Raw genomic sequence first — 56,247 nt, 5'->3', positions numbered from 1 at the left:
CCGGTGCCAGCACCCGCAGGATCACATCGCCACCCACCGGTGTATGGGCCAAGGCGTTATCCACCAGGTTGCTGAGCAACTCGTTGAGCAAGGTCGGCTCGCCCTTGAGCCATACCGGCGCCTCGGCTTCCAGCGCCAGCGACACGCCGCGGGCATGGGCCAGAGGGGCCATGGCCATGCCCAGATCACGGGCCAACTGGCTCAGATCCAGGCGCTGGGCGCCGCCTTCGGCGATGGCCCGTGCACCGTTTTCCACCCGTGCCAGCGACAGCAACTGGTTGGCCAGATGGGTCAGGCGGTCGGTGCCTTGGGCGGCGGCGTCCAGGGTCTGGCGCCACTCCTCAGGATCCTTCGAGCGCAGGCCCAGCTCGACCCGCGCCTTGAGCGCCGCCAGCGGGGTGCGCAACTCATGAGCGGCATCGGCGATGAACTGCGCCTGGCGCTCGAACTGCCCACGCAAGCGCTCGGTGAAGTGGTTGAGCGCACGCACCAGCGGCCCGAGTTCGCGCTGCACCTGCACCACCGGCAAGGCCCGCAGGTCGTCCGGCTGGCGCTCTTCCACCGCGCCACGCAGGCGTTCCAGCGGGCGCAGCGCGGCGCTGACCGCGAACCACACCAGCACCAGCGCGCCCAGCGCCAGCATGCCCAGGCGCAGCAGGGTGTCGGCCATCAGGCCACGGGCCATGCGTACCCGCGCCTCTTCGGTTTCGGCCACGCGGATCTCGGCCATGCCGTTCATGTTCGGTTCGCTGACCGCCTTGAGCAAGCTGACCACCCGTACATCCTGGCCCTGGTAAGTGGCGTCGTAGAAACGGGCAAGGGCCGGGTAGTCGTCTGTGCGCGGCGTACCCGGTGGGGGTGGCGGCAGGTTTTCGTAACCCGAGATCAGCTTCTGGTGGATGTCCAGCACCTGGTAGTAGATGCGCCCGGCGCTGTCGTAGGCGAAGGTATCAAGGGCCACGTAGGGCACATCGGCGCTGAGCGTGCCGTCGCGTTGCGAAAGCCCGGCGGCAATGGTTCGCGCCGAGGCCAGCAGGGTGCGGTCATAGGCGGTGTCGGCGGCTTCACGGCCATTCCAGTAGGCGCTCAGGCCGCTGGCCAGCATCAGCACCACCAGCAACAGTGCCAGGTTGCCCAGCAGGCGCCCGCGCAGGCTGCCGTTGTCACGCATCGCGGTGCTCGAGCAGATAACCCAGGCCACGGAAGGTGACGATGGCCACCGGGTGACCATCGAGCTTCTTGCGCAGCCGGTGGATATAAATCTCGATGGCGTCGGGGCTGGCCTCTTCGTCCAGGCCAAAGACCTGGGCCGCCAGCTGCTCCTTGCTCATTACCCGGCCCGGTCGGGCGATCAAGGCTTCGAGCACGCTCTGCTCGCGCTGGGTGAGCGTCAGTGGTTCGTTGTCGAGGGAAAATCGCCGGGTATCGAGGTCATAGACCAGCGGCCCGCAACGCTGCTGGCGCTCACCGCCAAGCACGCTGCGGCGCAGCAACGCCTTGACCCGCGCCTCGAGTTCGGTCAATTCGAAAGGCTTGGCCAGGTAATCGTCGGCGCCCAGGTTCAGGCCATGCACCCGGTCCTTCACATCGCTGCGCGCGGTGAGCATCAGCACCGGCACGGTCTTGCCGCGCCCGCGCAGGCGCGCCAGCACTTCGAAGCCGTCCATGCGCGGCAGGCCGACATCGAGCACAGCCACGGCGTAGTCCTCGCTGGCCAACGCCAGGTCGGCGGCCACGCCGTCGTGCAGCACATCCACGGTCAGCCCCTGGCTCTTGAGGGCCTGGGCCACGCTTTCGGCCAGTTGCAGGTGGTCTTCGACCAGCAGCACACGCATCGGATTCTCCCAGCCCGGGTAGGGCTTTTTGCGCGGATTTTTGCGCGGAGTGTACCGCCGTCACCGGGCCTGTGAAGCCCCGAGAGCAAACCTTTCACGCTGAAAGGTTAGCGAAAGGTTGATTGCCTAGCATCGCACCACGGTCGCCCCACGCGCCGCCAAAAGCACCAGCAAGGTGCAATTTATAAGAACAATAATTGGAGTCACCGACGATGCTGTCCATGCAGCCGCAGGCGTTCGCGCCTTCCCGTTCGTTCGCCGCCCGCCCATGCGCCCTCGCCAGCGCCGTCGCCCTTGCCGGTGTCGCCCCCCTGAGCCAGGCCGCCTTCTTCGAAGACAGCACCGCCACCTTCGAAACTCGCAACATGTACTTCAACCGCGACTTCCGCGACGGCACCAGCGCGCAGCAATCCAAGCGCGATGAATGGGCCCAGGGCTTCATGCTCAACTTCGAGTCCGGTTACACCGAAGGCACCGTGGGCTTTGGCCTGGATGCCCTGGGCATGCTCGGTGTGAAGCTCGACTCCAGCCCTGATCGCACCGACACCGGCCTGCTGCCCACCCATGACGACGGCAAGGCGGCCGACGAGTACTCCAAGCTAGGCCTGACCGGCAAGGTGAAGGTGTCCCAGACCGAACTGAAAGTCGGTACCCTGATCCCCGAACTGCCCACCCTGCAGCCCAACGACGGGCGTATCCTGCCGCAGACCTTCGAAGGTGGCCTGGTCACCTCCAACGAGATCAAGGGCCTGACCTTCACCGGCGGGCGCCTGGACAAGGCCAAGGACCGCAACGACACCAACTGGGAAGACCTGGCGCTGAACAACAAGAACGGCCGCTTTGGTGGCAGTTTCAGCGCCGACAATCTCGACCTGGCAGGCCTGGACTACAAGTTCACCGACCGCATCACCGGCAGCTACCACTTCGCCCAGCTCGACGATATCTACCGCCAGCACTTCATCGGCATGGTCGCCACCCAGCCCTGGGGCCCGGGCACCTTCGGCGCCGACCTGCGCCTGGCGGTGAGCGACGAAGCCGGCCAGGCCAAGGCCGGGCGCATCGACAACACCACCTTCAGCGGCATCCTCAGCTATGGCCTGGGCGGGCACAAGCTCAGCGCCGGCTGGCAGCAACTGAGCGGCGACAGCGCCTTCCCCTATGTCGACGGCGCTGACCCCTACCTCGTCAACTTCGTGCAGATCAACGACTTTGCCGGTGCCGACGAGCGCTCCTGGCAGGCACGCTACGACTACAACTTCGCAGCCCTGGGCGTGCCCGGGTTGACCTTCATGACCCGCTACATCAATGGCGACAACGTCAGCCGCGCCGCCGGTGGCGAGGGCAAGGAGTGGGAACGCAACACCGAACTCAAGTACGTGGTACAAAGCGGCCCGTTGAAAAACGTCGCCGTGCGCCTGCGCAACGCCACCTTCCGCTCCAACATCGCCCGCGACGCGGACGAGGTACGGCTGCTGGTGAGCTACAGCGTAGCTCTGTGGTAACTCATAACAACAACGCTCACGGAGATAGACGATGACCTTTTCACTGCGCCGCCTCGCCCTCGCAACCGGCTGCCTGCTGCTGGCAGGCAATGCCCTGGCCGCCGAACCGAAACGCCCCGAATGCATCGCCCCGGCTTCGCCCGGCGGCGGTTTCGACCTGACCTGCAAGCTGGTACAGAGCGCCCTGGTGGAGGAAAAGATCCTCAGCAAACCGATGCGCGTGACCTACATGCCCGGCGGTGTCGGCGCGGTGGCCTACAACGCCGTGGTTGCCCAGCGGCCAGGCGACGCCGGCACCCTGGTGGCCTGGTCCAGCGGCTCGCTGCTGAACCTGGCCCAAGGCAAATTCGGCCGCTTTGACGAGAACGCGGTGAAATGGCTGGCAGCCGTGGGCACCAGCTATGGCGCCATCGCGGTGAAGAGCGACTCGCCCTACAAGACCCTCGACGACCTGGTCGCGGCCCTGAAGAAAGACCCGAGCAAAGTGGTGATCGGCTCCGGCGGCACCGTCGGCAGCCAGGACTGGATGCAGACCGCCTTGATCGCCAAGGCCGCTGGCATCAACCCGCGCGACCTGCGCTACGTGGCCCTGGAAGGCGGCGGCGAAATCGCCACCGCGTTGCTCGGCGGCCATATCCAGGTCGGCTCCACCGATATCTCCGACTCCATGCCGCACATCCAGAGCGGCAACATGCGCATCCTCGCGGTGTTCTCCGAGAAGCGCCTGGACGAGCCGGAAATGAAAGACATCCCCACCGCCAAGGAGCAGGGCTACGACATCGTCTGGCCGGTAGTGCGCGGTTTCTACCTGGGGCCGAAGGTCAGCGACGAAGACTACGCCTGGTGGAAAGCCTCGTTCGACAAGATGCTCGCCTCGGAAGACTTCGCCAAGCTGCGCGACCAGCGCGAGCTGTTCCCCTTCGCCATGACCGGCGAAGAGCTGGACGGCTATGTGAAGAAGCAGGTGGCCGAATACAAGGCACTGGCCCGTGAGTTCGGGCTGATCCAGTAAGCCGCCCAAGCCGCTCGCCCTTTGTAGGAGCGGCCTTGTGTCGCGAAAGAGCTGCGCAGCGGCTCCAGGGTTTCAGCTTCGCAGCGTGAATTGCCGGGGCTGCGTTGCAGCCCTTTCGCGACACAAGGCCGCTCCTACAGGGGCCGCGTCATGCCGATGAACCATGAGGATTCTCCCATGATCCTGCAACGCCTCTTCGCCCTGCTTTTGCTGGCAGTGTGCGCCGCCCTGGCCGTGATGGCCTGGCCCTACCAGGCCGCGTTTTCCTATGAACCGGTGGGCCCTCGCGCCTACCCGCTGCTGATGCTCGGCCTGATGGGCCTGGGCCTGCTGTACCTGGCCATCCGCCCCACGCCCATCGTACGCAAGGACGACGAGCCTGAACTGGACCGCGAAACCCTGATCAAGATCGCCACCTGCGTGGGCCTGCTGATCGTCTTCGCCAGCACCTTCGAGGCCCTGGGCTTCATCCTCAGCGCCGTGCTGGTGGGCATCCCCATGGCCCGCCTGTACGGCGGCCGCTGGCTGCACAGCGCCCTCGTGGTGGTGGGCATGAGCCTACTGCTGTACTGGCTGTTCGACCGCGTGATGGACGTGCCCCTGCCCCTTGGCCTGCTAAGCGTACTGGAGAACTGACACATGGATACCTTGAGCTATCTCGGCCAGGGCTTCGGCGTCGCGCTGAGCCCGTACAACCTGGTCACCGCCCTCACCGGCACCCTGATCGGCACCGTGGTCGGCCTGCTGCCGGGCCTGGGCCCGATCAACGGCGTGGCCCTGCTGATCCCCATCGCCTTCGCCCTCGGCCTGCCGCCGGAGTCGGCCTTGATCCTGCTGGCCGCCGTTTATCTGGGCTGCGAATACGGCGGGCGCATCAGTTCGATCCTGCTGAACATCCCCGGCGAAGCCTCCACCGTGATGACCACCCTCGACGGCTACCCCATGGCCCGCCAGGGCCTGGCCGGTGTGGCACTGTCGCTGTCGGCCTGGAGTTCGTTCATCGGCGCCTTCATCGCCACCTGCGGCATGGTGTTGTTCGCCCCGCTGCTGGCGAAATGGGCGATCGCCTTCGGCCCGGCGGAGTACTTCGTGTTGATGGTGTTCGCCATCGTCGCCCTCGGCGGCATGGCCGGCGACAAGCCGTTGAAGACCTTCATTGCCGCGTTGATCGGCCTGTTCCTGTCGGCGGTGGGTATCGACGCCAACAGCGGTGTGTACCGCTTCACCGGCGACAGCGTGCACCTGGCCGACGGTATCCAGTTCGTGGTGCTGGTGCTGGGGCTGTTCTCGATCAGCGAGATCCTCCTGCTGCTGGAGAAGACCCACCATGGCCACGTGGCGGTCAAGGCCACCGGGCGCATGCTGTTCAACCTCAAGGAAGCGGCGTCGGTGTTCGCCGTGAACATCCGCTGCGGCCTGCTGGGCTTCTTCATGGGCGTACTGCCGGGTGCCGGCGCGACCCTGGCCAGTGCCGTGGCATACATGACCGAAAAACGCATGGCGGGTGAAAAGGGCAAGTTCGGCAAGGGTGACGCCCGTGGCCTGGCCGCCCCGGAAACCGCCATCGGCGCCTCCTGCTGTGGCGCCCTGGTGCCGATGCTGACCCTGGGCGTACCGGGTTCGGGCACCACTGCCGTGATGATCGGCGCGCTGACCCTGTACAACATCACCCCGGGCCCGCTGCTGTTCGAGCAGCAGCCGGACATCGTCTGGGGCCTGATCGCCTCGCTGTTCATCGCCAACATCATGCTGGTGATCCTGAACATCCCGATGATCCGCATCTTCACCCGCATCCTCGCCGTACCGAACTGGGCGCTGGTACCGGTGATCGCGATCATCACCGCGATCGGCGTGTACGCCGTGCATGCCACCACCTTCGACCTGTTCCTGATGGTCGGCATCGGCATCATGGGCTACATCCTGCGCAAGCTGGACTTCCCGCTGTCGCCGATCCTGCTGGGCTTCATCCTCGGAGGGCTGATGGAGCAGAACCTGCGCCGCGCGCTGTCGATCTCCAACGGCGAGCTGGGCATCCTCTGGTCGAGCCCGATCAGCATGTCGGTCTGGGTGCTGACGGTGCTGATGCTGACCCTGCCGCTGCTGCGCATCTGGCGCAAACGCGCGCAACAACGCCGGGCGATGGCGGATGCCTGACCGCGGTCTCCCTCTGTTCTGGGCCACCGGGCTGGTCGGTCTTGTTGGCGGTTTTGCCGCCAGCAAGGCCGGCTGGCCTTTGCCGTGGATGGTCGGCGCGTTGCTGGCGATCATCCTGGTGCGCTGCTTGACCCCCTGGCAGCTGAGCGAAATCCCCAATGGCCGCAAGTGCGGGCAGTGGATCATCGGTATCGGCATCGGCCTGCACTTCACCCCGGCGGTCATCGAGCAGGTTACCGAGCACTTCGCGCTGATCTTCTTCGGCGCGCTGTTCACCACGCTGTCCAGCGTGATCAGCGTGTGGCTGCTGCGGCGTACCGGCGAGGACCGCGCCACGGCGTTCTTTGCCAGCATGCCGGGCGGCTCTGGAGAGATGGTCAACCTCGGCGCGCGCAATGGCGCGGTGCTCAGCCAGGTGGCAGCCGCTCAAAGCTTGCGGGTGCTGGCGGTGGTGCTGTGCGTGCCGGCGCTGTTCAAGCTGTTGCTCGGTGATGGGGTGCCGCTGAACCATGCCGGTAGCGTCAGTTGGGGCTGGCTGGCCCTGATCGCACCGCTGGCCGTGGTGGTCGCGCTGATCTGGCAACGGCTGCGCCAGCCCAACCCGTGGTTGTTCGGGCCGTTGCTGGTGGCGGCGAGCGTGAGCCTGGCCGGCAACCTGCAGATCGGTTTGCCCAACGGCGCCAGCCAGATCGGCCAGTGGCTGATCGGCAGCGGCCTGGCCTGCCACTTCAATCGCGCGTTTTTCCGCCGGGCGCCGTCGTTCCTCGGCCGGACTTTGCTGGCCACGGCACTGTGCATGCTGATTGCCGCGGGCGCGGCCTGGGGTTTGAGCCTGCTCACCCACCTGGACCTGCGCTCGCTGACCTTGGGGATGATGCCCGGGGGGATTGCCGAGATGAGCCTGACGGCCGAGACCCTGCAACTGTCGGTGCCGCTGGTGACGGCGTTGCAGGTGATGCGGTTGCTGTTCGTGCTGTTTCTGGCCGAGCCGCTCTTCAGGCGCTGGGTGAAGGCCTAGGCCCCATCGCGGGGCAAGCCCGCTCCTACAACTACCGTGGGAGCGGGCTTGCCCCGCGATGAGGTCCTGCTCAGAGCGGCGGCAACGCCCAGTTGATCGGCGCCATCCCGCGCTGCTCAAGGAAGCCGTTGGCCCGGCTGAAATGCCCGCAGCCGAAGAACCCGCGATAGGCCGACAATGGCGACGGGTGTACCGACTTGAGCACCAGGTGCTTGCTGGCGTCGATCAGCTTCTGCTTGCTCTGGGCATGCGCCCCCCACAGCAGGAACACCACGTTCGGGCACTGCTCGCTGACCACCTGGATGACCCGGTCGGTAAAGAACTCCCAGCCCTTCTTGGCATGCGAGGCGGCATTGGCCCGCTCCACGGTCATGGTGGTGTTGAGCAGCAGCACCCCCTGCTCGGCCCAGCTCTGCAAGTAGCCGTGGTTGGGGATCGGCAGGTTGAGGTCGCGTTGCAGCTCTTTGTAGATGTTGACCAGCGACGGCGGCGTAGGCACGCCCGGCTGCACCGAGAAGCACAGGCCATGGGCCTGGCCGGGGCCGTGGTACGGGTCCTGGCCGAGGATCACCACTTTCACCTGCTCCAGCGGCGTTGAGTTCAACGCATTGAAGATCAGCGGCCCCGGCGGGTAGATCTCCTTGCCGGCGGCGTATTCACCCTTCAGGAACTCACGCAGCTGATGCATGTAGGGCTGGTCGAACTCGGCGCGCAACGCGGCCTTCCAGCTGGGTTCGAGTTTGATGCGGTCGTCGTCGGTCATGGGGCCATCCAGAAGCAAAGTGGCGCGACACTAGGAAAGCCGCGCCGGCTTGTCAATCGATCCGACCGACGACCGGCAGCTTCAGCAGCGCGGGCCATACTGGTGGGATGACTTGCGCGAGGTAGTCCATGTCCATTCAATGCGAGGTACTCACCGGCGCCGATGGCGCCCGCATCGGCATCGCCAGCCTGGATGCACCCAAGGCGCTCAATGCGCTGACCCTGCCGATGATCGAGGTGCTCGACGAGCGCCTGCACGCCTGGGCTCACGACCCCGGCATCGTCTGCGTACTGCTGCGCGGCAACGGGCCTAAAGCCTTCTGTGCCGGGGGCGACGTGCGTGCACTGGTACAAGCCTGCCGCGAGCATCCCGGCAGCATACCGCCGCTGGCCGCCACCTTCTTCGCCAGCGAATACCGCCTCGACCACCGCCTGCACACCTACCCCAAGCCCCTGCTGTGCTGGGGCCATGGCCATGTGCTCGGTGGTGGCATGGGGCTGTTGCAGGGCGCGGCGGTGCGTATCGTCACCCCCAGCAGCCGCCTGGCCATGCCCGAGATCAGCATCGGCCTGTATCCGGACGTGGGCGCCAGCTGGTTCCTGTCCCGCCTGCCCGGCAAGCTCGGCCTGTTCCTCGGCCTCACCGGCGCGCCGATCAATGCCCGTGACGCCCTGGACCTGGGCCTGGCCGACCGTTTCTTTGGCGAGCATCAACAAGAAGCGCTGGTGGAGGAGCTGCTGCAACTGAACTGGCAGGAACAGACCGCCCTGCAGCTCAACAGCCTGCTCAAGGCCGAACAGCACCGAGCGTGCGCCGAACTGCCCGAGGGCCAATGGCTGGCGCGCCGGGCAGTGATCGACGAAGTACTCGATGTGGCCGACCCGGTAGCGGCCTGGCGTGCGCTGGCCGGCCTGGCTCGGCATGCCGACCCTTTACTGGCCGCGGCAGGTCAGCGCCTGCACGAGGGCTGCCCGCTGACCGCGCACCTGGTGTGGGAGCAGATCCGCCGGGCCCGTCACCTGTCGCTGGCGCAGGTGTTCCAGATGGAATACACCCTGAGCCTCAACTGCTGCCGTCACCCCGAGTTCAGCGAAGGGGTGCGGGCCAGATTGCTGGACAAGGACAACACGCCGCACTGGCACTGGCCGGACGTGGCGCAGGTGCCCGCAGCAGTGGTGGCGGCGCATTTCAGCAAGGCCTGGGAAGGTCGGCACCCGCTGGCTGATCTGGCGTAGAAACAGCACAGGGCAAGTCGGTACGGCACGCCGACTTGCCCTGTGCTGGCCCACTAGCCCTCAACGCTGCCAGTTGCGATCCCCTCCCCGCCCGCCGTCCGGGCCACGGCCATCATGGCCCTGCCCATTGGAGTGCCAGCGATCCCCTCGCCCGCCACGGTTGTCGTTGCGGTAGTCCTGCCGATCGCGGTCCCGCCCATAGTCATAACGCTGCCGGTTGCCATAGTCGTTACGCGGGTTGCCGTGCCAGCTGGGCTGCATGCCGGGTGCCGGATAAGGCCGATAATGCGGTACCGGTGCCGGCCGGTAATAGCGCGGTGCAGGCTGGTAGTAACGCGGCGCGCTCTGGTAGTAGTAGCGCGGTTGCGGGGCTACATAGTAGCGGTCCTGGCGGTAATAGCCGGGGTACACGTAGCGGTCGCTGGTGTAGTAATCACTGCGGTAATAGCCGTCGCTCTCGTAGTAGGGGGCGCAGGCAGAAGTCAGCAGTCCGAGCAGGACAATGATCAGGATTCGTGGGTACATGGCGGCCTCCTGGACCGCAGGGGTGCCCGACACAGCGGCGCTGGCGAGCGTCGACGACGATGCGTTGATCGACACTGCATAAGACAGTCCGGCCAGGGTTCAGTGCCATTTCTGCAACAAATTGAAACATCCCTTATAACCCTGAAAAACATGCAGTCATTTTTCGGTCATCTCACTAGAATGTCGCCACCGGCACACATCATGGGACGATCATGCCCTCGCCTTCCGCCCTGTTCTCGCAACGCTCGCTGATCTTCACCCTGCTGCTGTTGCTGGGCTGCGGTTTCCTCGCCACCTCGCTGCTGAGCTACTACGCCTCGCGCGGGGCAATCCGCGACGGCATCGTCAACACCGAGCTGCCACTGACCTCCGACACCGTCTATTCGGAAATCCAGAAAGACCTGATCCGCCCGGTGCTGATCTCGTCGATGATGGCTCAGGACACCTTCCTGCGGGACTGGCTGCTGGGCGGCGAACAGGACCCCACGCGCATTACCCGCTACCTGGGCGAAGTGATGGGCGGCCAGGGCACCTTCACCAGTTTCCTGGTCTCCGAACGCAGCCGCACCTACTACCAGGCCAAAGGTGTACTCAAGCAGGTCAAGGCCGATGCCTGGCGCGATGCCTGGTACTTCCGCCTGCGCGAGGCCAGCGTGCCCTACGAGATCAATGTCGACGTGGACATGGCCAACCAGGACAAGCTCACGGTATTCATCAACTACCGCGTGCTCGACTACCAGCAGCGCTTCATCGGTGCCGTGGGGGTGGGCTTGAGCGTCGAGTCGGTGGTGCGCCTGATCGATGACTACCAGCGCCGCTACCATCGCTCGGTGCTGTTCACCGATGCCCAGGGCAAGGTGCTGCTGACCGGTTCTGACGGCGGCCCCCACGGACTTCGCGCAGGGCAGCAACTGAGTGACAGCAGCCAGTGGAAAGACCTGCTGGCGCGCATGCCGACCCCTGCCGCCGGCAGCCACGAGTATTACGATAACGACGGCCACAGCCACTTCCTCAACGTGCGCCCGCTGCCCGAACTGGACTGGTACCTGCTGGTGGACAAGCGCGAGACCAGTGCCCTGGACCGCATCCGCCAGTCGCTGTACCTGAACCTGGCGATCTGCACCATGATCACCCTGGTGGTGCTGTCGCTGCTCAACGCCATGATCAAGCGCCATCAGGACAACGCCGAGGCCCTGGCCACCCTCGACAGCCTCACCGGCCTGCCCAACCGGCGCAGCTTCGACCTGCTGGCCGGCCAGGCGCTGGTCGAGGCGCAGCGCATCAGTGCACCGCTGGTCGCCCTGTTGATCGACCTCGACCACTTCAAGGCACTCAACGACACCCACGGCCACCTGGCCGGCGACGAAGTGCTGCGCCAGTTTGCCAACGTGCTGCAGGGCAGCCTGCGACAGTCCGATATACTCTGCCGCTGGGGCGGCGAGGAGTTCATCGTGCTGCTGCGCGAAACCGAAGGGCGCCAGGCCGTCGAAGTGGCCGAAAAGATCCGCCGGCGCACCGAGCAACTGATCTTCAGTTACGCCGACCAACCGCTGCGCCTGACCGTCAGCATCGGCCTCGCCGGCCTGCAGCGCGACGACACCCTGCACAGCCTGCTGAGCCGCGCCGACCACGCGCTTTATCGTGCCAAACAAGGCGGACGCAACCGCGTCTGCAGCCAGATGCCCGGACCCGACCATGACCAGTAACCAGCACTGCCCTGCCTGCGGCGCCGCCAACCAGTGCGGCCTGGCCAACCCGGCCAGCGCCACCCAAGGGTGCTGGTGCTTCGCGGTGAGCATCGACCCGGCGATCATCGAAGCCCTGCCTGCCGAACTGCGCAACCAGGCCTGCCTGTGCCCGCAGTGCGCGAAAGTGGACGAGCAACTCAAGGCAGCGCAGTCCCCCGCGATCCGCTAGACTGCGCGCCGATCTGTCGCCACCTGCCGCCATGCGCCTCGACCGTTTCCTCACCAACCTGCCCTGTTTCAACCGCCAGCAAGTGCGCCTGCTGCTGGTGCAGCGGCGTGTGCGCGTGGATGGCGTGATCACCGCCGACCCGCTGCACGAGGTACGCGAGTTCAGCCGTGTCGAGGTGGACGAACAACTGCTGCAGGCCGGCCGCCCGGCGCGCTACCTGATGCTGCACAAGCCCATGGGCTGCGTCAGCGCCACCAGCGACCCGCAGCACCGCACCGTGCTCGACCTGCTGCCGCCTGCATGGCGCGACGACCTGCATATTGCCGGGCGCCTGGACTACAACACCACCGGCCTGCTGATCCTGACCAACGACGGCCAGTGGTCGCGCCGCCTGACCCAGCCACAGACCAAGCTGGCCAAGGTTTACCACGTACAGACCGAGGACGAGATCGGCGCCCACTACGTCGAGAAGTTTCGCCAAGGCTTCTATTTCGCCTTCGAAGACCTGACCACCCAGCCTGCGCAGCTGGATATTCTCGGCCCCCGCGAAGCGCGGCTGGCGATCGTCGAAGGCCGCTATCACCAGGTCAAGCGCATGTTCGGCCACTTTCAGAACAAGGTGCTGCAACTGCACCGCGAAAGCATGGGGATGATCGAGCTGGATCCGGCCTTGTTGCCGGGCCAGTACAGGGACCTTTCGGCCGCGGAAATCGCCTGTTTCTGAGCCGCTGCGAAGGCCCTGCGCAGGCGTTTTTCGCGCAAACGATTGGGTAGCCCTGGCAGTTTTCCACTACACCGACCGCCCAGCGGTTTGCTGCAAAATATCCCCAGAAACTCACTTGCGCGATCGGCCCTGCGCTGCTTGACTGCCAACTTGTCGGTCTGCCTGTGACTTACCGGTCACGGATGCAGTCCAAGACACCTTTTTGCCGGCCACCCAGGGTCTCGACACCTTGGGGCACGGTAAATCGCCCGCTACAACAATACCGTCGACACGCGCGTCAGGGATCGACACAAGGGCCCACCGGTTTTCTTCCAGGCAAATGCCTACCTGTCATAAAGCACGTGCACCCTAACGGCCTGCGCGGTTGATTCGAACGCGAGTTCACGAACCAGCCACACAGACCAACAGGTGACGCGAATACCCTTTTTTGCGCCAGGAGTCGATGACATGAGGCCAGAAATTGCTGTACTTGATATCCAAGGTCAGTACCGGGTTTACACGGAGTTCCATCGCGCGGAAGGCGCCGAAAAGACCATCATCCTGATCAATGGATCATTGGCCACCACGGCGTCCTTTGCACAGACAGTGCGCAGCCTTCACCCGCAATTCAACGTGGTGCTGTACGACCAGCCCTATGCCGGCAAGTCCAAGCCCCACAACCGCCAGGAACGGCTGATCACCAAGGAGACCGAGTCGCACATCCTCCTTGAGCTGATCGAGCACTTCCACGCCGACCACGTGATGTCGTTCTCCTGGGGCGGTGCCTGCGCCCTGCTGGCGCTGGCGCACCAGCCACGGTTGGTGAAGAAGGCCATCGTCAGTTCGTTCTCGCCGGTGATCAACGAACCGATGCGCGACTACCTGGAGCGTGGCTGCCAGTTCCTGGCCGCCTGCGATCGCTATCAGGTGGGCAATCTGGTCAACGACACAATCGGCAAATACCTGCCGTCGCTGTTCAAGCGCTTCAACTACCGGCATGTCAGCAGCCTGGACAGCCACGAGTACGCGCAAATGCATTTCCACATCAACCAGGTGCTCGACCACGACCTGGAGCGAGCGCTGAAGGCCGCGCGCAACATCGATATCCCGGTGCTGTTCATCAACGGCGACCGTGACGAATACACCACCGTCGAAGATGCGCGGCAGTTCAGCAGACATGTGGGGCAAAGCCACTTCAGCGTGATCCATGGCGCCGGCCATTTCCTCGACATGGAGCACAAGAGCGCCTGCGAGGATACCCGCTCGGTCATGCTCGGTTTCCTCAAGCCGACCGTGCGCGAGTCCCGTCAACGCTACACCCACACGCAGGGGCAGCATGCACTGGCTATCTAAGCGCACCGGCACCTGCATGCCTGGCTTATCCGCAGGCAGCAGGCTGCCGACAGCCTTTTATGACATTGGGCTATTAATTGGCAGGGGGTTATGGTAAAAAGTCGGGCGCAGACGCGGGTATAGTTTAGTGGCAAAACGAAAGCTTCCCAAGCTTTAGTTGAGGGTTCGATTCCCTCTACCCGCTCCAAATCGCATTCCCCCGCATGGCGTTCCAGTGACGTCATCGCTGTAAAAAGGAGCCTTGGCTCCTTTTTTCGTTTCTGCCGCCTGCATATGCGCACCCTTCATTGACCTGGCCCATGGTCATCCCGCGCCCGATTGGCTTAAATGCCCGGTGCTGCTCAGCACGCAAAAACACCTAAGCTTTCTGAAACATATCCAAAGGACTGCGCATGTTTCTCTCCCGCTGGCTACCGGGCCTGGCCAACCTGCTGCATTACCGTCGCGAGTGGTTCCACGCCGACCTGCAGGCGGGCCTGTCGGTGGCCGCGATCCAGATCCCCATCGCCATCGCCTATGCCCAGATCGTCGGCTTGCCGCCGCAGTACGGCTTGTACGCCTGCGTGTTGCCGATGATGGTCTACGCCTTGATCGGCAGTTCGCGGCAACTGATGGTCGGGCCCGATGCCGCCACTTGCGCGATGATCGGCGGCGCTGTGGCCCCGTTGGCCATGGGCGACCCGCAGCGCATTGCCGAGCTGTCGGTGATCGTCACCGTGCTGGTGGGTGTGATGCTGATCGGCGCCGGGGTGGCGCGCGCCGGCTTCATCGCCAGCTTTTTCTCGCGGCCGATCCTGATCGGCTACCTCAACGGCATCGGCCTCAGCCTGCTCGCCGGGCAACTCTCCAAAGTCGTGGGTTTCAAGATCGAGGGCGACGGTTTCATCCTCAGCTTGATCAACTTCCTGCAGCGGCTGGGCGAGATCCATTGGCTGACGCTGGCGATCGGCCTGGCTGGGCTGGCATTGCTGATCTGGTTGCCGCGGCGCTACCCGCGCCTGCCGGCAGCGCTGGTCACGGTGGTGGTGTTCACGGCCCTGGCCGGGCTGCTCGGCCTGGACCGTTATGGCGTGGCGATCCTTGGCCCGGTACCGGCGGGCATTCCCGAACTGGCCTGGCCACAAAGCAACCTGGCGGAAACCAAGAGCCTCCTGCGTGACGCCCTGGGTATCGCCACCATCAGTTTCTGCAGCGCCATGCTCACCGCCCGCAGTTTTGCCGCCCGGCATGGCTACGCGATCAACGCCAACCATGAATTCGTCGCCCTCGGGGTGAGCAACCTGGCTGCCGGCATTTCCCAGGGCTTCGCCATCAGCGGCGCCGACTCGCGCACTGCGGTCAACGACATGGTCGGCGGCAAGAGCCAGCTGGTGGGCATCATCGCCGCGCTGGTGATTGCCCTGATCCTGCTGTTCTTCACCGCCCCCATGGCCTGGATCCCGCAGGCGGCGCTGGGCGCGGTACTGCTTATGGCCGGCTGGGGGCTGATCGACATCAAGTCGCTCAAGACCATCCGCAAGCTCAGCCGCTTCGAATTCTGGCTGTGCCTGCTGACCACGGTCGGCGTGCTGGGGCTGGGCGTGCTGCCGGGCATCGTGTTTGCCGTGACCCTGGCCATCCTGCGCCTGCTCTACAGCATCTACCAGCCTACCGACGCGGTACTCGGCTGGCTGCCGGGTGTCGAGGGGCAGGTGGACGTGCGCCAGCACAAGGACGCCCGCACCGTGCCAGGCCTGGTGGTGTATCGCTTCGACGACGCGATCCTGTTCTTCAACGCCGACTACTTCAAGATGCGCCTGCTCGACGCCGTGCAGGGGGTGGACAAGCCCCAGGCGGTGCTGTTCGACGCCGAAGCCGTGACCAGTATCGACGTCAGCGGCATCGCCGCCCTGCGCGAGGTGCGCGACACGCTCACCGCCCAGGGCATCCACTTCGCCATCGCCCGCGCCCGCGGCACCTTTCTGCGCATGCTGGTGCGCTCGGGGATGGCGCGGGAAATGGAGGACAAATTGCTGTTTGGCTCGGTGCGAGCGGGGATCAGGGCGTATCGGGTATGGCGGAACAGGACGAGCAGGGAATCCGCCGACAAGTAGAGGAAGGCGCCTACATCGTTGTCAGAGGGGAGCGATGCAGTACCGTGTCGGCGAGAAGGTAGCCTTTCGGGCATTCCACTCTCCGCGCATCGCTGGTGAAAAGTGACTGCGCCAATGGCGTATACCCTGCTATGCTTTTTACCGAAACCGCTGTCTTTACCAAGCGCGCAAAAGAGCTGCTCGACGACGAAACCTACAGGTTGTTGCAGGTTCGTCTTTTGATTTCCCCCGATGCAGGGGATGTCATCGAAGGGACCGGCGGCCTGCGCAAAATCCGCGCCCCAGCGAATGGCCACGGCAAGCGAGGCGGCGCCAGAGTCATCTACTACCACTTCACGGCAAGGTCACATATCACCTTGCTCTGCATCTTTGCGAAGAACGAACAAACGGAGCTATCCGCCGAACAGCGCAAGGCTTTGAAGTCCGTCATCGAAAACTGGAGATACCCATGAGCCGCCTCTTCGACGAACTGATGGAAAGCGTTGTAGAAATGGATGAAATCATCCAGGGCAAACGCCAACCCTCGCGCCAGTTCGAAATCGACGCCCTTCAAGTCCGGGAAATCCGTAAGGCCACCGGTTTGTCACAGGTACGTTTCGCCGAGATGATCGATGTGCAAGTCGCTACGCTGCGTAACTGGGAACAGGGGCGCCGGGAGCCCACGGGGCCTGCCAAAGCGCTGCTACGGGCCATCCACAACGACCCTGATCACGTGCTCAAGGCCTTGTCGCATTGAAAATTGCTGCAGAGCTGCCGCACCGGTCTCTGCGCGCGACATGCCTCGCACAGGTTGCATGACATGCTAAAGTCGCCGCGTTTTGAGCCACGCCCAACGGACCGCCCATGCCCGCACTCGACGCCCACTTGCCCGCCTGGGCCGACCTCAACCAGCGCCACCCCTGCACCGCCCTGTTGCTGGGCAACGGTGCCAGCCGGGCGTTGTGGAAACCGTTCGGCTACTTCTCGCTGTACGAAGAAGCCCAGCGTGCCGGCCGCAAGAAAGGCCTGGCGATCAGTGACCAGGCGCTGTTCAAGTCGCTCGGCACAGAGCTGTTCGAACCGCTGCTGAGCACCCTCAACCACACTGTCCGCGCCAACGCCGCGCTGGCCATCAACTCCACCGCGCCGCTGAACCGCTACTACTCGATCAAGGAAGCGCTGATTCACGCAGTGCGCACCGTGCACCTGCCATGGCCATTGATGCCGGCGGCTACCCTGGCCTCGATCAACCAGGCCTTGCGTGGCTTTCGCAGCGTCTACACCAGCAACTACGACCTGATCCTGCCGTGGGCCATGCAGCATGCGCCACAGGGTTTTGCCACGCTGTTCGACGAGCAGGGCTTCTTCGACGTGCGCCGCACCCGCTGCGAAGGCACCCGGGTGATGCACCTGCATGGCGGCCTGCACCTGCTCAAACTGCCTGACGGCTCCAGCCGCCAGCGCAGCGCCGAGTGCGCCGAATTGCTGGACGGTTTTGCCGTGAACATCCCCGGCGAGGTGCCGTTGTTCGTCAACGAGTTCCGTAGCGAGGAGAAACTGCGCGCGATCCGCAACTCGGATTACCTGTCATGGTGCCTGGGGCAACTGGCCAACGAGGACGAGGGGATTTGCCTGTTCGGCCAGCATCTGGACAGCAGCGATCAGCACCTGCTCGACGCCATTCGCCAGGCGCGGCCGGCGCATCTGCTGATTGCCATCCGGCCGTTGAGCGAGGCATCGGTGCTGAACCAGAAGCAGCATTTCGTCGAGCGGTTCGGTGATCTGAACGGGACGGCGCTGCATTTCTTCGATGCCAGCACGCATCCCCTGGGGCTGGCGGAGTTGGCGATCGAGGTGCCAACAGGACGCCGTTGAAACTGCCCCCAGCGGCACAGCTTCAATCGGCCAAAGCCATTGTCCCTTTGAACACCCGTGCATGGGCGCTTGATACATTGACGGTCATCGCGACCCGAGCCAGATCCAGCATCTGCTGGCCGATGTCGTAACTCCCCCTTGCCTGCAGCCAGGCCAATACATCGGCGAGATGCCAGAGCGAGGTACTGCCTTCATGCATGGGGGCCGGGAAGCTGTGCATGTGCGCCAGCATCAGCTTGCGCATGTTCTGGCGCGACACACCCACGATCTGGGCCACATCGGTCAGCCCGACCAGGTCGGGCGTCGCCTCTATCAGTCGTGCGCCAGGCACTGCGCTGCGAACATCCCTGAGCGCGCTCTCGATCGCCTCCTCGGCACTGGACGACTCCCGTACAAACTCCAGCGACAGGCGACCGGGCTGACCAATCCCGACCAGGGCGTCGTCACAACCCGCTTCGGCCAGGCGCTCGAGGAGTGCATCCATTTCTTCGTCATCGACAAGTTGGTACTTGAGGGTGAACTCGTATTCCATCGTCACTGCTCCTTTCCCGCCTTCACTGCGGTATCCGTATTGCGGGTTCCAGTGCAATTGTCCACCACACGCCTTAGCTGACGCGCGAAATTGCCTGGGTTCTTCGGGGTGCTCCAGATGCTGGTGACGCAAAGCTCCCCGCATCGGCAGTCAGCATCGTTTAAGGGGCAATACATCTTTCCCCAGCAGTGCCCTCCACCCGCAACGATTCTCCATCCATGGAACTCAGCATGCCTCAAGGCCTGCTCGACCTCTTTCTTGGCGTGACTGGGGCGCGGCATCAAATGTTCTCCAGTGTGGTCACTCAATCCATGGTTGTCAAATGACAACCATGGACCATGAATGGCTACCACACTACAGATCTCTCGACACCAATATCGGCCGCCAGACGCGCTCGGGAGGCGTCTTACACACTTTCGGGAATGGCACCCAACAGTTTGTGCTTACCCGGCGATCAATCCATCCGCCTGCAACAACGTCTCCAGGCAATGCTCCTGCACCCCATAAAACGCCTTGAGCTGGGCAATCTTTTCCAGCAGCGCCCCCGCCGGCACTGGCTGTTTGCGCTTCACCGCAAGAATCATCTTGTTCTTGTTGGTGTGCTCCAGCGAGATGAACTCGAAGACCTTGGTCTCGTAGCCGCAAGCCTCGAGGTACAGCGCGCGCAGGCTGTCGGTGAGCATCTCGGCCTGCTGCCCGAGGTGCAGGCCGTACTGCAGCATCGGCTGCAGCAGCCCTGGGCTGTGCAGTTGCGGGCGGATCTGCTTGTGGCAGCACGGCGAGCACATGATGATCGCCGCATTGCAGCGGATGCCCGTGTGGATGGCGTAGTCGGTGGCGATGTCGCAGGCATGCAGGGCGATCATCACTTCGATGGCCTCCGGCACCACGCTGCGCACGTCACCGCACTCGAACACCAGCCCCGGGTGCTCCAGGCGCGCAGCAGCGGCATTGCACAGCTCGACCATGTCCGGGCGCAGCTCGACGCCGGTGACCTGTGCCTCGCGCCCGAGGGTGTTGCGCAGGTAGTCGTGCATGGCGAACGTCAGGTAGCCCTTGCCCGAGCCAAAGTCGGCCACCCGCAAGGCCTGATCAGCCGCCACCGGCGCGCCGGCCAGGGCGTGGTCGAAGACCTCGATGAACTTGTTGATCTGCTTCCACTTGCGCGACATCGACGGGATCAACGCGCCTTGAGCGTCGGTCACCCCAAGGTCGCGCAGGAAGGGCCGCGACAGTTCCAGGTAACGCTTCTTCTCGCGGTCATGCCCAGCTGCCGCCGCTTCCCGGGGTGCCTGCTGGGCCAGGTGACGGCGCAGCATCGGCTTGCCCTTCTTGCTGAACTCCAGTTGCACTTCACCCGCACCGGTGAACAGGTGAGCGTTGCGAAAGCTCTCCGGCAGCAGTTCGGCCACCAGTGCCTGCGCCTGGCCCAATGGCAGGTTGCGGGTGATGTCGCGGGTCTGGTGGCGGTAGACCAGTTGCAGGCAGGCCTCGCCCTTGAGCTGCACCGGTTTGGCGATGATCCGCTGGAGGGTCTGGTCGGCCCCCACGTGACGGGCCAGCACCAGTTTGACCAGGCTGCCATCGGCCAGGGCGTCGCCCAGCAGGCTCAGGAACTGGGCGCGCGCATCCGGCGCGGTGGGGGCGGAAGTAGTGGACGACATGGGGAGCGGGTGCCTCGGAATGCGGGGAGCGCGTTGCGCAATGCCGCGCATTCTACGTCGCTGGCCGCCCATCGCGAAGGTTTTCGCGATGGGCGCGGCTCAATCGAGGATCACCAGGCGGTTGGGCAGCTCGTTGCGCGCATGGGTGGGCGGTACATGCTCGCTGAGCAGTTCGCCGCACGCCTCAATGCAGTCGACGAAGCCTTGCAGGGTATGGCCCTGGCAGACCTGCTCGGTGAACCGCGCAACGATCGCTTCGCGGGCCTGGGCCGGCAGGTGCCGGGCGATCCCTTCATCGACCAGGATCTCGACATGCCGCTCGGCCTCGCTGACAAAGATCAGCACCCCGGTAGCCCCAGCGGTGCGCTGCAGGTTGAGTTCGAGAAATTGCTGCCGGGCAAGCCCGGAAGCACGTCGCCGGCGCAGGAGCGCCGGCACCAGCCAGGCAGCCAGGCGAGGATGGCGCAGCAACAGGCACAGGGCGATAAAGGTGAGCATCTGCGCCAGTAGCAGGCCGTTGAGGCCGATCCCGCCCTGCCAGCGGTGCAACAGCAGCGGGATGATCAGCGCCAGCAGCGCCGCCCAGAGCAGGGGCAGATAGGGGTAGTCGTCGGCGCGGCGCGCCAGCACGGTCACCAGTTCCGCGTCGGTGCGCCGCTCGACGCGTGCGATCGCCTCGGCGATCTGACGCTGTTCGTATTCGGTCATGCCATCGTCTCTTGAGCGTTCTTATCGTTGTTATCCCGGCATCGGGGTGGCGAGAGTGTATCTCAACAAGCGCCTCATATAAGGCATAATCCGCGGCTGCGTCGGATCATGGACGAATGATCCAAAAAATCGCCAGCGGACCTCATAACAACAGGCGTACGAAAGTTCTCGGCCAACCGCCCTACTCAACAACGGAATTGATGATGAAACTGTCTTTGCTGGGCCTGGCCATGGGCCTTGCCAGTCAGGCGGCCCTTGCCGCCCCCTCCGCCCCGCCCCTGCAAGACAAGCAGGCATTCATCGACCATCTGGTCAGCCAGATGACCGAGGCCGAAAAGATCGGCCAACTGCGCCTGATCAGCATCGGCCCCGAAATGCCCCACGAGAAGATCCGCGAAGAGATTGCCGCCGGGCGCATCGGCGGCACCTTCAACTCGCGCACCGCCCCCGAGAACCGGCCGATGCAGGACGCCGCCATGCGCAGCCGCCTGAAGATCCCGATGTTCTTCGCCTACGACACCATCCATGGCGAGCGCACCATCTTCCCGATCGGCCTGGGCCTGGCCGCGACCTGGGACATGGACGCCATCGCCAAGGTCGGCCGCACCTCGGCCATCGAGGCCGCCGCCGACTCGCTGGACATGACCTTCGCGCCGATGGTCGACATCGCCCGCGACCCGCGCTGGGGCCGCACCAGTGAAGGCTTCGGCGAAGACACCTACCTCACCTCGCGGATCGGCCAGGTGATGGTCAAGTCGTTCCAGGGCAAGAGCCCGGCCGAGCCCGACAGCATCATGGCCATCGTCAAGCACTTCGCCCTGTATGGCGCGGTGGAGGGCGGGCGCGACTACAACACGGTCGATATGAGCCTGCCGAAGATGTACAACGAATACCTGCCGCCCTACCGCGCCGCGCTGGACGCCGGTGCGGGGGGGGTGATGGTGGCGCTGAACTCGATCAACGGCGTGCCGGCCACCTCCAACACCTGGCTGATGAACGACCTGCTGCGCAAGGAGTGGGGCTTCAAGGGCGTGACCATCAGCGACCACGGCGCCATCCAGGAACTGATCCGCCATGGCGTGGCCCGCGACGGTCGCGAAGCGGCCAAGCTGGCGATCAAGGCCGGCATCGACATGAGCATGAATGACACCCTGTACGGCGAAGAGCTGCCAGGCCTGCTCAAGTCCGGCGAAGTGACCCAGGGCGAGCTGAACCAGGCGGTGCGCGAAGTGCTCGGCGCCAAGTACGACATGGGCCTGTTCAAGGACCCGTACGTGCGCATCGGCAAGCCTGAGACTGACCTTCAGGATTACTACGCCGACAGCCGCCTGCACCGCGACGCCGCCCGCGACGTGGCACGCCGCAGCCTGGTGCTGCTGGAGAACCGCGAGCAGACCCTGCCGCTTAAGAAGGCCGGCACCATCGCCCTGGTCGGCCCGCTGGCCGACGCCCCCATCGACATGATGGGCAGCTGGGCCGCCGACGGTAAGCCACAGCACTCGGTCACCGTACGCGAAGGCCTGCGCCGCGCCGTCGAGGGCAAGGCCAAGCTGGTCTACGCCAAAGGCTCGAACGTGACCGGCGACAAGGCCATGTTCGACTACCTCAACTTCCTCAACTTCGATGCCCCGGAAATCGTCAACGACCTGCGCCCGGCCGCCGTGCTGATCGACGAAGCGGTCAAGGCCACCCAGCAGGCCGACGTGGTGGTGGCCGTGGTCGGTGAGTCCCGTGGCATGTCCCACGAATCGTCGAGCCGCACCACCCTGGAAATCCCGGCGGTGCAGCGCGACCTGATCAAGGCGCTCAAGGCCACCGGCAAACCGCTGGTGCTGGTGCTGATGAACGGCCGCCCGCTGTCGATCGCCTGGGAACGTGAACAGGCCGATGCGCTGCTCGAAACCTGGTTCAGCGGCACCGAAGGCGGCAACGCCATCGCCGACGTGCTGTTCGGCGACTACAACCCGTCGGGCCGCCTGGCCATCACCTTCCCGCGCTCGGTCGGGCAGATCCCGATGTACTACAACCACCTGCGCATCGGCCGCCCGTACACCCCCGGCAAGCCGGGCAACTACACCTCGCAGTACTTCGAGGAGCCCAACGGCCCGCTGTACCCGTTCGGCTACGGCCTGAGCTACACCAGCTTCGACCTGACCGACCTGACCTTGTCGCGCACCGAACTCAAGCGCGGCGAAACCCTCAAGGCCAAGATCACGGTGAAGAACACCGGTAAACGTGACGGCGAGACCGTGGTCCAGCTGTACCTGCAGGACCAGAGCGCGTCGATGAGCCGCCCGGTGAAAGAACTGAAGAACTTCCAGAAGCTGATGCTCAAGGCCGGTGAAGCACGTACCGTGACCTTCGACATCAGTGAAGAAGACCTGAAGTTCTACAATGGCCAGCTGCAGCGCGTGGCCGAGCCGGGTCAGTTCAATGTGCAGATCGGCCTGGACTCGCAGGCGGTGCAGCAGCAGAGCTTCGAACTGCTCTGACATCTGCGTTGGCTTCTTCGCGGGTGAACCCGCTCCCACAGGCTTCTCGATACCTGTGGGAACGGGTTTACCAGCGAAGAAGCCGGACCTGAAAACCGACACCCCGGATCCGCCCCATGCCCTCTTCCTTCCGCGCCCTGCGTCTGGGGCTGATCATCCTGCTGATCCTGGTCGGCACCGGCCTCAGCGCCGGCTGGGCCATGCACCAGGCCAAGCGCGAGGCCATGCGGGCCGATGCGCAGCGGGCCAGCCAACAGCTGGGCCTGTACGCCAACAACCTGCACACCCTGATCGAGCGTTACCGCGCCCTGCCTGCGGTACTGGCGTTGGACCCGGAACTGATCGACGCCCTGCGCGGCCCGGTCACCGACCCGGTGCAAAATGCCCTGAACCACAAGCTCGAGCGCATCAACGGCGCCGCCAATTCCTCCACCCTGGAGCTGCTCGACCGCACCGGCCTGGCCATCGCGGCCAGCAACTGGCGCCTGCCGACCACCTATGTCGGCTCCAACTACGGCTTTCGCCCCTATTTCAAACAGACCCGCAGCCAGGGCAGCGGCCGCTTCTACGCGGTCGGCGTGACCAGCGGCGTGCCGGGCTATTTCCTGGCCAGCGCGGTCAACGACGAACATGGTCGTTTCCTCGGCGCCATGGTGGTCAAGCTGGAGTTCCCCGAGCTTGAACGCGAGTGGCGCCAGGGCAGCGATATCCTGCTGGTCAGCGACGCCCGTGGCATCACCTTCATCGCCAACCAGGACGGCTGGCGCTACCGCGAACTGCAACCGCTGAGCGGCGCCGACCGCGCCGAACTGGCTGAAACCCGCCAGTACGACAAGCAGCCGCTGGTGCCCCTGCAGCACCAGGCCTTGACCCGCTTCGCCGACAACAGCCACCTGACCCGCGTGCAGGGCCCCGACGGCGCCGCCGAATACCTCTGGGAAAGCCTGCCGCTGGAAGCCGAAGGCTGGACCCTGCACCTGTTGCGCAAGCCACAGGTCGCCGAGGATGGCCGCAACGCCGCCCTGGCCGCCGCCGCGATCTGGCTGACCCTGGTGTTCGCCGCGCTGTTCGTCAGCCAGCGCCTGCGCCTGGCTCGCCTGCGCCAGCGCAGCCGCGAAGAGCTCAAGCGCCAGGTCGAGGAGCGCACCCGCGAACTGCGCACCGCCCAGGAAGGCCTGGTGCAATCGGCCAAGCTGGCGGCGCTGGGGCAGATGTCCGCCGCCCTGGCCCACGAAATCAACCAGCCGCTGACCACCCAGCGCATGCAGCTGGAAACCCTGCGCCTGCTGCTCGACCATGGCCGTTACGACCAGGCGCGCCAGGCCCTGGAGCCGCTGGAGCAGATGCTCACGCGCATGGCCGCGCTCACCGGCCACCTGAAGACCTTCGCCCGCAACAGCCCCGGCGGGCTGCGCGAGCGCCTGGACCTGGCCACGGTGGTCGACCAGGCGCTGCACCTGCTCGATGCGCGCATCCACGCCGAAGCGGTGGACGTAGCGCTGTACCTCGCCCGCCCGGCCTGGGTCCGCGGCGATGCGATCCGCCTTGAGCAGGTGCTGATCAACCTGCTGCGCAACGCCCTCGACGCCATGGCCGACAAGCGCTACAAACGCCTGGAGATCCGCATCGAGCTCGACGACGGCCAGTGGCGCCTGAGCGTGCTCGACTCCGGTGGCGGCATCGAGCCGGCCGACCTGGCCAAGGTGTTCGACCCGTTCTTCACCACCAAGCCGGTGGGTGAAGGGTTGGGCCTGGGCCTGGCGATTTCCTATGGCATCGTGGTCGATGCCGGCGGCTGCCTGCAGGTCGAAAACCTGCCGGGCGGCGCGCGTTTCAGCCTGACGCTACCCCGTGACCTGGAGCCGGTATGTTGAATTCAGTGATCGTCGTCGATGACGAAGCCAGTATCCGCACCGCCGTGGAACAGTGGTTGAGCCTGTCGGGCTTCAGCGTGCAACTGTTCGCCCGTGGCGAGGATTGCCTGGCGCAGCTGCCGCGCAACTTCCCCGGGGTGATCCTCAGCGACGTGCGCATGCCCGGGCTTTCCGGCATGCAACTGCTCGAACGGCTGCAACAGGATGACCCCGACCTGCCCGTGATCCTGCTCACCGGCCATGGTGATGTGCCGATGGCGGTGGAGGCGATGCGCAACGGCGCCTACGACTTCCTGGAAAAACCCTTCACCCCGCAGCACCTGCTGGGCAGCCTCGGCCGCGCCCTGGAAAAGCGCCGGCTGGTACTGGAAAACCGTCGCCTGCATGAGCAGGCCGACCTCAAGGCGCAGCTCGAAACCAGCCTGCTCGGCATGTCCCAGGGGCTGCAACAGTTGCGCCGGCAGGTGCTGGACCTGGCCAGCCTGCCGGTGAACGTGCTGATCCGTGGCGAGACCGGCAGCGGCAAGGAGCGGGTGGCGCGCTGCCTGCACGATTTTGGCCCGCGCGCAGGCAAGCCCTTCGTCGCGCTCAATTGCGCGGCGATCCCCGAAACCCTGTTCGAAGCCGAGCTGTTCGGCCATGAGAGCGGCGCGTTCACCGGCGCCCAGGGCAAACGCATCGGCAAGCTGGAGTACGCCAACGGCGGCACCGTGTTTCTCGACGAAATCGAAAGCATGCCGTTGGCCCAGCAAGCCAAGCTGCTGCGGGTGATCCAGGAACAGAAGCTCGAACGCCTGGGGGCCAACCAGAGCATCGCCGTCGATCTGCGCATCATTGCCGCGACCAAGCCGGACCTGCTGGAAGAGGCCCGTGCCGGGCGCTTTCGCGAAGACCTGGCGTACCGCCTCAACGTTGCCGAGCTGCGCCTGGCACCGCTGCGCGAGCGGCGTGAAGACATCCCGCTGCTGTTCGAACACTTCGCCCGCACGGCCGCCGAACGCCTGGGCCGCCATGCCCCACCGGTCAGTGGAGGGCGATTGGCGCAACTGCTGGCCCACGACTGGCCGGGCAATGTGCGTGAGCTGGCCAATGCTGCCGAGCGTCATGCCCTGGGGCTGGATTCGCCGAACCTTGAGAGCCTGCCAGGCGGGCAGTCGCTGGGCGAACAGATGGAGGCCTTCGAAGCCCAATGCCTGCGCGCTGCGCTGCGCCAGCACAAGGGCGAGATCAAAGGGGTGATGGAGGCGTTGCAGCTGCCACGGCGTACGCTGAACGAGAAGATGCAGCGCCATGGACTGGTGCGTGAGGATTTTCTCGGCAGCGAATGAGCGGATTTCCGCTTATCGAATCAGGCGGATGAGCGGAAGTTCGCTTATCACCTGTCGAATTGCCGGGGCTGCTTCGCAGCCCATCGCGACACCAGGCCGCTCCTACAGGGATCGCGGGAACCCAAGCACTGCAAGGCCTGTAGGAGCGGCCTTGTGTCGCGACGGGGCGTAACGCGCCCCCGAATGGATCACCCCGCACCCATTTGGCACAGCTCCTGCAAAACCCTTCTCAAGCTGCGCCCCGAGCGCGCTCCACAAAAACAACGAGAAGGTATCCCTGATGGATAACGCCAGCACCCTGCCCAGCGGGGCGGCCGCCGCGCCCGCCGCGGAAAAAACCACCGCCAGCCGCCTCAAATCGATCTTCAGTGGTTCCATCGGCAACATGGTCGAATGGTACGACTGGTACGTCTACGCCGCGTTCTCGCTGTACTTCGCCAAAGCGTTCTTCCCCGCCGGCGACACCACCGCACAACTGCTCAATACCGCTGCGATCTTCGCCGTGGGCTTCCTGATGCGCCCGATCGGTGGCTGGCTTATGGGCCTCTACGCCGACCGCAAAGGCCGCAAGGCCGCGCTGATGGCCTCGGTGCTGCTGATGTGCGCCGGCTCCCTGGTCATTGCCCTCACCCCTGGCTACGAGACCATCGGCGTTGCCGCACCGGTTCTGCTGGTGGTCGCGCGCCTGATGCAAGGCCTGTCGGTGGGCGGTGAGTACGGCACCTCGGCCACCTACCTGAGCGAGATGGCCAGCAAGGAACGCCGTGGCTTCTTCTCCAGCTTCCAGTACGTGACCCTGATTTCCGGCCAGCTCATCGCCCTGGCGGTGCTGATCATCCTGCAGCAGACCCTCACCACCGAGCAGCTGTATGCCTGGGGCTGGCGTGTACCCTTCGTGATCGGCGCGCTGTGCGCGGTGGTTGCCCTGTACCTGCGCCGTGGCATGGAAGAAACCGCCTCCTTCACCAAGAAAGAGAAGTCCAAAGAGAGCCTGATGCGCACCCTGATGCGCCACCCCAAAGAGCTGATGACCGTGGTCGGCCTGACCATGGGCGGCACCCTGGCCTTCTACACCTACACCACCTACATGCAGAAGTACCTGGTCAACACCGTGGGCATGAGCATCAGCGACTCGACCACCATCTCGGCGGCCACGCTGTTCCTGTTCATGTGCCTGCAGCCGATCATCGGCGGGCTTTCCGACAAGATCGGCCGTCGCCCGATCCTGATCGCCTTCGGCGTGCTCGGCACCCTGTTCACCGTGCCGATCCTCAGCACCCTGCACACCGTGCAGACTTGGTGGGGCGCGTTCTTCCTGATCATGGCCGCGCTGATCATCGTCAGCGGCTATACCTCGATCAACGCCGTGGTCAAAGCCGAGCTGTTCCCCACCGAAATCCGCGCCCTGGGCGTCGGCCTGCCGTACGCGCTGACCGTATCGATCTTCGGCGGTACTGCCGAGTACGTAGCCCTGTGGTTCAAGAGCAACGGCATGGAAACCGGCTTCTACTGGTACGTCACCGGCTGCATCGCCTGCTCGCTGCTGGTATACGCAACCATGAAAGACACCAAGCAGCACTCGCGGATCACCACTGACTGATTGGCTGCACCGCAATGAACAAGGGGCGCTCCGGCTGACGGGGCGCCCCTTTTTATTGGCTGTGATTTGAGCCTGAGCCGAATAGCGGGCTTATTCGGCTCACGCAATGAGCCGAATATCTGTCACTCAGGACATCTCCATCGCCCGCTGCGGCTCACGACGCTGGTAGTAGGTGGCCGCCAGCACCAGCACCAGCAGCACCCCGCCCAGCACCATCGACGAACCCACGGTACCGAAGTCCAGCCCGCCCTTCTCGTGGGTCTTGGTCAGCACGTCGCCCAGGGTCGCACCGAATGGGCGAGTGAGCACGAAGGCGATCCAGAACAGCACCACGCCGGAGATCTTGGTCCAGTAGCGGGCAGCCGCCACCACGGCGATTGCCGAACCGATCAGCAGCGCACCGCCGGCGAAGCCCAGCCCCGAATCGTCGGCCAGGTAGTCGCCCAGCGCGGTGCCGAGGGTGTTGGAGAACAGGATCGCCACCCAGTAGAACAGCTCACCGCTGCGGTTCTTGATACGGGTGACATCCAGCGGGTTGCCGCTCAGGCGCCACACCGCAAAGGTCAGCAGCAGGATGCCGATCAGCAGCGCCGAGCCTGTTGCATAACCCAGCCCCAGGGTGCGGTCCATGAAGTCGGACATGGTGGTGCCGGCAGTGCTGGTGGAGAGGATCACCAGCCAATAGAGCATCGGGTTGTAGCGGCGCGAGTAGAGCTGGGTGACCAGGGTCAGCAGAAACACGCTGATCAGCAACAGCGAGCTCATCGCATAACCAATGTTCAGGGTCATGGACAGCAGGTCGCCCGCCGTCTCGCCGAGTGTGGTAGCGCAGATCTTCATGACCCAGAAGGCCAGGGTGATTTGCGGGAGTTTGTTCATCGTTGTGCCGCTCCAGTTTTTAAGTGCGGCGATGGTGAAGAGCGCTGTCTGAAAAAACGGTTGGAGTTGTATGAAAAAAGCGTTGGTCGCGTACGACGAACGCTCGTGAGCTGTTAATTCGGCATTAATTCCCACCCGCCATGCTTGGCCAACTGAAAAAGCCGCATCGTTCCCATGGCCTGACAAGGCCAGGTACTACTTTCGGCGAGGGGCAGCCACGCCCATAACAATCGATTTAATCGATTATTTAGCGTTATTTTTTGCGCTTTTTAATCAATTTAATCGGCGTAGCATTGAACCCATAGAAACAAACAACCCACTGATCCACCGGAGCAACGACCATGAAAAACAAACTGATCCTCGCCCTGACCCTCTCGGTTCTGACCACTGGCGCTTTCGCCGAAGACGGTTTCGACCGTACCAGTGCCCACACCTTCGCCGCCGTCCAGAGCCAGTTGAACAGCTACGCAGAAGATGGTTCTGATCGCACCGGTGGCCAACGCTTCGCTGAAGACGGCTTTGACCGCACCAACGGCCAACGCTTCGCCGAAGACGGCTTCGACCGCACCAATGGCCAACGCTTTGCCGAAGATGGCTTCGACCGCACCAATGGCCAACGCTTCGCTGAAGACGGCTTCGACCGCACCAATGGCCAACGCTTCGCCGAAGACGGCTTCGACCGCACCCATGGCCAACGCTTCGCCGAAGACGGCTTCGACCGCACCAACGGCCAACGCTTCGCCGAAAACGGCTTCGACCGCACCAACGCCCACCGCTTCAGCTGATCGCTGGCAGCGTGCAACCAGCCCGGCTTCGGCCGGGCTTGATCATTTCCAGCCAGGCAAAGCCTTGGCACACTAGGCGCCTCGTTCCCAACCAGGAAGGGCCTCCCGGCCTAGCGCAGATGTACTACTACGAACCCGCCAAAGGCCACGGCCTGCCCCACGACCCGTTCAACGCCATCGTCGGCCCCCGGCCCATCGGCTGGATCTCCAGCCACGACCGCGAAGGCCGCCTTAACCTGGCGCCCTACAGTTTCTTCAACGCCTTCAACTACATCCCGCCGATCATCGGTTTCTGCAGCGTCGGGCGCAAAGACAGCCTGAACAACATCGAGCAGACCGGCGAGTTCGTCTGGAACCTGGCCACCCGGCCATTGGCCGAACAAATGAACCAGAGCTGCGCCGCCGTGGCGGCGGAGGTCGACGAGTTCGTCCTCAGCGGCCTTACGCCAGCTGCCTCGAAGGTGGTCAAGGTGCCACGGGTGGGCGAGAGCCCGGTGAGTTTCGAATGCAAGGTGAGCCAGATCATCCAGCTCAAGCGGGCCGACCAGGAAATGGTGCCCAGTTGGCTGATTCTTGGCGAAGTGGTGGCCGTGCACATTGCCGAACACCTGCTCAAGGATGGCATCTACGACACCGCTGCCGCCGAACCGATCCTGCGTGGCGGCGGCCCGGCGGATTACTTCGCATTGGGCGAGCTGTTCAAGATGAGCCGCCCGCAGGTCTGATCAGAAGATCAGTTCGCCTTCCTCACCCACGCCCTGCAGGCGTTCGAGTTCGGCGCAGGCAGCCGCGTCGGCGGCGATGGCGGAGGTGAACACCTGGCCCTCGAGGACCTTGTGGAAGCGCGGCGCACCGCCCATGTTCAGGGCCTTCACGGCAATCGCCGCGTTGTAGCCGCCGCCTTCCACCGGGACCATCGCCGAAACCGCTTCGAAGTGAGGGAATTCTTTACGTGCCATGCTGCTCTGCGCCTGTGTGATCGAGGGGCGGCATTGTACACCGACCGGGTTGCCTGTTCCGGCCCCATCGCCGGCAAGCCGGCTCCCACAAGCGTTGGAACTGTAGGAGCGGCCTTGTGCCGCGAAAGGGCTGCAGAGCAGCCCCAGCGTTACCACATAGATTGCCGGGGCCGCTGCGCAGCCCTTTCGCGGCACAAGGCCGCTCCTACAGGGAATGTGCAAGTCCACAGGATATGGGGGGGGGCGCAATCGGGCCGCAAGATCAGGCAAAGGTATGCAGGTCCAGGCTGCTGACCACTTGCGCCTGCACCAGCTCACCGAACACGTTCAGCGTCGGCGAAGCGAAATAGCCACTCATCGCCTGCTGGTCGCACCAGCTGCCGCTGAGCAGCCACAGGTCGGCATCGACTTGCGAGCGTTGCACACTGAACGCCAGGCAACCCGGCGCGCGCCGCGTAGGCTCGAGCAAGTCGCGCAGGCGTACGCCGAGTTCCGCGGAACGACCGTTGCTGGCGCGGATGAACGCCAAATGAGTGACCGGTTGCTGAAGGGTCATGAACGATCTCCTTGAAGCCAGGGGCGAGAAACAGGCTGCCAAGGTTAGGGGCCCCCCCTCGCGCGACGTTAGGCCATTACTGCCGGCCGATTGCCTGATCCTGCAGCGCTGCAGGATCAGGCAATCGATCTGCAGCATCCGACTAGCGCCCGGCATTGCCCAAACCTATGCTGCGTCGGTCAGCAGAGGAAACCCGCCATGACCACTCCCCCGCCCCTTGAACCCTCCCTGGAACAGCAGCGCCAGGAGCTGGCCGGGCTGATCCTGCGCCATGCCGGTGAACCCTATGGCCCGGCCTCGCCCATCGATGACCTCTACCTCACCTGCTACCGCGAGGATATTCGCGGCATGCCCGCACTGGCCCAGCCGGCCCTGTGCGTCCTGGCCCAAGGCAGCAAGACCCTGATCCTGGGCGATGAGCACTATGCCTACGACCCACTGAACTACATGGTGGTGTCGGTGACCCTGCCGATCAGCGGCGCGCTGCTCAAGGCCAGCCCGGAACACCCGGCCCTCGGCCTGCGCCTGGACATCGACCCGGCGCAGATCAGCCAGCTGATCGCCGAAAGCAGCCCGATGGTGGTGCCCAACTTGCCTTCCGGCCGCGGCCTGTTCGTCGAAAAAAGCGACCCGCAGCTGCTGGATGCCCTGCTGCGCCTGATCCGCCTGCTGGATACGCCGCGCGATATCCCGATCCTCGCGCCGCTGATCCGCCGCGAGATTCTCTACCGCCTGCTGCGCGGGCCGCAGGGCCACCGCCTGTACGAGATCGCCCTGTCCAACAGCCAGACTCACCGGGTGTGCCAGGCGATCAGCTGGCTCAACCAGCATTACCAGCAACCGCTGCGCATCGAAGACCTGGCACGCGAAGTGAACCTCAGCACCTCGACCCTGCATCACCGCTTCAAGGCGGTGACTTCGATGAGCCCGTTGCAGTACCAGAAACAGTTGCGCCTGCAAGAGGCGCGGCGGCTGATGCTCAATGACGGGCTGGAAGCGGCGGTGGCGGGGTATCGGGTGGGGTATGAGAGCCCATCGCAGTTCAGCCGTGAATACAGCCGGCTGTATGGCGCGCCGCCGATCAGAGATGTGGCGCGGTTGCGTGCCAGCGCTGGCTGAGTGAACACATCGCGGGGCAAGCCCGCTCCCACGATCTGAATGGTTCCAGATCGTGGGGGCAGGCTTGCCCCGCGATGGATCACGACGGCTTATCCCACCACTGCAGCCTGCCACTGCCCCTGATCCACCTGGATCAGCGTCGGCCCGCGGCGCTCCACCGCCCGTCCCAGCGCCGCCTGCAACTGCGCGACATCACCCACGTTCTCGGCCTCGGCCCCCAACGCCCGCGCCACACCGACGAAGTCAGGGGTATGGATATCCACGCCCACGGGCTCGATATCCCGGTTGACCATGTACTTCTTGATTTCCTCATACCCCTGGTTGTTCCACAGCAGCACGATCAGCGGCACCTGCGCTTCCACCGCGCTGGCCAGTTCCGGCAGGGTGAACTGCAGGCCGCCGTCTCCGATCAGGCACACCGCCGGCGCTCGCCGGGCGGGCACTTCGGCGCTGCCCAGCCAGGCGCCCATGGCGGCAGGCAAGGCATAGCCGAGGGTGCCGTAGCCGGTCGACGCATTGAACCAGCGGCGTGGCTGAGCCATGTCCAGGGTCAGGTTGCCGGTGTACACCGGCTGGGTCGAATCACCGACCAGGATGGCATTGGGCAAGGTTTCCAGGATGCCGGTCAGCAGGCGCGTCTGGCTCAGGGTCACTGGGTCCCAGGTCGCCGCATTGTCCTGGCGCAGACGCGCGGCACGCGCGGCGCCCCACTCGCTGTCGCGGGGTGGCTGCGGCTGCGCTTGCAGGGCAGCGAGCAGCGCCTCGGCGGCCTGCTCGGCATCGGCCACCAGCGCCAGCTCGGGCAGGTAGTTACGCACGGTCTGGTCTGGGTCGATATCGATGCGCAGCAGGCTGCCGGGGATCTCAAAGCCGCCCTTGAAGGTCACGTCGTAATCGGTCTCGGCCAGCTCGGTGCCGATGGCCAGCACCACATCGGCCTCGGCGACCAGCGCGCGGGTCGCCGGCAGCGTCTGGGTCGAACCGATCTGCAATGGGTGGTTCGCCGGCAGCAGCCCCTTGGCATTGATGGTCAGCGCCACTGGCGCCTGCAAGTGCTCGGCCAGACGGGCCAGCGCCGCGCCGGCGGCCAACGCACCACCGCCGGCGAGAATCAGTGGCCGACGCGCCTTGGCCAGGCGCTCGGCCATCTGCCGCACCGCCTGCGGCGCAGCGCCCGCGCGGCTGGTGCGCACGGGGCGTGCCGCCAGCAGGTGATCGGCAGGCTCGACCAGCACGTCCAACGGAATCTCGATATGCACCGGGCGTGGCCGCGCGCCATCGAACACGGCAAAGGCCCGGGCCAACACCTGGGGCAGGTCATCGGCGCTCATCAGCGTTTGCGAGAAGGCTGCCACGCCGGCGACCAGGGCGGACTGGTTGGGCAGCTCATGCAACTTGCCGCGCCCACCGCCGAGCTGGCTGCGCGACTGCACGCTGGAGATCACCAGCATCGGGATCGAGTCGGCATAGGCCTGGCCCATGGCGGTGGTGATATTGGTCATGCCTGGGCCGGTGATGATGAAGCACACCCCCGGTTTGCCGCGTGTGCGCGAGTAGCCATCGGCCATGAACCCGGCGCCTTGTTCGTGGCGCGGGGTGATGTGGCGGATAGATGACGCCGCCAGGCCACGGTACAGCTCCACGGTATGCACACCGGGAATACCGAAGACATGGTCAACACCATAGTCTTCGAGGAGTTTGACCAACATTTCGCCGCAGGTTGCCATGATCGAATACCCGAATCTTGTTGAAATCGGTGTTCATGGAACCAATCTGCGGCTACCGCCACAATGCAAAAAAACACATACTAGCCATGACTTCACATCATGGCTTACCACGATGAAACGGCTACCGCCCCTGCCCGCCCTGCATACCTTCCTGGTTACCGCCCAGCACTGCAACTTCACCCGCGCCGCGCAGCAGCTGCACATCACCCAGGGTGCGGTCAGCAGGCAGATCGCCGGGCTCGAGGAGCACCTGGGCTACCCGTTGTTCCAGCGCCAGGCGCGTGGCCTGGCACTGACCCGCGAAGGGCAGGACTGGCTGCCGCGGGTGCAACAGATCTTCGCCCTGGTCGAGCAAGGCGTGCGCGAGGTGGGCGGGCGCAGCAGCACGCTGCAGCTCAAGGCGCCAACCTGCGTGATGCGCTGGCTGTTGCCACGCCTGATGGAATGGCAGGCCTTGCGCCCGGACGTGCCGGTGGAGCTGACCACTACGGTGCAGCACGGGGTGGACTTCCGCCATGAAGGTTTCGATGCCGCCGTGGTGTATGGCGCCGTACCGAACCACGGGCTGCAGGTGCGCAAACTGTTCGATGAACAACTCACGCCGGTCTGCGCGCCCTCGCTGCTGAACGGGCCATTGCCATTGCAGCAGTTGCAGGACCTGTTGCGGCACATGCTGCTGCACCCCTCGCGGGACGAACATGACTGGCGGCTGTGGTTGCAGGCGGCGGGAGCCGGGTTCGAGCCGCAAGGACCGAAGCAGCATTTCGAGACCCTGGACATGGCGATGGCCATGGCTTCGCAGGGCACGGGGATCGCCATCGGCGATTGGGCGCTGATCGGCGATGACCTGCGCAGCGGGCGGCTGTGCATGCCATTCGGGCTGAAGGTCACGACCGGGAAAGGGTATTACCTGGTGAGCCCGTCGAAGACCATGGCGGCGGGGTTGGTCGAATTGATGGAGTGGCTGCAGGAGCGTGCCAGGCACTAGAACGCCGGGGGCGCGTTGCGCCCCGCTGAGCCTTGTGTTGCTTGCTCTGGCCTCATCGCTGGCAAGCCAGCTCCCACATGGATCGTGTGTCTCTCAAGGCCGGCACTGTACCTGTGGGAGCCGGCTTGCCGGCGATAGGGCCAATACAGGCGACTCAGTAACCGACGGTGAACCGCGTCTTCGAGTGCGCCGGCTTCTCTAGCTCATCGATCATCGCGATCGCATAGTCGGCAAAGGTGATCCAGCTCTTGCCCTCGGCACCGATCAACAGGTGATCCTTGCCCAGTTTGTAGTGCCCGCTGCGCTCCCCCTCAACGAACTCCGCCGACGGCGACAGGAAGGTCCAGTCCAGTGCCGATTCCTGGCGCAAGGCATCGAGGAAGCGCACGCCGCCATTGGCCTCAGCCTTGTAGGCCTCGGGGAAATCCGGGCTGTCGATCACCCGCTGCCCGGACGGCAACAGCAGGCTGCCGGCACCGCCCACCACCAGCAGGCGCTTCACGCCGGCGCGCTTGACCGGCTCGATGACGGCCTGGGGTTCAAGGGTGGAGAAATGGGCGGCGCTCAGCACCGCGTCGCAGCCGCTGACCGCCGCCTGCAGGGCGGCGCTGTCCTTGGCGTCCAGCGCCTTGACGGTCACGCCGTCCCGGCCTTGCAGCTTCGATGGATCACGGGCGATGGCGACCACGCTGTGGCCACGGCGCAGGGCCTCTTCCAGCAGTTGGCTGCCGGCACGCCCGGTGGCGCCGATGATTGCGATCTTGCTCATGGGAAACACTCCAACAGGTTGAATGGGATTACCACTTCATCTCGCCCTTGGCGACCTTGGCTCCCAGTTCCAGGGAGCTTTCGTCGGCCAGGTTCGGGTAGCGCTTTTTCATCGCCGCGATCAGTGCGTCGGCGTTGCCGGCCTTGGCGGTTTCGGTATCGAAGTCACGAATGTAGTTGGCGGTGAAGCGCACGGCCTCCAGTGAACGGCTGCTGTCGCCCAGGTAGTGCCCGGGGACCACGGTACGCGGCGCCAGTTGCTCGATCCTGGTCAGGGTCCCCAGCCAGTCGGCGTGGGATTGCGCGGTCTGGGTGTCGGCCATCCACACATGGATGTGCTCGGACACCACCACACCCCCCACCACGGCCTTGATCGACGGGATCCAGACAAAGCTGCGGTCCGGCTGCGGGCCGTCCAGGCCAACGACTTCCAGCGCCTGGCCTTCAAGCTTCAGCTGATTGCCGTCGAGCACTTGTGGCACGACCAGCTTGGCCGGTTTGTCGGCGCCCATTTGCGGGCCCCAGTAGGCGAGCTTGGCATCCATGGTTTTGCGGATATGGGCAACGGTGGCGGCCGACGCGACCACTCGGGCCTTGGGGAACGCCTGGGTGAGCGTGTCCAGGCCGAAGTAGTAGTCCGGGTCGCCGTGGCTGATATAGATGGTGGTCAGTTGCTTGCCGCTCTTGCGCAGGCGCTCGACCACCTGCTCGGCCTGGCCCTTGCCGAATTGCGCATCGACCAGGATCGCGTCGTGTTCGCCGCTGACGATCACCGAACTGACTGGGAAGATGGCGTCGTGGCCTGGGTTGTAGACGTCGAGCTTGAGCGGATCGGCTGCCATGGCCTGGCCAGCGAGGGTGACGCAGGCCAGCAGCAGGCCGCGCAGGGGCGTGAACAGTGACATCGTTGCTTCCTGATGAGTGAGTCGATGGAGCACAGCTTAGTTGCCCGATTCAATACAAAAAATGCGATGCTGCGACATAGTTCATTTCTGAAATCGGGCAAATCATGGACCGTCTCAACGCCATGCGCGTATTCGTCACCGTCGTCGACCTGGGCAGCCAGTCTGCAGCGGCGGATCACCTGGAGCTTTCCCGGCCAGTGGTGTCGCGCTACCTGGCAGAGCTGGAGGACTGGGTCGGCGCCCGGCTGATGCAGCGCACCACGCGCAAGCTCAGCCTGACCGCCGCCGGGCAGGAGACATTGCCGCGCTGCCGGCAACTGCTGGAACTGGCCGGCGACCTGCAGCACGCCGTGCGCCAGCCCGATGATGCCCCTCGCGGCGAGCTGCGCATCAGCGTCAGCACCTCGTTCGGCCAGGCTCAACTGGTGGATGCGCTGGCGGCCTACGTCAAGCGCTACCCCGGGGTGAAGGTGGAGCTGCAGATGCTCGATCGCACCGTCAACCTGGTGGACGAACGCATCGACCTGGCGATCCGCACCAGCAACGACGTCGACCCCAACCTGATCGCCCGGCGCCTGAGCGTGTGTCGCTCGGTGGTCTGCGCCAGCCCCGCGTACCTGCGCGAACACGGAACACCTGCGCGGGTGGAGGATCTGAGCGGGCACAACTGCCTGACCCATGCCTATTTCGGCCATAGCCTGTGGCATTTCGAGGTGGGCGGGCAGAGTGTCGCCGTGCCGGTACAGGGCAATATCAGCGCCAACGAGGCCATGACCTTGCAGAAGGCTGCGCTGGCCAGCGCCGGTATCGCCATGCTGCCCACCTACCAGGCGACCAGTGCGCTGCGCAGCGGCGAACTGGTGCGCCTAGTGCCCGAGGCGCGGCCACGGGAGCTGAACCTGAACGCGGTGTACACGTCGCGCAAGCACATGCCGGCGACCTTGCGCAGCATGCTGGATTTTCTGGTGGAGCGGTTTGGGGATGAGCCGGAGTGGGATCGGGGGTTGGGGCTTTAGGGGGGGCCAGGTGCAGGGCGATAGCCTTGCAGCGCTCTCGAGATCGAGCGCCGCCCGCGCGGCGCATCGCTGGCAAGCCAGCTCCCACATCTGTTTCGGGCCAGTTACTCCTGCAAGGTCATCACTGTCCGCCTTGTTGGTACGACGCGATTTCAGTGTGGGCGTTGCCGCCGCCCCACATCACTCAAGGCATGCGCCAAGGCGAGCGCAGGTACTTTCACAGGAATAATTGGCCCGAAACAAATGTGGGAGCTGGCTTGCCAGCGATGCGCCGCGCGGGCGGCGCTCGATCTCATAGGCGCTGCAAATCGTGAACAGTTCACCCCGCCAGCACGCGGTCCCACCGGCAATGAGGCCAGTGCAGATATCCAAGCCGGGCCTATGCTTACCGTTATCACCTGTTACAACAACAGGAGGTAAGCACCATGAGTATCAAGTCCAGGCGTTGCGCGCTGGTCTTTGCCTTGGCCGCCGTCGTAGGGCTCTACGGTTCGGCCTGTTGGCGGGTCGAGCTGCTGCGCAGCCAACCCAACACCGCAGCCAGTTGCGCGCAGGAACACTGCGTGCCCCACACCGCAACCTTGAGTGCCGTCAGATAAAGCGACGGCGCCGCGCGCCGGTCACTCCTCGACGCTCATGTATTCCTTGGCCCAACGGATGTAGTCCTCCGGCTGGGTGTAGGTGTGCGAGAGCTCGGTGGCGGTGAGGCTGTCCGACTTGTGCTGCTGGCCACGCTGCAGGCGCAGGCAGTCGTAGGTGGCCTTGATCGCGGCGAAGTAGGCGGCGTGGCCGTCGACCACGATACGCACGCCCAGGCGCGCCAGGCGCTCGTCGTCACGCAGGTTCGGGTTGCCGTAGGTGACCAACATCAACGGCACGTTCAGGTGCTCGGCGATCTGCTCCAATTGCTCGAAGTCCTTGACCCCCACCATGCAGATGCCATCGGCGCCGGCCTTCTGGTAGCTCTGGGTGCGCACGATGATTTCTTCGGTGCTCAGCACCCCGGCGTTGGTCCGGGCGATGATCGCCATGGCCGAGTCGACGCGGGCCTCCAGGGCAGCGCGGATCTTGCCGACGCCCTCTTCCACCGGGATCAGGTCAGTGGACTTGCGGCCGAACTGAGCCGGCAGCAAGGTATCCTCGATGGTCAGGGCGGCAACCCCGGCACGCTCCAGTTCGATCACCGTGCGCATTACGTTGAGGGCATTGCCATAGCCATGGTCGGCATCGGCGAGTACCGGCAGTTGGGCAACGCGGCCAATACGGGTGGCTTGCTCGACGAACTCGCTGAGGGTGATCAGGGCAAAGTCCGGCGCGGCCAGTACCTGCAACGAGGCAACCGAACCGCCGAGAATGCCGACTTCAAAGCCAAGGTCGGCGGCGATGCGCGCAGACATGGGGTCGAAGACCGAAGCGGTGTGATAGCACGAACCTGAAGCGAGCAGTTCGCGGAAGGCAAAACGCAGATCGTGGTGGGAAGCCTTGGGCATGATCACTCCGCTTGTAATAAGAAATGTTGAACGGCTGACAACCGACCCCTGTATCGGGTCTACCTGACTGATCCAACCGTCGCCATCGGTGCGGTCATGCTCGTCATGCAGGCAGAGGAATAAAAGGTGTGGAAATACAGCAACGCGAAACCCTGCGGCAAAACGCTGCACCATGCTGGTGCAGGCCCCGGATTTCAGCCTCTGCAGCCTTTGCACGATATCACGCAGCCATGCAGCACTGGATGAATGCGCCAATGCCGATCTTGCATAGGGGATGCACAGAGTACATAGGAAGCTACTCAACTCAGGTTACAATCAGGCCACTCCGAATGAGCTGATCACAACCAGGTAGCCACCGTGACCGCCGCCCTGCCCCCTACCGTTCTGCGCAGCGTACTGACCGCCCTGATGCTGGCGATCTTCCTCGGCGCCCTCGACCAGACCATCGTCGCGGTGTCGCTGCCGGCGATTTCCGCCCAGTTCAACGATGTCGGCCTGCTGGCCTGGGTCATCTCCGGCTACATGGTGGCCATGACCATCGCCGTGCCGATCTACGGCAAGCTCGGCGACCTGTATGGCCGGCGGCGCATGATCCTCACCGGCACTGCGCTGTTCACCCTCGCCTCGATCGCCTGCGGCCTGGCCCAGGACATGCCGCAGCTGGTGCTGGCGCGGGTGCTGCAGGGCATCGGCGCAGGCGGCATGGTGTCGGTGAGCCAGGCGATCATCGGCGACTTCGTGCCGCCGCGCGAACGCGGCCGTTACCAAGGCTATTTCAGCAGCATGTACGCCCTGGCCAGTGTCGCCGGGCCGGTGCTGGGCGGGTGGCTGACCGAGTACCTGTCGTGGCGCTGGGTGTTCTGGATCAACCTGCCGCTGGGGCTGGTAGCGCTGTGGGCGATCCACCGTGCCCTCGACGGTTTGTCGGTGAAGCGCCGCGAGGTACAGGTGGACTACCTGGGCGCGGTGTTGATGATCATTGGCCTGGGCTGCCTGCTGCTGGGCATCACCCTGGTCGGCCAGGGGCATGCCTGGCAGTCTACACCGGTACTGTTACTGCTGGGCTGCGCGCTGCTCGGGCTGCTGGTGTTCGTCACCCACGAGCGGCGTTGCCGTGAGCCGCTGCTGCCGATGAGCCTGTTCGGCAACTGGGTCGCGGTGCTGTGCTGGTGCGTGATCTTCTTCGCCAGCTTCCAGTCGATATCGCTGACCATGCTCATGCCCCTGCGTTACCAGGGCATCACCGGGGCCGGCGCCGACAGCGCCGCACTGCACCTGCTGCCACTGGCCATGGGGCTGCCTATCGGCGCGTTCACCGGTGGGCGCATGACCAGCCGCACCGGGCGCTTCAAGCCCCAGATCCTGACCGGCGCGCTGCTGATGCCGGTTGCCATCGCCGCCATGGCCCTGACACCACCGCAATCGGGTTGGCTCAGCGCGCTGTTCATGCTGCTGACCGGGATCGCCTGCGGGTTGCAGTTCCCCACCTCCCTGGTGGGTACCCAGAGTGCAGTGGAGGCGAAGGACATCGGCGTGGCCACCAGCACCACCAACCTGTTCCGTTCGCTGGGTGGAGCGATGGGGGTGGCGTGCATGTCCAGCCTGCTGCTGGCGTTGTTGCAACAGGGTGGTTTCGAGCTGCTGGGCAATCCCCTGCTGGGTAGCCTCAAGGCAGGTGAGGCGGATCTGGAGACCCAGGCGCGGTTGCTGGAAACGTTCCGGCATCTGTTGCTGGCCAGTGCCGGAGCTTCGCTGCTTGGGTTGCTGGCTGCGCTGGCGTTGCCGGATCGGCAACTGCGCGGCCGGTGAGATCGCCGGGGGCGCTTCGCCCCCCTATCGCTGGCAAGCCAACTCCCACAGAGATTGCACCGACCCTGTGGGAGCTGGCTTGCCAGCGATAGGGCCGCAACGCGGCCCCACTGTTAATCCCACTTTAATCCATGGGAAAAAGACTTCCTCACAATCCTTCACAAAGTGTCATTTGCGCAGGCTTGGGCTCAAGCGCAGCATATCCAGCCCGGTGTCCACCCACTTTTCGGCATCGCGCAGTAGGTCGAAACTGTCCGGCAGCAGCAACCAGCGCCCGATCAGGCCATCGACGTAGGCAAACATCGCCACGGCAGCACGATCGCAATCGAGGTCGGCAGGCAATTGCCCACGCCGCACGGCGTTGGTCAGGGTCAGGGCGATGCCCACGTGACAGTCGAGTACCGCGCTTTGGCGTTGCTGGCGAATCTCACACATGTCGTCGGTGAATTCGCACTTGTGATGCAGGATTTCATTGATACGCCGGGTTCGGGCGTCAAGCACCAGCTCGTTGAACACTTGCAGTAACAATTTGCGCATGCAACCCAGCGGGTCGAGTTCATCCTCGCTCTCACTGGCCCGGGCCAGGTGGTCGTGGGTTTCGTGCAGGCAGTCGAGCAGCGCCTGGACCAGATCGGCCTTGTTGCTGAAATGCCAGTAGATCGCGCCACGGGTCACCCCCGCGAGCTCTGCGATATCGGCCAGTGTGGTTCGCGCAACCCCGCGCTTGTAGAAGGCCTTTTCCGCCGCCTCGATGATCTGGGCGCGGGTTTCCTGGGCTTCTTCTTTGGTTCGACGGACCATGGCAACACAACCTCTTCAGGCCCCGCACGCACTTCTGGCGGGCGGGAATCAGGCCGGGGTCGCCTCTTCAGGGGCCGTTCCCGGGGTAATTGAGCGGTTCGCGGTGGGGGGTATGCAATCCACCGGCGGTGTTTACAAACAAGCATGAATGTAAGTATATTCGGTAGCAAGCTATTAATCCACCGGATAGCGTTTTTCTGACAAGACACTTCCACTATTCTTGAGCTCCCTTGCTCCAGCGACCCGAGGATCCTCATGCAATTCAAGCCAGCCGTAACCGCCCTGGTTTCCGCCGTGGCCCTGGCAACCCTGCTCAGTGGCTGTAAGAAAGAAGAAGCCGCGCCTGCGCCGCAGGCTCCTCTGGTCGGCGTCGTAACCGTTCAACCCCAGTCCTTCACCCTGACCTCGGAACTGCCGGGGCGCACCACGGCCTACCGCATCGCCGAAGTCCGCCCGCAGGTCAATGGCATCATTCTCAAGCGCCTGTTCAAGGAAGGCAGCGACGTCAAGGAAGGGCAGCAGCTCTACCAGATCGATCCCGCCGTCTACGAGGCCAACCTGGCCAACGCACAGGCCAACCTGCAGGCTACCCGCTCGCTGGCCGAACGCTACAAGCAGCTGATCGACGAGCAGGCCGTCTCCAAGCAGGAATACGACGACGCCAATGCCAAACGATTGCAGGCAGAAGCCGCGCTCAAGAGTGCCCAGATCGACCTGCGCTACACCAAGGTACTGGCACCGATCAGCGGTCGCGTCGGCCGTTCCTCGGTCACCGAAGGCGCGCTGGTGAGCAATGGCCAGACCAACGCCATGGCCACCATCCAGCAACTCGACCCGGTCTACGTCGACGTCACCCAGTCCACCGCCGAACTGCTCAAGCTGCGCCGTGACCTGGAAAGCGGCCAGTTGCAGAAAGCCGGTGACAACGCCGCGCAAGTGCAGCTGGTGCTCGAAGACGGCAGCCTGTTCAAGCAGCAAGGCCGCCTGGAGTTCTCGGAGGTCGCGGTCGACGAAACCACCGGTTCCGTGACCCTGCGCGCGATCTTCCCCAACCCCGACCACACCCTGCTGCCGGGCATGTTCGTGCACGCCCGCCTCAAGGCCGGGGTCAATGCCAACGCCATCCTGGCCCCGCAGCAGGGCGTGACCCGCGACCTCAAGGGCGCGCCGACCGCACTGGTGGTCAACCAGGAAAACAAGGTCGAACTGCGCCAGCTCAAGGCCAGCCGTACCCTGGGCAGCGACTGGCTGATCGAGGAAGGCCTGAACCCGGGTGACCGCCTGATTACCGAAGGCCTGCAATACGTACGCCCAGGCGTCGAGGTCAAGGTCAGCGAAGCCACCAACGTCAAGAAGCCGGCCGGCCCCGATCAGGCCAACGCGGCGAAAGCAGACGCCAAAGCGGAGTAAACCATGTCGAAGTTCTTTATCGATCGCCCGATCTTCGCCTGGGTGATCGCCCTGGTGATCATGCTGGTCGGCGCCTTGTCGATCCTGAAGCTGCCGATCAACCAGTACCCGAGCATCGCGCCGCCGGCCATCGCCATCGCCGTGACCTACCCGGGCGCCTCGGCGCAGACGGTGCAGGACACCGTGGTGCAGGTGATCGAGCAGCAGCTCAACGGTATCGACAACCTGCGTTATGTGTCGTCGGAAAGTAACTCCGACGGCAGCATGACCATTACTGCCACCTTCGAGCAGGGCACCAACGCCGACACCGCGCAGGTGCAGGTGCAGAACAAGCTCAACCTGGCCACCCCGCTGCTGCCGCAGGAAGTGCAGCAGCAAGGTATCCGCGTCACCAAGGCTGTGAAGAACTTCCTGCTGGTGATCGGCCTGGTGTCCGAAGACGGCGGCATGACCAAGGACGACCTGGCCAACTACATCGTCTCCAACATGCAGGACCCGATCTCGCGGACCGCAGGCGTGGGTGACTTCCAGGTGTTCGGTGCCCAGTACGCCATGCGTATCTGGCTCGATCCGGCCAAGCTCAACAAGTTCCAGCTGACCCCGGTCGACGTGCGCACCGCGGTTGCCGCGCAGAACGTGCAGGTGTCGTCCGGCCAGCTCGGCGGCCTGCCGGCCCTGCCGGGTACCCAGCTCAACGCCACCATCATCGGCAAGACCCGCCTGCAGACCGCCGAGCAGTTCGAAAAGATCCTGCTCAAGGTCAACAGCGACGGCTCCCAGGTACGCCTGGGCGATGTAGCACAAGTCGGTCTGGGCGGCGAAAACTACGCGGTCAGCGCCCAGTTCAACGGCAAGCCCGCCTCGGGCCTTGCCGTGAAGCTGGCCACCGGCGCCAACGCCCTGGATACCGCCAAGGCGTTGCGCAAGACCATCAGCGACCTGGAACCCTTCTTCCCGCCTGGCGTGAAGGCCGTGTTCCCGTATGACACCACCCCGGTGGTCACCGAATCGATCAGCGGGGTTATCCACACCCTGATCGAAGCCGTGGTCCTGGTGTTCCTGGTGATGTACCTGTTCCTGCAGAACTTCCGCGCCACCATCATCACCACCATGACTGTACCCGTGGTGTTGCTGGGTACCTTCGGCATCCTGGCGGCGGCCGGCTTCAGCATCAACACCCTGACCATGTTCGCCATGGTGTTGGCCATCGGCTTGCTGGTGGACGATGCCATCGTCGTGGTGGAGAACGTCGAACGGGTCATGTCCGAGGAGGGCTTGCCGCCCAAGGAGGCGACCAAGCGCTCGATGGAGCAGATCCAGGGCGCGCTGGTGGGTATTGCCCTGGTGCTGTCGGCGGTACTGCTGCCCATGGCCTTCTTCGGCGGCTCCACCGGTGTGATCTACCGTCAGTTCTCGATCACCATCGTCTCGGCCATGGGCCTGTCGGTACTGGTCGCGCTGATCTTCACCCCGGCCCTGTGCGCCACCATGCTCAAGCCGCTGAAGAAGGGCGAGCACCATGTGGCCAAGCGCGGTTTCTTCGGCTGGTTCAACCGCAACTTCGACCGCAGCGTGGTCGGCTACGAACGCAGCGTCGGCGCCATCCTGCGCAACAAGGTGCCGTTCCTGCTGGCCTACGCGCTGATCGTGGTCGGCATGATCTGGCTGTTCGCCCGCATCCCCACCGCGTTCCTGCCCGAGGAAGACCAGGGCGTGCTGTTCGCCCAGGTGCAGACCCCGGCCGGCTCCAGTGCCGAGCGCACCCAGGTGGTGGTCGACCAGATGCGCGAATACCTGCTCAAGGAAGAAGCCGACACCGTGGCTTCGGTGTTCACCGTGAACGGCTTCAACTTCGCCGGCCGCGGCCAGAGCTCGGGCATGGCGTTCATCATGCTCAAGCCGTGGGGCGAACGTTCGGCCGAGAACAGCGTGTTCAAGCTGTCGCAACGCGCCCAGCAGCACTTCTTCAGCTTCCGTGACGCGATGGTGTTCGCCTTCGCCCCGCCTGCGGTGCTGGAGCTGGGTAACGCCACCGGCTTCGACGTGTTCCTGCAGGACCGCGCCGGCGTCGGCCACGTCAAGCTGATGGAAGCGCGCAACCAGTTCCTGGCCAAGGCCGCGCAGAGCAAGATCCTCAGCGCTGTGCGCCCGAACGGCCTGAACGACGAACCGCAGTACCAGCTGACCATCGATGACGAACGTGCCAGCGCCCTGGGCGTGACCATCGCCGACATCAACAGCACCCTGTCGATCGCCCTCGGCGGCAACTACGTCAACGACTTCATCGACCGTGGCCGGGTCAAGAAAGTCTACATCCAGGGCGCGCCCAACGCGCGGATGAGCCCGGAAGACCTGCAGAAATGGTACGTGCGCAATGGCGCCGGCGAGATGGTGCCGTTCTCCTCGTTCGCCAAGGGCGAATGGACCTACGGTTCGCCGAAACTGTCGCGCTACAACGGCGTTGAAGCAGTCGAGATCCTCGGTGCCCCGGCCCCAGGCTACTCCACTGGTGAAGCCATGGCCGAAGTCGAGCGCATCGCCGGCGAACTGCCAGCCGGTATCGGCTACTCCTGGACCGGCATGTCCTACGAGGAAAAACTCTCCGGCTCGCAAATGCCGGCGCTGTTCGCCCTCTCGGTCCTGTTCGTGTTCCTCTGCCTGGCAGCGCTGTACGAAAGCTGGTCGATCCCGATCGCCGTGGTCCTGGTAGTACCCCTGGGCATCATCGGTGCGCTGATCGCCACCAGCATGCGCGGGCTGTCCAACGACGTGTACTTCCTGGTCGGCCTGTTGACCACCATCGGCCTGGCGGCCAAGAACGCGATCCTGATCGTCGAATTCGCCAAGGAACTGCACGAGCAGGGCCGCAGCCTGTACGACGCCGCCATCGAGGCGTGCCGCATGCGTCTGCGCCCTATCATCATGACCTCCCTGGCGTTCATCCTCGGCGTGGTACCGTTGACCATCGCCAGTGGCGCGGGCGCCGGTAGCCAGCATGCCATCGGCACCGGGGTGATCGGCGGCATGATCAGTGCAACCGTGCTGGCCATCTTCTGGGTACCGCTGTTCTTCGTAGCAGTGTCGTCGCTGTTCGGCAGTAAAGAGCCGAAAGCCGACGCCACCCCTGAAACTCCACGTTATGAGGCTGGGCAATGACCAAGTCTTTGCTGTCCCTGGCGGTTACCGCCTTCATTCTCGGCGGCTGCTCGCTGATCCCTGACTACCAGACGCCGGAAGCGCCGGTCGCCGCGCAGTGGCCGCAAGGCCCTGCGTACTCGCCGACCGAGTCGGCCAACGTGGCCGCTGCCGAACAGGGCTGGCGCCAGTTCTTCCATGACCCGGCGCTGCAGCAGCTGATCCAGACCTCGCTGGAAAACAACCGCGACCTGCGCGTGGCGGCGTTGAACATCGACGCCTACCGCGCCCAGTACCGCATCCAGCGCGCCGACCTGTTCCCGGCCGTCTCCGCCAATGGCAGTGGCAGCCGCCAGCGGATGCCGGCGAACATGTCGCAGTCCGGTGAGGCCGGCATCACCAGCCAGTACTCGGCCACCCTCGGCGTCAGCGCCTACGAGCTGGACCTGTTCGGCCGGGTGCGCAGCCTGACCGAGCAGGCCCTGGAAACCTACCTGTCCAGCGAGCAGGCGCGCCGTTCCACGCAGATCGCCCTGGTGGCCAGCGTGGCCAACGCCTACTACACCTGGCAGGCCGACCAGGCGCTGTTCAAGCTGACCGAAGAAACGCTGAAAACCTACGAGGAAAGCTACAACCTCACCCGCCGCAGCAATGAAGTGGGCGTGGCTTCGGCCCTCGACGTCAGCCAGGCGCGCACTGCCGTGGAAGGCGCGCGGGTCAAGTACTCGCAGTACCAGCGCCTGGTCGCCCAGGACGCCAACAGCCTGGCGGTACTGATCGGCACCGGCATCCCGGCCAACCTGGCCAAGCCGCTGGAGCTCAATGCCGACCAACTGGCCGAAGTGCCGGCCGGCCTGCCATCCGACATTCTTCAGCGCCGCCCGGACATCCAGGAGGCCGAGCACCTGCTCAAGGCCGCCAACGCCAACATCGGCGCCGCCCGCGCCGCGTTCTTCCCGAGCATCAGCCTGACCGCCAACGCCGGGACCCTGAGCCCGGACATGGGCGGCCTGTTCAAGGGTGGCTCTGGCACCTGGCTGTTCCAGCCGCAGATCAACCTGCCGATCTTCAACGCCGGCAGCCTGAAGGCGAGCCTGGACTACTCGAAGATCCAGAAGGACATCAACGTCGCCAAGTACGAAAAGACCATCCAGACCGCCTTCCAGGAAGTCGCCGATGGCCTGGCCGCACGCAAGACGTTCGAAGAGCAGTTGCAGGCGCAACGTGACCTGGTGGCCGCCAACCAGGATTACTACCGCCTGGCCGAGCGCCGCTACCGCATCGGCATCGACAGCAACCTGACCTTCCTCGATGCCCAGCGCAACCTGTTCAGCGCCCAGCAGTCGCTGATCGGCGATCGCCTGTCGCAGCTGGTCAGCGAGGTCAACCTGTACAAGGCCCTCGGTGGCGGCTGGTACGAGCAGACCAACCAGCAAGCGTCGGTACAGTCGCCAAAAGGCTGATCACACCGGCAACAGCATCAAGCCCACCCTCGCGGTGGGCTTTTTGTTTGCATGCCGTACACCACTCCTGTAGGAGCGGCCTTGTGTCGCGATTGGGCTGCGCAGCAGCCCCAGGATTTAAGCATTGATGCAAAGATCGCAGGGGCTGCTTTGCAGCCCTATCGCGACACAAGGCCGCTCCTACAGGGACAGCGGTCACCGCTGGCTCACAAACCAACCACCACGAACATTGCGTTCGATAATCGCCCCATTCCGCTTGCGGCGAATTGCCTCGCCCCCGCCCTCCCCCGCACCATCGCCCACGCAACGTTGCACAAGTTCTCACAAAGACGCCCGTCCCCTGCGGCCCGCACCCGCAGCGCCCCGGCTCGCCCAATAAAAACAAGAGATCCACGACAGATGAGCACTTTGCACCCCGCACGCCAGCTGCTGCCCGGCCTGTTGGCCATGTCCTGCGCCCTGCCCGCCCTGGCCGCCGAAAGCGGCTTTTTCGAGGACGCCAAGGCCAGCCTCAACCTGCGCAACTTCTACATCAACCGCAACTTCGTCGACCCGGCCAACCCCCAGGGCAAGGCCGAGGAATGGACCCAGAGCTTCATCCTCGACGCCCGCTCCGGTTTTACCCAGGGCACCGTCGGTTTCGGCCTGGATGTGCTGGGCCTGTATTCGCAGAAGCTCGACGGCGGCAAAGGCACCGCCGGCACCCAACTGCTGCCGGTGCACGACGATGGCCGCCCGGCCGATGACTTCGGCCGCCTGGGCGTGGCGTTCAAGGCGCGCCTGTCGCAGACCGAACTGAAGGTCGGCGAATGGATGCCGGTGCTGCCGATCCTGCGTTCCGACGATGGCCGCTCGTTGCCGCAGACCTTCCGTGGCGGCCAGCTCACCTCCAAGGAGATCGATGGCCTCACCTTGTATGGCGGCCAGTTCCGTGGCAACAGCCCGCGCAACGACGCGAGCATGGAAGACATGTTCATGCAGGGCCGCGCCGCCGCAACCTCCGATCGCTTCAACTTCGCTGGCGGTGAATACACCTTCAACGACAAGCGCACGATGATTGGGCTGTGGGATGCGCAACTCAAAGACATCTACCGCCAGCAGTACCTCAACCTGGTGCACAGCCAGCTATTGGGCGACTGGACCCTGGGCGCCAACCTCGGTTACTTCATCGGCAAGGAAGATGGCAGCGAACGCGCCGGCAAGCTGGACAACCGCACCGCTTCGGCCCTGCTCTCGGCACGCTACAAGGGGCATACCTTCTACGTTGGCCTGCAAAAGGTCAGTGGCGACGACGCCTGGATGCGGGTCAACGGCACCAGCGGCGGCACCCTGGCCAACGACAGCTACAACTCAAGCTTCGACAACGCCAAGGAACGCTCCTGGCAGGTGCGTCACGACTTCAATTTCGTCAGCGTCGGTGTCCCTGGGCTGACCTTGATGAACCGCTATATCAAGGGTGACAACGTGCACACCAGCGCGGTGAACGACGGCAAGGAATGGGCGCGGGAGACCGAGCTGGCTTATGTGGTGCAGTCGGGCACGTTCAAGGATCTGTCGCTGAAGTGGCGCAACTCCACCATGCGCAGGGACTACAGCACCAACGCATTCGATGAGAACCGGTTGATCGTGAGCTATCCGCTGAACCTGCTCTAGCAGGTCCGGCCTCTTCGCGGGTAAATCGCAGCGGCGAACCGCCGCTCCCACAGGTTTCTCACCAATCCTGTGGGAGCGGGTTTACCCGCGAAGAGGCCAGCAATGACAACAAAGAACAAAAGTGCATATATAAATCAAATAACATTCTTTGACGCTATATGTAACAAAAGCTAAAACCGAGCCCTGATCCCCGCACCAGAGCCCGAGCATGGACCTCCGCCAACTGCGCTATTTCATCGCCCTCACCGAGTACCGCAGTTTCGTCCGCGCCGCCGAAGCCATGGGCATCACCCAACCGGCATTCAGCCGGGCCATCCAGAACCTCGAGCAGACCCTCGGCTGCACCCTGGTCGACCGTGGCAACAAAGCCCTGCCCCCCACCCCCGAAGGCCAGGTGGTGCTGCAACACGCCCGCCGCCTGGTGCAAGGCGCCGCCCAGCTGAACAACGAGGTGTTGCAGATGACCAAACTCGACGCCGGCGAACTGCACTTCGGCAGTGGCCCGGCCCTGGCGGTGCGCCTGGTGCCCGAGGCCTTGCAGCAGTTCATCGAGCGCCACCCCGGCATCCGCACGCAACTGCTGGTGGACAACGCCGAGCGCCTGGGCCAGGCCCTACGCCGCGAGCAGATCGAGTTCTTCGTCGATGACATTCGCCCGTTCGAGGCCGACCCGAACTTTCACACCGAACCGCTCAACCCACGCCCCGGCCTGTTCTTCTGCCGCCCCGGGCACCCGCTGCTGGCCAAGGACAGCCTGTCGACCAACGACCTGTTCGCCTACCCCTTGGCCTGCGCCCTGCTCGCCCCCGGGGTACGCAAGCGCCTGGCCAACCTCAGCGGGCGCAACGACTTCACCCCGCACCTGCAAACCGAGCACCTGGCGGTGCTGCGCAGTGTGGTGCTGGCCAGCGACGCGGTCGGCAGCGCCAGCGAAGAAGCGGTGGCCGAGGACCTGGCCGCCGGCACCCTGGTGCGCCTGCACTGGCGCAACCTGCCGCCGGGGCTGGAGGTGCTGAGCGTGCGTTGCGGGGTGGTCAGCCGCAGCGGCTATCGCCTGTCGCCGGCGGCGCGGGCGATGATCGAGACCCTGGTCAGCCTGGATGCTGAGCCATTGCCCGCAGCCGCGGCGCATCGACAATCTCCACCTCGCCATAGCCCAGGCGTAGCACGCCGGACTGTTCGAGGTTCCTGAGGATCTGGTTGATGGTCTGGCGCGACAGCGACAGCATCAGCGCCAGCTGCTCCTGGGACAGTTGCAGGCGCCACTGGGCGATATCGCGCTCGCCATAGCCTTCGGCGATCTGCAGCAGGCGGTGGGCGACCCGCGGCGCGGCGGCCAGCAGGCTCTGCTGCTCCAGGGCGACGAATACCCAGCGCAGCTTGTGGCTCATCAGCAGCGCCAACTCGCGCCAGTGCTGCGGTTCACGCGCCAACCACTCGAGCAAGGGCGCCTGGGGCAGCCACAGCAATCGTGTAGCCCCTTCCGCGAAGGCGTCATGGGTGCGTGGCTGGCCATCGAACAGGCTGATCTCGCCGAACCAGTACGGCGCTTCGACCAAGGTCAACAGCGCCTCCTTGCCCTCGCTGCTCACCGCCCCCACCCGCATCGCCCCGTCGAGCACCGCATACAGCCCGCACGGCGCATCGCCACGCTGGAACAGGCATTGCCCTGGCGCCAGCTCGCGGGTTCGTGCCAGGGCCAGCAGGCTATCCTGAACCTTGGTAGGCAACTGCCGGAACCATTGCCCGTGCAGCAACTGGGGACGCAAATCGTGCATGGCACCTCGCAAAGCGGACTCTGTCGGCCAGGCGACAGACGACAACGAATGGACGGGGCAAGCTGCGCCTACCCCTGATGGAGGAACAACAATGAAAAACCTCGTCGAACACCTGAGTCAATACGCCGCCTATCATCGCGACCCGCGCAATATCACCACGCACTTCGTCGGTATTCCGTTGATCGTGCTGGCGGTGAGCATCCTGCTGTCGCGGCCCGGCTGGGACGTGGCAGGTTTGTGGCTGTCACCGGCATTGCTGCTGGCCACCTGGTCGGTGTGGTTCTACCTGCGCCTGGACCTGCGTTTCGGCCTGGTGATGGGGCTGTTGCTGGGGCTGTGCCTATGGGCCGGCCAGGCACTGGCCGTACAGGCCACCGGGCTGTGGCTGAGCGCCGGGCTGGGGGCGTTTGTGGTGGGCTGGATCATCCAGTTTGTCGGGCATGCTTACGAAGGCCGCAAGCCGGCGTTTGTCGATGATGTCAGCGGGCTGATCATCGGGCCGTTGTTCGTGGTGGCGGAGCTGGCGTTCATGGCCGGATTGTGTGGCGATCTGAAGAAAGCCGTGGAAGCCAATGCCGGGCCGGTGGCGATCCGCCAGAAGAAAGCAACCGTCTAGTAGATCGCGGGGCAAGCCCGCTCCCACGAGATGGGACTGCCCCAAGAGTTGAGTTGGTTTCCAACTTCTTGGGGGCAGTCCAAGATCCGACGTGGGAGCGGGCTTGCCCCGCGATGGCGTTATTGCCGCGACTCAACCCCCAACTCATCCCACACCGACTCCGCCAGGTGGAAGGTGGCATTGGCCGCCGGGATGCCGCAGTAGATCGCACTCTGCATGATCACTTCCTTGATCTCTTCGCGCGTCACGCCGTTGTTGGCCGCCGCGCGCAGGTGCAGCTTGAGCTCGTCGTTACGGTTCATGCCGATCAGCATGGCAATGGTGATCAGGCTGCGGGTATGCCGTGGCAGCCCCGGGCGAGTCCAGATATCACCCCAGGCATGGCGGGTGATCATTTCCTGGAACTCGCCGTTGAAGTCGTTGAGCTTCTCCAGGCTGCGGTCGACATGGGCATCGCCCAGCACCGCGCGGCGCACCTGCATGCCGGCGTCGTAGCGTTGTTTCTCATCCATGGCGTATGTCCTCAGCGAGCCAGCAAAAAATCGAGCACGCGGTCACTGAACGGCGCACCGACCTCGACGTTGGACAGGTGCGCCGCCGGGAACTCGGCGTAATCGGCACCCGGGATGCCAGCCTGCATGAACCGGCCATGCTCCGGCGTGGTGACCACATCGGCACTACCGGCGACGATCAGGGTCGGCACCTGGATGTGCTGGAGCTGGTCACGGAAATCGGCATCCCGCACAGCGGCGCAGTTGCCGGCGTAACCGGCAGGCGAGGTGTGCGCCAGCATCTCGGTTATGCGTTGGGCAATGGCCGGCTCGGCCGCGGCGAACGCCGGGGTGAACCAGCGCGCAATGGAGGCATCACGCAGATCACGCATGGCCTGCTGACCGCCCTTGAGCACAGTGTCGATGCGGGTGTTCCACACCTCGTCATTGGCGATTTTCGCCGCCGTGTTGCACAGGGTCAGGCTGAGCAGGCGGGCGCCTGCGTTGATACCCAGCCACTGGCCGATCAGGCCGCCCATGGACAAGCCGGCGAAGTGGGCCTTGGGGATATCCAGCGCGTCGAGCAGCGCCAGCACATCGTTACCCAGCTGTTCGATGCTGTAGGGGCCTTCGCTGACCACCGAGGCACCGTGGCCACGGGTGTCGTAACGCAGCACGCGAAAGTGTTCGCTCCATGCCGGGATCTGCGTGTCCCACATGCCAAGGTCAGTACCCAGCGAGTTGGACAACACCAGCACCGGGGCATGCGCCGGGCCGTCGAGTTGGTAATGCAGTACGCCATCGGCCAGTTGCACGTGCGCCACAGCGGTCTCCTTCAGGCAATGAAACGTTGATGTTCGGCCACGGCACGCGCCACCCAGACACGGGCCTGGCCGAGGTAATGGGCAGGGTCGAGCAGGCGGTCGAGTTCGTCGGCGGACAACTCGGCGCTGACCTGGGGCTCGTCACCGAGCACGGCGCGCAGGTGGCGTTGCTCGGCCACCGCGCGCTGGCAGCAGTGTTCCAGCAGATGATGGGCGCGATCGCGGCCCAGGCGCTGGGCCAGGACGATGCTGACGGCTTCGGCCAGCACCAGCCCCTGGGTAAGGTCAAGGTTGCGGCGCATGCGTGGGGCGTCCACTTCCATGCCCTCGGCGATCACCTGGGCCTGGCGCAGGGCGCCGGACACCAGGCAGCAGATTTCCGGCAGGGTTTCCCATTCGGCGTGCCACAGGCCCAGGCTGCGTTCGTGCTCCTGGGGCATGGCACTGAACAGCGTCGAAACCAGCCCCGGCACACGGGTGGCGGCGCCGATCAGCACCGCCGCCCCCACCGGGTTGCGCTTGTGCGGCATGGTCGAGGAGCCGCCTTTGCCTGGCGCTGAGGGTTCGAACAGCTCGCCCGCCTCGGTCTGCATCAACAGGCTGACATCACGGCCGAACTTGCCCAGGCTGCCGGCGATCAGGCCCAGCACCGAGGCAAACTCCACCAGGCGATCGCGCTGGGTGTGCCAGGGCTGCTCGGGCAATGTCAGTTGCAACTGTTCGGCCAAGGCTTCGGCCACTGGCAACGCCTTGCTGCCCAGCGCCGCGAGGCTGCCGGAGGCACCGCCGAACTGCAGCACCAACAAGCGCGGGCGCAGCTCCTTCAAGCGCTGGCGATGACGGGTCAGGGCGCCGAGCACACCGGCCAGCTTCATCCCCAGGGTCACCGGCGTGGCGTGCTGCAGCCAGGTACGGCCCACCAGTGGCGTGTCGGCATGCTGCAGGGCCTGGCGGGCCAAGGTGTCGGCCAAGCTGTCGAGGTCGCTTTCGATCAGCGCCAGCGCCGCACGCAGTTGCAGTACCAGGCCAGTGTCCATCGCGTCCTGGCTGGTGGCGCCCAGGTGCACATAGCGCTCGGCCTCGGGCACGCCACTGGCGATAACCTTGCCCAATGCCTTGACCAGCGGGATCGCCGAGTTACCGGCGGTGGCGATGGCATCGGCCAATGCCCGCACGTCATAGCGCTCGGCCTTGCAGGCGGCCTCGATCGCCGGCACCACGGCGTGTGGCACCAGCCCGGCGGTGGCTTCGGCACGGGCCAGGGCCGCCTCGAAATCGAGCATGCCCTGCAGCCGGCCCCGGTCGGAAAAGACCTCGCGCATGGCCGGGGTGGTGAAGTAGGCGTCGAACAGTTGGTTGCTCATGCAACGTCCTTAGTGATCATCGTGCAGGTACTGCGCCTGCTTGGGCAGGCGCAGGCTGAACAGGAAGGCCACCGCCATCATGGCGGTCACGTACCAGTAGAAGGTGTTCTCCATGCCCAGGGTCTTCAAGCCCAGGGCCACGTATTCGGCCGAACCGCCGAACACTGCGTTGGCGATCGCATAGGCCAGCCCTACCCCCAGCGCCCGCACCTGCGGCGGGAACATCTCGGCCTTCACCAGGCCGCTGATCGAGGTGTAGAAACTGACGATGCACAGTGCCAGGGTCACCAGCACGAAGGCCATGAACGGGCTGCTCACGGTCTTCAACGCCATCAGCAGCGGCACGGTGAACAGCGTGCCCAGGGCGCCGAACAGCAGCATCGAGTTACGCCGGCCGATGCGGTCGGAGAGCATGCCGAACACCGGCTGCAGGATCATGAACAGGAACAGTGCGCCGGTCATCACGAAACTGGCGCTCTTGGCGTTCATGCCGGCGGTGTTGACCAGGTACTTCTGCATGTAGGTGGTGAAGGTGTAGAAGATCAGCGAGCCGCCGGCGGTGTAGCCCAGCACGGTGATGAAGGCGGCGGCGTGGTTGCGCAGCAGGCCACTGATCGAGCCGGCGTCCTTGTCCTGGCGGGTCTCGGCGCTGCTGGTTTCTTCCAGGGAGCGGCGCAGCACCAGCGAGATCAGCGCGGCAACCGCACCCACTACGAACGGGATGCGCCAGCCGTAGGCGCGCAGTTCTTCTTCGCTCAGCAACTGCTGCAGGATCACCACCACCAGCACCGCCAGCAACTGGCCGCCGATCAGGGTGACGTACTGGAACGAGGCAAAGAAGCCGCGTTGGCCGCGCAGGGCCACTTCGCTCATGTAGGTGGCGGTGGTGCCGTACTCGCCGCCCACCGACAGGCCCTGGATCAGCCGCGCCAACAGCAGCAGCGCCGGCGCCCAGGCACCGATGCTGGCATAGGTCGGCAGGCAGGCAATGATCAAGGAGCCGAAACACATCATCAGCACCGAGGTCATCAACGAATTCTTGCGCCCGTGACGGTCGGCCAGGCGACCGAAGATCCAGCCGCCGATGGGCCGCATCAGGAAGCCCGCGGCGAACACCCCGGCCGTGTTGAGCAACTGCACCGTGGGGTCGTCGGAGGGGAAGAAGGCCGGGGCAAAATAGATGGCGCAAAAGGCGTAGACATAGAAGTCGAACCATTCCACCAGGTTGCCCGAGGAGGCACCGACGATGGCGAAGATGCGTTTGCTGCGTTCTTCGCCGGTGTAATAGGTTGAGGTCATGGTGCGTTTACTCCTGGAGGGTCACAGGTAATTCTAGACATACCTGGTTACACACTCGTTCCGCTGCCGGACACCACTCCCTGAAGGAGCGGCCTTGTGTCGCGAAAGGGGCGCGAATCGGCCCCAGGATCGAGATATATCCAAGATTGTCGGGGGGGGGTGGCAGCCCTTTAGCGACACCAGACCCCCCCAACAAGAGGGCGCCAAGAACCACAAAACCATTCGATGTGCACACCCCACCCCCACCCCC

At 64.6% G+C, this 56,247-nt stretch carries 52 protein-coding genes and 1 tRNA gene (1 of these 53 only partly in view); 32 read left to right on the top strand and 21 right to left on the bottom strand.

Annotated elements, in window-relative coordinates:
- Together ABE459_RS07535 and ABE459_RS07530 are read right to left on the bottom strand one after the other, a co-directional pair.
- Nucleotides 1-1,171, bottom strand: the 5' portion of a protein-coding gene (locus tag ABE459_RS07535; RefSeq protein WP_323831368.1) for a sensor histidine kinase N-terminal domain-containing protein. It extends 209 nt beyond the left edge of the window; 1,171 of the gene's 1,380 nt are visible here — the first part of the coding sequence; the start codon lies at nt 1,169-1,171; its stop codon lies off the left edge, out of view.
- Nucleotides 1,164-1,835 (bottom strand): response regulator, encoded by a 672-nt coding sequence (locus ABE459_RS07530; RefSeq protein WP_125462806.1) that lies wholly within the window; start codon nt 1,833-1,835, stop codon nt 1,164-1,166. The genes ABE459_RS07535 and ABE459_RS07530 overlap by 8 nt, the downstream gene beginning before the upstream one ends.
- A gap of 212 nt (nt 1,836-2,047) precedes the next feature.
- On the opposite strand from ABE459_RS07530, the gene ABE459_RS07525 reads away from it, so the two are divergent.
- The 5 genes from ABE459_RS07525 to ABE459_RS07505 all read left to right on the top strand — a co-directional run bounded on the left by ABE459_RS07525 (nt 2,048) and on the right by ABE459_RS07505 (nt 7,521).
- Nucleotides 2,048-3,337: an OprD family porin gene (locus ABE459_RS07525; protein ID WP_125462805.1), complete on the top strand. Its 1,290-nt coding sequence runs from the start codon at nt 2,048-2,050 to the stop codon at nt 3,335-3,337.
- 31 nt (nt 3,338-3,368) lie between these two features.
- A complete protein-coding gene (locus tag ABE459_RS07520; RefSeq protein ID WP_323831369.1) occupies nt 3,369-4,349 on the top strand; it encodes a tripartite tricarboxylate transporter substrate binding protein in 981 nt (326 codons plus the stop codon).
- Nucleotides 4,350-4,526: 177 nt separating this feature from the next.
- Nucleotides 4,527-4,985 (top strand): tripartite tricarboxylate transporter TctB family protein, encoded by a 459-nt coding sequence (locus tag ABE459_RS07515; protein WP_125462803.1) that lies wholly within the window; start codon nt 4,527-4,529, stop codon nt 4,983-4,985.
- Between the two features lie 3 nt (nt 4,986-4,988).
- Nucleotides 4,989-6,503 carry a tripartite tricarboxylate transporter permease gene (locus ABE459_RS07510; RefSeq protein WP_110993779.1) on the top strand — a complete coding sequence of 505 codons (1,515 nt, stop codon included), beginning with the start codon at nt 4,989-4,991 and terminating at the stop codon, nt 6,501-6,503.
- On the top strand, nt 6,496-7,521 hold the full coding sequence (locus ABE459_RS07505; RefSeq protein WP_323831371.1) for an AbrB family transcriptional regulator: 1,026 nt from the start codon (nt 6,496-6,498) through the stop codon (nt 7,519-7,521). Before ABE459_RS07510 ends, ABE459_RS07505 begins: the two co-directional genes overlap by 8 nt.
- A gap of 70 nt (nt 7,522-7,591) precedes the next feature.
- Here ABE459_RS07505 and ung read toward each other — a convergent pair whose 3' ends face one another.
- Entirely contained in the window at nt 7,592-8,284 is a 693-nt protein-coding gene (gene ung / locus ABE459_RS07500) for a uracil-DNA glycosylase (RefSeq protein WP_125462801.1), read from the bottom strand.
- Between the two features lie 128 nt (nt 8,285-8,412).
- Between ung and ABE459_RS07495 the strand changes: the two genes are divergently transcribed.
- Nucleotides 8,413-9,519 carry an enoyl-CoA hydratase/isomerase family protein gene (locus ABE459_RS07495; RefSeq protein WP_125857597.1) on the top strand — a complete coding sequence of 369 codons (1,107 nt, stop codon included), beginning with the start codon at nt 8,413-8,415 and terminating at the stop codon, nt 9,517-9,519.
- Between the two features lie 60 nt (nt 9,520-9,579).
- Here ABE459_RS07495 and ABE459_RS07490 read toward each other — a convergent pair whose 3' ends face one another.
- Nucleotides 9,580-10,044 (bottom strand): hypothetical protein, encoded by a 465-nt coding sequence (locus ABE459_RS07490; RefSeq protein ID WP_125462799.1) that lies wholly within the window; start codon nt 10,042-10,044, stop codon nt 9,580-9,582.
- A gap of 212 nt (nt 10,045-10,256) precedes the next feature.
- Here ABE459_RS07490 and ABE459_RS07485 point away from each other — a divergent pair, with 212 nt between their 5' ends.
- From ABE459_RS07485 to ABE459_RS07445, 9 genes are all read left to right on the top strand, one after another.
- Nucleotides 10,257-11,750, top strand: a complete 1,494-nt coding sequence (locus ABE459_RS07485) for a diguanylate cyclase (protein ID WP_125462798.1) — start codon at nt 10,257-10,259, stop codon at nt 11,748-11,750.
- Nucleotides 11,740-11,961 carry a cysteine-rich CWC family protein gene (locus tag ABE459_RS07480; protein ID WP_125462797.1) on the top strand — a complete coding sequence of 74 codons (222 nt, stop codon included), beginning with the start codon at nt 11,740-11,742 and terminating at the stop codon, nt 11,959-11,961. The genes ABE459_RS07485 and ABE459_RS07480 overlap by 11 nt, the downstream gene beginning before the upstream one ends.
- A gap of 31 nt (nt 11,962-11,992) precedes the next feature.
- A complete protein-coding gene (locus ABE459_RS07475; RefSeq protein WP_125462796.1) occupies nt 11,993-12,685 on the top strand; it encodes a 16S rRNA pseudouridine(516) synthase in 693 nt (230 codons plus the stop codon).
- 447 nt (nt 12,686-13,132) lie between these two features.
- Nucleotides 13,133-14,017 (top strand): alpha/beta hydrolase, encoded by an 885-nt coding sequence (locus tag ABE459_RS07470; protein WP_323831374.1) that lies wholly within the window; start codon nt 13,133-13,135, stop codon nt 14,015-14,017.
- 113 nt (nt 14,018-14,130) lie between these two features.
- A tRNA-Gly gene (locus ABE459_RS07465) sits at nt 14,131-14,204 on the top strand.
- 205 nt (nt 14,205-14,409) lie between these two features.
- Nucleotides 14,410-16,110 (top strand): SulP family inorganic anion transporter, encoded by a 1,701-nt coding sequence (locus tag ABE459_RS07460; RefSeq protein WP_125462794.1) that lies wholly within the window; start codon nt 14,410-14,412, stop codon nt 16,108-16,110.
- Nucleotides 16,111-16,241: 131 nt separating this feature from the next.
- On the top strand, nt 16,242-16,562 hold the full coding sequence (locus ABE459_RS07455) for a type II toxin-antitoxin system RelE/ParE family toxin (RefSeq protein WP_323831376.1): 321 nt from the start codon (nt 16,242-16,244) through the stop codon (nt 16,560-16,562).
- Nucleotides 16,559-16,846, top strand: a complete 288-nt coding sequence (gene nadS / locus ABE459_RS07450) for a NadS family protein (protein WP_125462792.1) — start codon at nt 16,559-16,561, stop codon at nt 16,844-16,846. Before ABE459_RS07455 ends, nadS begins: the two co-directional genes overlap by 4 nt.
- 107 nt (nt 16,847-16,953) lie before the next feature.
- The gene (locus ABE459_RS07445) at nt 16,954-17,964 is read left to right on the top strand and encodes a DUF4917 family protein (protein WP_125462791.1); all 1,011 of its coding nucleotides are present in this window, start codon (nt 16,954-16,956) and stop codon (nt 17,962-17,964) included.
- A gap of 22 nt (nt 17,965-17,986) precedes the next feature.
- Here ABE459_RS07445 and ABE459_RS07440 read toward each other — a convergent pair whose 3' ends face one another.
- From ABE459_RS07440 to ABE459_RS07425, 4 genes are all read right to left on the bottom strand, one after another.
- Nucleotides 17,987-18,496 (bottom strand): DNA-binding protein, encoded by a 510-nt coding sequence (locus tag ABE459_RS07440; RefSeq protein WP_125462790.1) that lies wholly within the window; start codon nt 18,494-18,496, stop codon nt 17,987-17,989.
- Nucleotides 18,497-18,498: 2 nt separating this feature from the next.
- Nucleotides 18,499-18,777, bottom strand: coding sequence for a hypothetical protein (locus ABE459_RS07435; RefSeq protein WP_125462789.1), 279 nt, complete (start codon nt 18,775-18,777; stop codon nt 18,499-18,501).
- A gap of 162 nt (nt 18,778-18,939) precedes the next feature.
- On the bottom strand, nt 18,940-20,160 hold the full coding sequence (locus tag ABE459_RS07430; protein WP_258705788.1) for an SAM-dependent methyltransferase: 1,221 nt from the start codon (nt 20,158-20,160) through the stop codon (nt 18,940-18,942).
- A gap of 99 nt (nt 20,161-20,259) precedes the next feature.
- Nucleotides 20,260-20,868 carry a hypothetical protein gene (locus tag ABE459_RS07425; RefSeq protein ID WP_323831380.1) on the bottom strand — a complete coding sequence of 203 codons (609 nt, stop codon included), beginning with the start codon at nt 20,866-20,868 and terminating at the stop codon, nt 20,260-20,262.
- A gap of 200 nt (nt 20,869-21,068) precedes the next feature.
- Here ABE459_RS07425 and bglX point away from each other — a divergent pair, with 200 nt between their 5' ends.
- From bglX to ABE459_RS07405, 4 genes are all read left to right on the top strand, one after another.
- Nucleotides 21,069-23,360 carry a beta-glucosidase BglX gene (gene bglX / locus ABE459_RS07420; protein ID WP_323831382.1) on the top strand — a complete coding sequence of 764 codons (2,292 nt, stop codon included), beginning with the start codon at nt 21,069-21,071 and terminating at the stop codon, nt 23,358-23,360.
- A 116-nt stretch (nt 23,361-23,476) separates the two neighbouring features.
- A complete protein-coding gene (locus tag ABE459_RS07415) occupies nt 23,477-25,234 on the top strand; it encodes an ATP-binding protein (protein ID WP_125462786.1) in 1,758 nt (585 codons plus the stop codon).
- On the top strand, nt 25,228-26,562 hold the full coding sequence (locus ABE459_RS07410; protein ID WP_258705786.1) for a sigma-54 dependent transcriptional regulator: 1,335 nt from the start codon (nt 25,228-25,230) through the stop codon (nt 26,560-26,562). Before ABE459_RS07415 ends, ABE459_RS07410 begins: the two co-directional genes overlap by 7 nt.
- A gap of 280 nt (nt 26,563-26,842) precedes the next feature.
- Nucleotides 26,843-28,162 (top strand): MFS transporter, encoded by a 1,320-nt coding sequence (locus tag ABE459_RS07405; protein ID WP_110993756.1) that lies wholly within the window; start codon nt 26,843-26,845, stop codon nt 28,160-28,162.
- Nucleotides 28,163-28,288: 126 nt separating this feature from the next.
- Here the strand turns inward: ABE459_RS07405 and ABE459_RS07400 are convergent, their stop codons facing one another.
- Complete coding sequence (locus ABE459_RS07400) at nt 28,289-29,041, bottom strand: hypothetical protein (RefSeq protein WP_125462784.1); 753 nt, start codon at nt 29,039-29,041, stop codon at nt 28,289-28,291.
- A gap of 341 nt (nt 29,042-29,382) precedes the next feature.
- On the opposite strand from ABE459_RS07400, the gene ABE459_RS07395 reads away from it, so the two are divergent.
- The gene (locus ABE459_RS07395; protein WP_323831386.1) at nt 29,383-29,826 is read left to right on the top strand and encodes a heme utilization protein; all 444 of its coding nucleotides are present in this window, start codon (nt 29,383-29,385) and stop codon (nt 29,824-29,826) included.
- A gap of 119 nt (nt 29,827-29,945) precedes the next feature.
- Entirely contained in the window at nt 29,946-30,551 is a 606-nt protein-coding gene (locus ABE459_RS07390; protein WP_323831388.1) for a flavin reductase family protein, read from the top strand.
- Here the strand turns inward: ABE459_RS07390 and ABE459_RS07385 are convergent, their stop codons facing one another.
- Both ABE459_RS07385 and ABE459_RS07380 read right to left on the bottom strand, forming a co-directional pair.
- Entirely contained in the window at nt 30,552-30,785 is a 234-nt protein-coding gene (locus ABE459_RS07385; protein ID WP_110993798.1) for a hypothetical protein, read from the bottom strand. It abuts the gene before it with no gap.
- 262 nt (nt 30,786-31,047) lie between these two features.
- Nucleotides 31,048-31,341, bottom strand: coding sequence for an antibiotic biosynthesis monooxygenase family protein (locus tag ABE459_RS07380; RefSeq protein WP_110993751.1), 294 nt, complete (start codon nt 31,339-31,341; stop codon nt 31,048-31,050).
- Nucleotides 31,342-31,539: 198 nt separating this feature from the next.
- Here ABE459_RS07380 and ABE459_RS07375 point away from each other — a divergent pair, with 198 nt between their 5' ends.
- A complete protein-coding gene (locus ABE459_RS07375; protein ID WP_110993750.1) occupies nt 31,540-32,460 on the top strand; it encodes an AraC family transcriptional regulator in 921 nt (306 codons plus the stop codon).
- An 89-nt stretch (nt 32,461-32,549) separates the two neighbouring features.
- Here ABE459_RS07375 and ABE459_RS07370 read toward each other — a convergent pair whose 3' ends face one another.
- On the bottom strand, nt 32,550-34,187 hold the full coding sequence (locus ABE459_RS07370) for a 5-guanidino-2-oxopentanoate decarboxylase (protein ID WP_346648003.1): 1,638 nt from the start codon (nt 34,185-34,187) through the stop codon (nt 32,550-32,552).
- A 112-nt stretch (nt 34,188-34,299) separates the two neighbouring features.
- On the opposite strand from ABE459_RS07370, the gene ABE459_RS07365 reads away from it, so the two are divergent.
- A complete protein-coding gene (locus ABE459_RS07365) occupies nt 34,300-35,175 on the top strand; it encodes a LysR substrate-binding domain-containing protein (RefSeq protein ID WP_258705783.1) in 876 nt (291 codons plus the stop codon).
- A 154-nt stretch (nt 35,176-35,329) separates the two neighbouring features.
- On the opposite strand, the gene ABE459_RS07360 is transcribed toward ABE459_RS07365, so the two are convergent.
- Nucleotides 35,330-35,944, bottom strand: a complete 615-nt coding sequence (locus ABE459_RS07360; protein ID WP_258705782.1) for an NAD(P)-dependent oxidoreductase — start codon at nt 35,942-35,944, stop codon at nt 35,330-35,332.
- 28 nt (nt 35,945-35,972) lie between these two features.
- Nucleotides 35,973-36,848 (bottom strand): MBL fold metallo-hydrolase, encoded by an 876-nt coding sequence (locus ABE459_RS07355; RefSeq protein WP_258705781.1) that lies wholly within the window; start codon nt 36,846-36,848, stop codon nt 35,973-35,975.
- A 104-nt stretch (nt 36,849-36,952) separates the two neighbouring features.
- Between ABE459_RS07355 and ABE459_RS07350 the strand changes: the two genes are divergently transcribed.
- Nucleotides 36,953-37,864, top strand: a complete 912-nt coding sequence (locus ABE459_RS07350; RefSeq protein ID WP_323831392.1) for a LysR family transcriptional regulator — start codon at nt 36,953-36,955, stop codon at nt 37,862-37,864.
- A gap of 425 nt (nt 37,865-38,289) precedes the next feature.
- Entirely contained in the window at nt 38,290-38,463 is a 174-nt protein-coding gene (locus tag ABE459_RS07345; RefSeq protein WP_189654521.1) for a hypothetical protein, read from the top strand.
- A 21-nt stretch (nt 38,464-38,484) separates the two neighbouring features.
- Here ABE459_RS07345 and ABE459_RS07340 read toward each other — a convergent pair whose 3' ends face one another.
- The gene (locus ABE459_RS07340; RefSeq protein ID WP_125462776.1) at nt 38,485-39,354 is read right to left on the bottom strand and encodes an oxaloacetate decarboxylase; all 870 of its coding nucleotides are present in this window, start codon (nt 39,352-39,354) and stop codon (nt 38,485-38,487) included.
- A gap of 357 nt (nt 39,355-39,711) precedes the next feature.
- Here ABE459_RS07340 and ABE459_RS07335 point away from each other — a divergent pair, with 357 nt between their 5' ends.
- Nucleotides 39,712-41,163, top strand: coding sequence for an MDR family MFS transporter (locus ABE459_RS07335; RefSeq protein WP_323831394.1), 1,452 nt, complete (start codon nt 39,712-39,714; stop codon nt 41,161-41,163).
- Nucleotides 41,164-41,331: 168 nt separating this feature from the next.
- Here the strand turns inward: ABE459_RS07335 and ABE459_RS07330 are convergent, their stop codons facing one another.
- On the bottom strand, nt 41,332-41,964 hold the full coding sequence (locus tag ABE459_RS07330; protein WP_125462774.1) for a TetR family transcriptional regulator: 633 nt from the start codon (nt 41,962-41,964) through the stop codon (nt 41,332-41,334).
- Between the two features lie 255 nt (nt 41,965-42,219).
- On the opposite strand from ABE459_RS07330, the gene ttgA reads away from it, so the two are divergent.
- The 5 genes from ttgA (at nt 42,220) to ABE459_RS07305 (ending at nt 50,817) form a co-directional block, all read left to right on the top strand.
- Nucleotides 42,220-43,374 carry a toluene efflux RND transporter periplasmic adaptor subunit TtgA gene (ttgA, locus tag ABE459_RS07325; RefSeq protein WP_110993741.1) on the top strand — a complete coding sequence of 385 codons (1,155 nt, stop codon included), beginning with the start codon at nt 42,220-42,222 and terminating at the stop codon, nt 43,372-43,374.
- 3 nt (nt 43,375-43,377) lie between these two features.
- Nucleotides 43,378-46,530 (top strand): multidrug efflux RND transporter permease subunit TtgB, encoded by a 3,153-nt coding sequence (gene ttgB, locus ABE459_RS07320; protein WP_322359439.1) that lies wholly within the window; start codon nt 43,378-43,380, stop codon nt 46,528-46,530.
- Entirely contained in the window at nt 46,527-47,972 is a 1,446-nt protein-coding gene (locus ABE459_RS07315; protein ID WP_258705778.1) for an AdeC/AdeK/OprM family multidrug efflux complex outer membrane factor, read from the top strand. Before ttgB ends, ABE459_RS07315 begins: the two co-directional genes overlap by 4 nt.
- Before the next feature lie 399 nt (nt 47,973-48,371).
- A complete protein-coding gene (locus ABE459_RS07310) occupies nt 48,372-49,625 on the top strand; it encodes an OprD family porin (RefSeq protein WP_346648002.1) in 1,254 nt (417 codons plus the stop codon).
- 208 nt (nt 49,626-49,833) lie between these two features.
- Complete coding sequence (locus ABE459_RS07305) at nt 49,834-50,817, top strand: LysR family transcriptional regulator (RefSeq protein ID WP_125462770.1); 984 nt, start codon at nt 49,834-49,836, stop codon at nt 50,815-50,817.
- Here the strand turns inward: ABE459_RS07305 and ABE459_RS07300 are convergent.
- Entirely contained in the window at nt 50,717-51,403 is a 687-nt protein-coding gene (locus ABE459_RS07300; protein ID WP_125462769.1) for a Crp/Fnr family transcriptional regulator, read from the bottom strand. The genes ABE459_RS07305 and ABE459_RS07300 overlap by 101 nt on opposite strands.
- Nucleotides 51,404-51,494: 91 nt before the next feature.
- Here ABE459_RS07300 and ABE459_RS07295 point away from each other — a divergent pair, with 91 nt between their 5' ends.
- On the top strand, nt 51,495-52,019 hold the full coding sequence (locus tag ABE459_RS07295) for an Mpo1-like protein (RefSeq protein ID WP_125462768.1): 525 nt from the start codon (nt 51,495-51,497) through the stop codon (nt 52,017-52,019).
- Nucleotides 52,020-52,138: 119 nt separating this feature from the next.
- Here ABE459_RS07295 and pcaC read toward each other — a convergent pair whose 3' ends face one another.
- Genes pcaC through ABE459_RS07275 form a run of 4 tightly spaced genes read right to left on the bottom strand, consistent with a single transcriptional unit; the run spans nt 52,139 to nt 55,997 of the window.
- A complete protein-coding gene (gene pcaC / locus ABE459_RS07290; protein WP_070093782.1) occupies nt 52,139-52,531 on the bottom strand; it encodes a 4-carboxymuconolactone decarboxylase in 393 nt (130 codons plus the stop codon).
- Nucleotides 52,532-52,542: 11 nt separating this feature from the next.
- Nucleotides 52,543-53,334, bottom strand: coding sequence for a 3-oxoadipate enol-lactonase (gene pcaD / locus ABE459_RS07285; RefSeq protein WP_323831399.1), 792 nt, complete (start codon nt 53,332-53,334; stop codon nt 52,543-52,545).
- An 11-nt stretch (nt 53,335-53,345) separates the two neighbouring features.
- Nucleotides 53,346-54,698 (bottom strand): 3-carboxy-cis,cis-muconate cycloisomerase, encoded by a 1,353-nt coding sequence (locus tag ABE459_RS07280; protein WP_323831401.1) that lies wholly within the window; start codon nt 54,696-54,698, stop codon nt 53,346-53,348.
- 9 nt (nt 54,699-54,707) lie between these two features.
- Nucleotides 54,708-55,997 (bottom strand): MFS family transporter, encoded by a 1,290-nt coding sequence (locus ABE459_RS07275; protein ID WP_323831403.1) that lies wholly within the window; start codon nt 55,995-55,997, stop codon nt 54,708-54,710.
- Nucleotides 55,998-56,247: the final 250 nt, after the last annotated feature.

The sequence above is a fragment of the Pseudomonas sp. TWI923 genome (assembly GCF_039673365.1).
In the GTDB taxonomy this organism is placed as follows: Bacteria; Pseudomonadota; Gammaproteobacteria; order Pseudomonadales; family Pseudomonadaceae; genus Aquipseudomonas; species Aquipseudomonas sichuanensis.
This window is presented reverse-complemented; position numbering and strand designations above follow the sequence as displayed.

Coding starts and splice junctions, on each gene's coding strand:
- ABE459_RS07530 (WP_125462806.1), bottom strand. CDS start 1,835: ATGCGTGTGCTGCTGGTCGAAGACCACCTGCAACTGGCCGAAAGCGTG.
- ABE459_RS07525 (WP_125462805.1), top strand. CDS start 2,048: ATGCTGTCCATGCAGCCGCAGGCGTTCGCGCCTTCCCGTTCGTTCGCC.
- ABE459_RS07520 (WP_323831369.1), top strand. CDS start 3,369: ATGACCTTTTCACTGCGCCGCCTCGCCCTCGCAACCGGCTGCCTGCTG.
- ABE459_RS07515 (WP_125462803.1), top strand. CDS start 4,527: ATGATCCTGCAACGCCTCTTCGCCCTGCTTTTGCTGGCAGTGTGCGCC.
- ABE459_RS07510 (WP_110993779.1), top strand. CDS start 4,989: ATGGATACCTTGAGCTATCTCGGCCAGGGCTTCGGCGTCGCGCTGAGC.
- ABE459_RS07505 (WP_323831371.1), top strand. CDS start 6,496: ATGCCTGACCGCGGTCTCCCTCTGTTCTGGGCCACCGGGCTGGTCGGT.
- ung (WP_125462801.1), bottom strand. CDS start 8,284: ATGACCGACGACGACCGCATCAAACTCGAACCCAGCTGGAAGGCCGCG.
- ABE459_RS07495 (WP_125857597.1), top strand. CDS start 8,413: ATGTCCATTCAATGCGAGGTACTCACCGGCGCCGATGGCGCCCGCATC.
- ABE459_RS07490 (WP_125462799.1), bottom strand. CDS start 10,044: ATGTACCCACGAATCCTGATCATTGTCCTGCTCGGACTGCTGACTTCT.
- ABE459_RS07485 (WP_125462798.1), top strand. CDS start 10,257: ATGCCCTCGCCTTCCGCCCTGTTCTCGCAACGCTCGCTGATCTTCACC.
- ABE459_RS07480 (WP_125462797.1), top strand. CDS start 11,740: ATGACCAGTAACCAGCACTGCCCTGCCTGCGGCGCCGCCAACCAGTGC.
- ABE459_RS07475 (WP_125462796.1), top strand. CDS start 11,993: ATGCGCCTCGACCGTTTCCTCACCAACCTGCCCTGTTTCAACCGCCAG.
- ABE459_RS07470 (WP_323831374.1), top strand. CDS start 13,133: ATGAGGCCAGAAATTGCTGTACTTGATATCCAAGGTCAGTACCGGGTT.
- ABE459_RS07460 (WP_125462794.1), top strand. CDS start 14,410: ATGTTTCTCTCCCGCTGGCTACCGGGCCTGGCCAACCTGCTGCATTAC.
- ABE459_RS07455 (WP_323831376.1), top strand. CDS start 16,242: ATGCTTTTTACCGAAACCGCTGTCTTTACCAAGCGCGCAAAAGAGCTG.
- nadS (WP_125462792.1), top strand. CDS start 16,559: ATGAGCCGCCTCTTCGACGAACTGATGGAAAGCGTTGTAGAAATGGAT.
- ABE459_RS07445 (WP_125462791.1), top strand. CDS start 16,954: ATGCCCGCACTCGACGCCCACTTGCCCGCCTGGGCCGACCTCAACCAG.
- ABE459_RS07440 (WP_125462790.1), bottom strand. CDS start 18,496: ATGGAATACGAGTTCACCCTCAAGTACCAACTTGTCGATGACGAAGAA.
- ABE459_RS07435 (WP_125462789.1), bottom strand. CDS start 18,777: ATGCCGCGCCCCAGTCACGCCAAGAAAGAGGTCGAGCAGGCCTTGAGG.
- ABE459_RS07430 (WP_258705788.1), bottom strand. CDS start 20,160: ATGTCGTCCACTACTTCCGCCCCCACCGCGCCGGATGCGCGCGCCCAG.
- ABE459_RS07425 (WP_323831380.1), bottom strand. CDS start 20,868: ATGACCGAATACGAACAGCGTCAGATCGCCGAGGCGATCGCACGCGTC.
- bglX (WP_323831382.1), top strand. CDS start 21,069: ATGATGAAACTGTCTTTGCTGGGCCTGGCCATGGGCCTTGCCAGTCAG.
- ABE459_RS07415 (WP_125462786.1), top strand. CDS start 23,477: ATGCCCTCTTCCTTCCGCGCCCTGCGTCTGGGGCTGATCATCCTGCTG.
- ABE459_RS07410 (WP_258705786.1), top strand. CDS start 25,228: ATGTTGAATTCAGTGATCGTCGTCGATGACGAAGCCAGTATCCGCACC.
- ABE459_RS07405 (WP_110993756.1), top strand. CDS start 26,843: ATGGATAACGCCAGCACCCTGCCCAGCGGGGCGGCCGCCGCGCCCGCC.
- ABE459_RS07400 (WP_125462784.1), bottom strand. CDS start 29,041: ATGAACAAACTCCCGCAAATCACCCTGGCCTTCTGGGTCATGAAGATC.
- ABE459_RS07395 (WP_323831386.1), top strand. CDS start 29,383: ATGAAAAACAAACTGATCCTCGCCCTGACCCTCTCGGTTCTGACCACT.
- ABE459_RS07390 (WP_323831388.1), top strand. CDS start 29,946: ATGTACTACTACGAACCCGCCAAAGGCCACGGCCTGCCCCACGACCCG.
- ABE459_RS07385 (WP_110993798.1), bottom strand. CDS start 30,785: ATGGCACGTAAAGAATTCCCTCACTTCGAAGCGGTTTCGGCGATGGTC.
- ABE459_RS07380 (WP_110993751.1), bottom strand. CDS start 31,341: ATGACCCTTCAGCAACCGGTCACTCATTTGGCGTTCATCCGCGCCAGC.
- ABE459_RS07375 (WP_110993750.1), top strand. CDS start 31,540: ATGACCACTCCCCCGCCCCTTGAACCCTCCCTGGAACAGCAGCGCCAG.
- ABE459_RS07370 (WP_346648003.1), bottom strand. CDS start 34,187: ATGGCAACCTGCGGCGAAATGTTGGTCAAACTCCTCGAAGACTATGGT.
- ABE459_RS07365 (WP_258705783.1), top strand. CDS start 34,300: ATGAAACGGCTACCGCCCCTGCCCGCCCTGCATACCTTCCTGGTTACC.
- ABE459_RS07360 (WP_258705782.1), bottom strand. CDS start 35,944: ATGAGCAAGATCGCAATCATCGGCGCCACCGGGCGTGCCGGCAGCCAA.
- ABE459_RS07355 (WP_258705781.1), bottom strand. CDS start 36,848: ATGTCACTGTTCACGCCCCTGCGCGGCCTGCTGCTGGCCTGCGTCACC.
- ABE459_RS07350 (WP_323831392.1), top strand. CDS start 36,953: ATGGACCGTCTCAACGCCATGCGCGTATTCGTCACCGTCGTCGACCTG.
- ABE459_RS07345 (WP_189654521.1), top strand. CDS start 38,290: ATGAGTATCAAGTCCAGGCGTTGCGCGCTGGTCTTTGCCTTGGCCGCC.
- ABE459_RS07340 (WP_125462776.1), bottom strand. CDS start 39,354: ATGCCCAAGGCTTCCCACCACGATCTGCGTTTTGCCTTCCGCGAACTG.
- ABE459_RS07330 (WP_125462774.1), bottom strand. CDS start 41,964: ATGGTCCGTCGAACCAAAGAAGAAGCCCAGGAAACCCGCGCCCAGATC.
- ttgA (WP_110993741.1), top strand. CDS start 42,220: ATGCAATTCAAGCCAGCCGTAACCGCCCTGGTTTCCGCCGTGGCCCTG.
- ttgB (WP_322359439.1), top strand. CDS start 43,378: ATGTCGAAGTTCTTTATCGATCGCCCGATCTTCGCCTGGGTGATCGCC.
- ABE459_RS07315 (WP_258705778.1), top strand. CDS start 46,527: ATGACCAAGTCTTTGCTGTCCCTGGCGGTTACCGCCTTCATTCTCGGC.
- ABE459_RS07310 (WP_346648002.1), top strand. CDS start 48,372: ATGAGCACTTTGCACCCCGCACGCCAGCTGCTGCCCGGCCTGTTGGCC.
- ABE459_RS07305 (WP_125462770.1), top strand. CDS start 49,834: ATGGACCTCCGCCAACTGCGCTATTTCATCGCCCTCACCGAGTACCGC.
- ABE459_RS07300 (WP_125462769.1), bottom strand. CDS start 51,403: ATGCACGATTTGCGTCCCCAGTTGCTGCACGGGCAATGGTTCCGGCAG.
- ABE459_RS07295 (WP_125462768.1), top strand. CDS start 51,495: ATGAAAAACCTCGTCGAACACCTGAGTCAATACGCCGCCTATCATCGC.
- pcaC (WP_070093782.1), bottom strand. CDS start 52,531: ATGGATGAGAAACAACGCTACGACGCCGGCATGCAGGTGCGCCGCGCG.
- ABE459_RS07280 (WP_323831401.1), bottom strand. CDS start 54,698: ATGAGCAACCAACTGTTCGACGCCTACTTCACCACCCCGGCCATGCGC.
- ABE459_RS07275 (WP_323831403.1), bottom strand. CDS start 55,997: ATGACCTCAACCTATTACACCGGCGAAGAACGCAGCAAACGCATCTTC.